This window comes from Luedemannella helvata, assembly GCF_039528415.1.
Lineage (GTDB): Bacteria > Actinomycetota > Actinomycetes > Mycobacteriales > Micromonosporaceae > Luedemannella > Luedemannella helvata.
Window position 1 is genome coordinate 57,672 of sequence record NZ_BAAALS010000015.1, and the last position, 56,833, is coordinate 114,504.

General features: G+C 72.8%; 55 protein-coding genes (2 of these 55 only partly in view). 43 read left to right on the plus strand and 12 right to left on the minus strand.

Annotation, left to right across the window (positions count from 1 at the left end):
• The 6 genes from ABD191_RS16405 to ABD191_RS16430 form a co-directional block, all read left to right on the plus strand.
• Positions 1–2,510, plus strand: partial view of a HEAT repeat domain-containing protein gene (locus ABD191_RS16405; protein ID WP_344082466.1) — the 3' portion only. It extends 1,858 nt beyond the left edge of the window; 2,510 of the gene's 4,368 nt are visible here — the last part of the coding sequence; the start codon falls outside the window, past its left edge; its stop codon occupies positions 2,508–2,510.
• Positions 2,511–2,599: 89 nt separating this feature from the next.
• On the plus strand, positions 2,600–3,598 hold the full coding sequence (locus tag ABD191_RS16410) for an NAD(P)/FAD-dependent oxidoreductase (protein WP_344082468.1): 999 nt from the start codon (positions 2,600–2,602) through the stop codon (positions 3,596–3,598).
• A 43-nt stretch (positions 3,599–3,641) separates the two neighbouring features.
• On the plus strand, positions 3,642–4,298 hold the full coding sequence (locus ABD191_RS16415) for a nucleoside/nucleotide kinase family protein (protein ID WP_344082470.1): 657 nt from the start codon (positions 3,642–3,644) through the stop codon (positions 4,296–4,298).
• 77 nt (positions 4,299–4,375) lie between these two features.
• A complete protein-coding gene (locus ABD191_RS16420; RefSeq protein ID WP_344082472.1) occupies positions 4,376–5,164 on the plus strand; it encodes a class I SAM-dependent methyltransferase in 789 nt (262 codons plus the stop codon).
• A gap of 156 nt (positions 5,165–5,320) precedes the next feature.
• Positions 5,321–5,842 (plus strand): hypothetical protein, encoded by a 522-nt coding sequence (locus tag ABD191_RS16425; RefSeq protein WP_344082474.1) that lies wholly within the window; start codon positions 5,321–5,323, stop codon positions 5,840–5,842.
• A 136-nt stretch (positions 5,843–5,978) separates the two neighbouring features.
• Positions 5,979–6,794 carry an SGNH/GDSL hydrolase family protein gene (locus ABD191_RS16430; RefSeq protein ID WP_344082476.1) on the plus strand — a complete coding sequence of 272 codons (816 nt, stop codon included), beginning with the start codon at positions 5,979–5,981 and terminating at the stop codon, positions 6,792–6,794.
• Between the two features lie 40 nt (positions 6,795–6,834).
• On the opposite strand, the gene ABD191_RS16435 is transcribed toward ABD191_RS16430, so the two are convergent.
• A complete protein-coding gene (locus ABD191_RS16435; RefSeq protein WP_344082478.1) occupies positions 6,835–8,238 on the minus strand; it encodes a pectate lyase family protein in 1,404 nt (467 codons plus the stop codon).
• 298 nt (positions 8,239–8,536) lie between these two features.
• Between ABD191_RS16435 and ABD191_RS16440 the strand changes: the two genes are divergently transcribed.
• The 3 genes from ABD191_RS16440 (at position 8,537) to ABD191_RS16450 (ending at position 11,231) form a co-directional block, all read left to right on the plus strand.
• Positions 8,537–9,307 (plus strand): ATP-binding protein, encoded by a 771-nt coding sequence (locus ABD191_RS16440; protein WP_344082480.1) that lies wholly within the window; start codon positions 8,537–8,539, stop codon positions 9,305–9,307.
• Positions 9,308–9,396: 89 nt separating this feature from the next.
• Positions 9,397–9,762, plus strand: a complete 366-nt coding sequence (locus tag ABD191_RS16445) for an STAS domain-containing protein (RefSeq protein ID WP_344082482.1) — start codon at positions 9,397–9,399, stop codon at positions 9,760–9,762.
• 95 nt (positions 9,763–9,857) lie between these two features.
• Positions 9,858–11,231 carry an SPFH domain-containing protein gene (locus ABD191_RS16450; RefSeq protein ID WP_344082484.1) on the plus strand — a complete coding sequence of 458 codons (1,374 nt, stop codon included), beginning with the start codon at positions 9,858–9,860 and terminating at the stop codon, positions 11,229–11,231.
• Here ABD191_RS16450 and ABD191_RS16455 read toward each other — a convergent pair.
• Both ABD191_RS16455 and ABD191_RS16460 read right to left on the minus strand, forming a co-directional pair.
• Entirely contained in the window at positions 11,220–12,650 is a 1,431-nt protein-coding gene (locus tag ABD191_RS16455) for a sensor histidine kinase (RefSeq protein ID WP_344082486.1), read from the minus strand. The two genes, ABD191_RS16450 and ABD191_RS16455, sit on opposite strands and share 12 nt — an antisense overlap.
• On the minus strand, positions 12,647–14,278 hold the full coding sequence (locus ABD191_RS16460; protein WP_344082488.1) for an NAD(P)/FAD-dependent oxidoreductase: 1,632 nt from the start codon (positions 14,276–14,278) through the stop codon (positions 12,647–12,649). The genes ABD191_RS16455 and ABD191_RS16460 overlap by 4 nt, the downstream gene beginning before the upstream one ends.
• A gap of 227 nt (positions 14,279–14,505) precedes the next feature.
• Here ABD191_RS16460 and ABD191_RS16465 point away from each other — a divergent pair, with 227 nt between their 5' ends.
• Together ABD191_RS16465 and ABD191_RS16470 are read left to right on the plus strand one after the other, a co-directional pair.
• Positions 14,506–15,486, plus strand: coding sequence for a zinc-dependent alcohol dehydrogenase (locus ABD191_RS16465; RefSeq protein ID WP_344082490.1), 981 nt, complete (start codon positions 14,506–14,508; stop codon positions 15,484–15,486).
• 118 nt (positions 15,487–15,604) lie between these two features.
• The gene (locus ABD191_RS16470) at positions 15,605–15,946 is read left to right on the plus strand and encodes a hypothetical protein (protein ID WP_344082492.1); all 342 of its coding nucleotides are present in this window, start codon (positions 15,605–15,607) and stop codon (positions 15,944–15,946) included.
• 52 nt (positions 15,947–15,998) lie between these two features.
• Here ABD191_RS16470 and mmuM read toward each other — a convergent pair whose 3' ends face one another.
• Entirely contained in the window at positions 15,999–16,970 is a 972-nt protein-coding gene (mmuM, locus tag ABD191_RS16475) for a homocysteine S-methyltransferase (RefSeq protein ID WP_344082494.1), read from the minus strand.
• A gap of 91 nt (positions 16,971–17,061) precedes the next feature.
• Here mmuM and ABD191_RS16480 point away from each other — a divergent pair, with 91 nt between their 5' ends.
• Genes ABD191_RS16480 through ABD191_RS16490 form a run of 3 tightly spaced genes read left to right on the plus strand, consistent with a single transcriptional unit; the run spans position 17,062 to position 21,118 of the window.
• The gene (locus ABD191_RS16480) at positions 17,062–19,362 is read left to right on the plus strand and encodes an FdhF/YdeP family oxidoreductase (RefSeq protein WP_344082496.1); all 2,301 of its coding nucleotides are present in this window, start codon (positions 17,062–17,064) and stop codon (positions 19,360–19,362) included.
• On the plus strand, positions 19,355–20,179 hold the full coding sequence (gene fdhD / locus ABD191_RS16485; protein WP_344082498.1) for a formate dehydrogenase accessory sulfurtransferase FdhD: 825 nt from the start codon (positions 19,355–19,357) through the stop codon (positions 20,177–20,179). Before ABD191_RS16480 ends, fdhD begins: the two co-directional genes overlap by 8 nt.
• A gap of 45 nt (positions 20,180–20,224) precedes the next feature.
• Positions 20,225–21,118, plus strand: coding sequence for a carbohydrate kinase family protein (locus tag ABD191_RS16490; protein ID WP_344082500.1), 894 nt, complete (start codon positions 20,225–20,227; stop codon positions 21,116–21,118).
• Here the strand turns inward: ABD191_RS16490 and ABD191_RS16495 are convergent.
• Positions 21,081–22,106 (minus strand): helix-turn-helix domain-containing protein, encoded by a 1,026-nt coding sequence (locus tag ABD191_RS16495; RefSeq protein WP_344082502.1) that lies wholly within the window; start codon positions 22,104–22,106, stop codon positions 21,081–21,083. The two genes, ABD191_RS16490 and ABD191_RS16495, sit on opposite strands and share 38 nt — an antisense overlap.
• 70 nt (positions 22,107–22,176) lie before the next feature.
• On the opposite strand from ABD191_RS16495, the gene ABD191_RS16500 reads away from it, so the two are divergent.
• From ABD191_RS16500 to ABD191_RS16550, 11 genes are all read left to right on the plus strand, one after another.
• Positions 22,177–22,656 carry a rhodanese-like domain-containing protein gene (locus tag ABD191_RS16500; protein ID WP_344082504.1) on the plus strand — a complete coding sequence of 160 codons (480 nt, stop codon included), beginning with the start codon at positions 22,177–22,179 and terminating at the stop codon, positions 22,654–22,656.
• Between the two features lie 285 nt (positions 22,657–22,941).
• Positions 22,942–24,450 carry a cellulose binding domain-containing protein gene (locus ABD191_RS16505; RefSeq protein WP_344082506.1) on the plus strand — a complete coding sequence of 503 codons (1,509 nt, stop codon included), beginning with the start codon at positions 22,942–22,944 and terminating at the stop codon, positions 24,448–24,450.
• A gap of 195 nt (positions 24,451–24,645) precedes the next feature.
• On the plus strand, positions 24,646–26,169 hold the full coding sequence (locus tag ABD191_RS16510; protein ID WP_344082508.1) for an amino acid permease: 1,524 nt from the start codon (positions 24,646–24,648) through the stop codon (positions 26,167–26,169).
• 71 nt (positions 26,170–26,240) lie between these two features.
• Positions 26,241–27,020 (plus strand): FadR/GntR family transcriptional regulator, encoded by a 780-nt coding sequence (locus ABD191_RS16515; RefSeq protein WP_344082510.1) that lies wholly within the window; start codon positions 26,241–26,243, stop codon positions 27,018–27,020.
• 38 nt (positions 27,021–27,058) lie between these two features.
• Complete coding sequence (locus ABD191_RS16520; protein ID WP_344082512.1) at positions 27,059–28,420, plus strand: glutamine synthetase family protein; 1,362 nt, start codon at positions 27,059–27,061, stop codon at positions 28,418–28,420.
• Positions 28,417–29,772 (plus strand): aldehyde dehydrogenase family protein, encoded by a 1,356-nt coding sequence (locus ABD191_RS16525; protein ID WP_344082514.1) that lies wholly within the window; start codon positions 28,417–28,419, stop codon positions 29,770–29,772. The genes ABD191_RS16520 and ABD191_RS16525 overlap by 4 nt, the downstream gene beginning before the upstream one ends.
• 12 nt (positions 29,773–29,784) lie before the next feature.
• Complete coding sequence (locus ABD191_RS16530; protein ID WP_425560732.1) at positions 29,785–30,549, plus strand: 3-oxoacyl-ACP reductase; 765 nt, start codon at positions 29,785–29,787, stop codon at positions 30,547–30,549.
• A gap of 319 nt (positions 30,550–30,868) precedes the next feature.
• On the plus strand, positions 30,869–31,552 hold the full coding sequence (locus ABD191_RS16535; protein WP_344082518.1) for a gamma-glutamyl-gamma-aminobutyrate hydrolase family protein: 684 nt from the start codon (positions 30,869–30,871) through the stop codon (positions 31,550–31,552).
• A gap of 67 nt (positions 31,553–31,619) precedes the next feature.
• The gene (locus tag ABD191_RS16540) at positions 31,620–32,192 is read left to right on the plus strand and encodes a pyridoxamine 5'-phosphate oxidase family protein (protein WP_344082520.1); all 573 of its coding nucleotides are present in this window, start codon (positions 31,620–31,622) and stop codon (positions 32,190–32,192) included.
• A gap of 87 nt (positions 32,193–32,279) precedes the next feature.
• Positions 32,280–33,134, plus strand: coding sequence for a type I methionyl aminopeptidase (gene map, locus ABD191_RS16545; RefSeq protein ID WP_344082522.1), 855 nt, complete (start codon positions 32,280–32,282; stop codon positions 33,132–33,134).
• Positions 33,131–33,835, plus strand: coding sequence for a VIT1/CCC1 transporter family protein (locus ABD191_RS16550; RefSeq protein ID WP_344082524.1), 705 nt, complete (start codon positions 33,131–33,133; stop codon positions 33,833–33,835). The genes map and ABD191_RS16550 overlap by 4 nt, the downstream gene beginning before the upstream one ends.
• A 12-nt stretch (positions 33,836–33,847) precedes the next feature.
• Here ABD191_RS16550 and ABD191_RS16555 read toward each other — a convergent pair whose 3' ends face one another.
• From ABD191_RS16555 to ABD191_RS16570, 4 genes are all read right to left on the minus strand, one after another.
• Complete coding sequence (locus ABD191_RS16555; protein WP_344082526.1) at positions 33,848–34,555, minus strand: nucleotidyltransferase family protein; 708 nt, start codon at positions 34,553–34,555, stop codon at positions 33,848–33,850.
• A 117-nt stretch (positions 34,556–34,672) separates the two neighbouring features.
• A complete protein-coding gene (locus ABD191_RS16560) occupies positions 34,673–35,152 on the minus strand; it encodes a nitroreductase family deazaflavin-dependent oxidoreductase (RefSeq protein WP_344082528.1) in 480 nt (159 codons plus the stop codon).
• A complete protein-coding gene (locus ABD191_RS16565; protein WP_344082530.1) occupies positions 35,149–35,580 on the minus strand; it encodes a ferritin-like domain-containing protein in 432 nt (143 codons plus the stop codon). The genes ABD191_RS16560 and ABD191_RS16565 overlap by 4 nt, the downstream gene beginning before the upstream one ends.
• Positions 35,577–36,095 (minus strand): hypothetical protein, encoded by a 519-nt coding sequence (locus ABD191_RS16570; RefSeq protein WP_344082532.1) that lies wholly within the window; start codon positions 36,093–36,095, stop codon positions 35,577–35,579. The genes ABD191_RS16565 and ABD191_RS16570 overlap by 4 nt, the downstream gene beginning before the upstream one ends.
• 344 nt (positions 36,096–36,439) lie before the next feature.
• Between ABD191_RS16570 and rimP the strand changes: the two genes are divergently transcribed.
• From rimP to ABD191_RS16625, 11 genes are all read left to right on the plus strand, one after another.
• Positions 36,440–37,222 carry a ribosome maturation factor RimP gene (gene rimP / locus ABD191_RS16575; protein WP_344082534.1) on the plus strand — a complete coding sequence of 261 codons (783 nt, stop codon included), beginning with the start codon at positions 36,440–36,442 and terminating at the stop codon, positions 37,220–37,222.
• Positions 37,219–38,223 carry a transcription termination factor NusA gene (gene nusA, locus ABD191_RS16580; RefSeq protein WP_344082536.1) on the plus strand — a complete coding sequence of 335 codons (1,005 nt, stop codon included), beginning with the start codon at positions 37,219–37,221 and terminating at the stop codon, positions 38,221–38,223. Before rimP ends, nusA begins: the two co-directional genes overlap by 4 nt.
• Positions 38,224–38,347: 124 nt before the next feature.
• Complete coding sequence (locus ABD191_RS16585) at positions 38,348–38,734, plus strand: YlxR family protein (protein WP_344082538.1); 387 nt, start codon at positions 38,348–38,350, stop codon at positions 38,732–38,734.
• 105 nt (positions 38,735–38,839) lie between these two features.
• A complete protein-coding gene (infB, locus tag ABD191_RS16590; RefSeq protein ID WP_344082540.1) occupies positions 38,840–41,830 on the plus strand; it encodes a translation initiation factor IF-2 in 2,991 nt (996 codons plus the stop codon).
• A 74-nt stretch (positions 41,831–41,904) separates the two neighbouring features.
• Positions 41,905–42,198: a DUF503 domain-containing protein gene (locus tag ABD191_RS16595; protein ID WP_344082542.1), complete on the plus strand. Its 294-nt coding sequence runs from the start codon at positions 41,905–41,907 to the stop codon at positions 42,196–42,198.
• 102 nt (positions 42,199–42,300) lie between these two features.
• Entirely contained in the window at positions 42,301–42,768 is a 468-nt protein-coding gene (gene rbfA / locus ABD191_RS16600; protein ID WP_344082544.1) for a 30S ribosome-binding factor RbfA, read from the plus strand.
• On the plus strand, positions 42,765–43,790 hold the full coding sequence (locus ABD191_RS16605) for a DHH family phosphoesterase (protein ID WP_344082546.1): 1,026 nt from the start codon (positions 42,765–42,767) through the stop codon (positions 43,788–43,790). Before rbfA ends, ABD191_RS16605 begins: the two co-directional genes overlap by 4 nt.
• Before the next feature lie 79 nt (positions 43,791–43,869).
• Positions 43,870–44,283 (plus strand): hypothetical protein, encoded by a 414-nt coding sequence (locus ABD191_RS16610; protein ID WP_344082548.1) that lies wholly within the window; start codon positions 43,870–43,872, stop codon positions 44,281–44,283.
• A gap of 11 nt (positions 44,284–44,294) precedes the next feature.
• The gene (locus ABD191_RS16615) at positions 44,295–44,498 is read left to right on the plus strand and encodes a DUF6186 family protein (protein ID WP_344082550.1); all 204 of its coding nucleotides are present in this window, start codon (positions 44,295–44,297) and stop codon (positions 44,496–44,498) included.
• Positions 44,499–44,826: 328 nt separating this feature from the next.
• Positions 44,827–45,048, plus strand: a complete 222-nt coding sequence (locus ABD191_RS16620; protein ID WP_344082552.1) for a hypothetical protein — start codon at positions 44,827–44,829, stop codon at positions 45,046–45,048.
• 62 nt (positions 45,049–45,110) lie between these two features.
• Positions 45,111–46,412, plus strand: coding sequence for an MATE family efflux transporter (locus ABD191_RS16625; RefSeq protein ID WP_344082554.1), 1,302 nt, complete (start codon positions 45,111–45,113; stop codon positions 46,410–46,412).
• 7 nt (positions 46,413–46,419) lie between these two features.
• On the opposite strand, the gene ABD191_RS16630 is transcribed toward ABD191_RS16625, so the two are convergent.
• Positions 46,420–46,686 (minus strand): hypothetical protein, encoded by a 267-nt coding sequence (locus ABD191_RS16630; protein ID WP_344082556.1) that lies wholly within the window; start codon positions 46,684–46,686, stop codon positions 46,420–46,422.
• Positions 46,687–46,865: 179 nt separating this feature from the next.
• Between ABD191_RS16630 and truB the strand changes: the two genes are divergently transcribed.
• The 7 genes from truB to dapB all read left to right on the plus strand — a co-directional run bounded on the left by truB (position 46,866) and on the right by dapB (position 55,272).
• Positions 46,866–47,783: a tRNA pseudouridine(55) synthase TruB gene (gene truB, locus ABD191_RS16635; RefSeq protein ID WP_344082558.1), complete on the plus strand. Its 918-nt coding sequence runs from the start codon at positions 46,866–46,868 to the stop codon at positions 47,781–47,783.
• Positions 47,784–47,811: 28 nt separating this feature from the next.
• A complete protein-coding gene (locus ABD191_RS16640) occupies positions 47,812–48,780 on the plus strand; it encodes a bifunctional riboflavin kinase/FAD synthetase (protein ID WP_344082560.1) in 969 nt (322 codons plus the stop codon).
• Positions 48,781–48,914: 134 nt separating this feature from the next.
• Positions 48,915–49,184, plus strand: a complete 270-nt coding sequence (gene rpsO, locus ABD191_RS16645; RefSeq protein ID WP_344082562.1) for a 30S ribosomal protein S15 — start codon at positions 48,915–48,917, stop codon at positions 49,182–49,184.
• A gap of 297 nt (positions 49,185–49,481) precedes the next feature.
• Positions 49,482–51,872 carry a polyribonucleotide nucleotidyltransferase gene (locus tag ABD191_RS16650; RefSeq protein WP_344082564.1) on the plus strand — a complete coding sequence of 797 codons (2,391 nt, stop codon included), beginning with the start codon at positions 49,482–49,484 and terminating at the stop codon, positions 51,870–51,872.
• A gap of 130 nt (positions 51,873–52,002) precedes the next feature.
• A complete protein-coding gene (locus ABD191_RS16655) occupies positions 52,003–53,283 on the plus strand; it encodes a M16 family metallopeptidase (RefSeq protein WP_344082566.1) in 1,281 nt (426 codons plus the stop codon).
• 31 nt (positions 53,284–53,314) lie between these two features.
• Positions 53,315–54,466, plus strand: a complete 1,152-nt coding sequence (locus ABD191_RS16660; RefSeq protein ID WP_344082568.1) for a glycoside hydrolase family 6 protein — start codon at positions 53,315–53,317, stop codon at positions 54,464–54,466.
• 35 nt (positions 54,467–54,501) lie between these two features.
• Positions 54,502–55,272 carry a 4-hydroxy-tetrahydrodipicolinate reductase gene (gene dapB / locus ABD191_RS16665; protein ID WP_344082570.1) on the plus strand — a complete coding sequence of 257 codons (771 nt, stop codon included), beginning with the start codon at positions 54,502–54,504 and terminating at the stop codon, positions 55,270–55,272.
• Between the two features lie 61 nt (positions 55,273–55,333).
• On the opposite strand, the gene ABD191_RS16670 is transcribed toward dapB, so the two are convergent.
• Together ABD191_RS16670 and ABD191_RS16675 are read right to left on the minus strand one after the other, a co-directional pair.
• On the minus strand, positions 55,334–56,386 hold the full coding sequence (locus ABD191_RS16670) for an LppM family (lipo)protein (RefSeq protein WP_344082572.1): 1,053 nt from the start codon (positions 56,384–56,386) through the stop codon (positions 55,334–55,336).
• A gap of 23 nt (positions 56,387–56,409) precedes the next feature.
• Positions 56,410–56,833: the 3' portion of a GNAT family N-acetyltransferase gene (locus tag ABD191_RS16675; RefSeq protein WP_344082574.1), read on the minus strand. The gene runs 137 nt beyond the window's last position; 424 of the gene's 561 nt are visible here — the last part of the coding sequence; its start codon lies beyond the right edge, outside the window; it ends in the stop codon at positions 56,410–56,412.

Sequence of the window (56,833 nt, forward strand, 5' to 3'; positions counted from 1 at the left end):
TGGCCGACCTCTACCGCGCGCACTGCGCCGACGCCGCCTGGCACGAGATCCTGCGGCTGATCGCCGCCCACCCCGGCGTCGATGTCGGCCCGCTGCTGACCGTGCTGACCAGCCGAGCCGACCGCCCCTGGCCGCCGGCGGAGTTCGACGAGCCGCCCACGCACCTGGCGCTCGCGGTGCAGTGCCTGGCCGAGGTGGCCGACCTGAGCACGGTGGCCGAGCCCGCGACGGCGCTGCTGCGGCAGGTGATCCTGCTGCTGGAGCATGGCGTCACCATCGACGACCGGGCGACCGACCTCATGGTGGAGGGCGAGCTGCTGCCCGCCGCCGCGCTCATCGGCGCCGAGTGGCCCGGCCGCAAGGAATACCTGCGCTGGTACCGCCGGCGCGGCTCCGCCATCGTCTCGGCGCCCATGTCCTCGCACGCTGCCCGGCTGGCCGCGATGCTCGCGGACGAGTACGACGGGGTGGTCAGCCTGCTCGACCAGCTCGGCCGACCGCGGGTGCCGCTCGCGGCGGCCCTCGCCTCCGTGGCGGGCATCGAGGAGCTGGCGCGGGTCGGCCTGCGTGATGCCGGGGAAGCGGTGGCCGGGGGCGGCGATCCGGCCGGCGGCCCGGACCAGTCGGCGCAGCAGACGGTCGCCCGGCCGAGCGCGGCCGCCATGCAGCAGGTCAACCAGGCCGAGGACCTGCTGGCCCGCCGGGTCGCCGAGGACCGGCCGGCGCCGGTCCGCCGCGCCGCCACCGAGGCCATGGTGACCACGCTCGCCGGCCGCGACAGCGTGGCCGAGCTGATGCTGATCCGGGCCCGCGAGGACGCGAACCCCGACATCCGGTCCAGCGTGCTGCGCGGCCTGGCCGACTGGTTCCACGCCGACGCGCGCTGGTTGGAACTCATCATCGACCGGGCCCGCACGGATCCGGCGCCCGCCGTGCGCCGGGTGGCCACCGAGCTGCTCGACCACGCGGGCCACGAGCCCGAGTGGGCGCTGGTGGAACGGCTGGTGTCGGCGGACGTGGACGCCGGCGTCGTGCGGGAGGCCGTGCGCATGGCCGACCGCCAGGGCGGCCTCGACCGCATTCGCCTGGCGCTGATCGCGCGGGCCACCACCGACTCCGACGAGCTGGTGCGGCGCGCCGCGGTGCGGCTGCTGGGCGAGCGCTACCCGGCCGGGGCGGTCTGTGACACGCTCGCCGAGCGCGCCCGCGTCGACCGGGACGCGGGGGTGCGCCGCGCCGCCGTGCAGGCGCTCGCGGACGTTGGCGGGCCGACGGCCCTGCTGCGTGACGTGCTGCGCCATCAGCTCGGCGAGGACGCGGACACGGGCACCCGGGTGGCCGCGCTGCGCGCGTACGTCACGGCGTTCCCCGCCGAGCCGGACACGACCGCACTGCTCATCGAGCGGGTGCGGGCGGCCCACGATCCCCGGGTGCGCACGGAGGCCGTGCGACTGCTGGTGGAGCGTGGCACGGACATGGCGGACGTGGCCGCGCTGCTGACCGTACGGGTCGAGCGCGAGGCGGTCGCCGAGACCCGGCAGGTCGTGCTCACCGAGCTGCTGCCGCTCATCTCGGGCGACGCCCGGCGTGACCTGCTGTTGCGGGTGGTGGACAACGACGGTGACGCGAAGGTGCGCGCGATCGCGCTGACGGCACTGGTGCCGGCGGTCGAGGCGGACGCGGCCGTGCGCCAGCGGATGCTCGACCGGGCCCGCAACGACCAGGACGCGCAGATCCGGCTCATCGCGGTGCGCAGCCTGTGCACCGTGGCCGCCGACGTGCCCGCCGTGCGTACGCTCCTGCGGGAACGTATCCGCGTCGAGCGCGACGTGACCGTGTTCGAGGAGCTGACCGAGGCCCTCCTCGCGCTGCCCGGCCGGCCGCACGTGGCGCTGAAGTCCCGGCTGACGCGCGATGATCCCCCGGGCGTGCGGCGGTGCGCGGTGCGGGCGCTGGCCCGGCTGCCGGTCGGTGAGGACATCCGTACGCAGCTCGCCGCCCAGGCCCGCACCGACCTCGACGTGGACGTGGTGGCCGAGGCGGTCGAGGGCCTGGTGACCCGGTTCGGCCCGGGCCCACTCGTGCGCGACGTGCTGGTTGAGCGCGCCGCCGACGGCGAACGGCCGATGCGCGCGCTGGCCATGCGGTGCCTGGGCACCCACTTCGGGGGCGAGGCCGACGTGGCGCGGCTGCTGCGCGAGCGCGCGGAGTCCGACAGGGATATCCAGGTCCGGCTCGCGGCCATGCGGGCGCTGTGCGACCGGCCCGCGCCCGGCCCGGCGGTGCGCGACGTGCTCGTGACCCTGACGGAGCACACCGACCGGCGCGTGAGCGTCGCGGCGGTCCGGTTGCTGGGCAGCCTCTTCGGCCGCGACGACGTGGCCCGGCGGGTCATCGCCAACCGCGCCGCCCGCGCCGGGTCGGCTGACCTGCGCGCGGCTGCCGGGCAGGTGCTCACGTGGTTGCCCGACGCGTCGCCCGCGGACCTGCCTGACATTTCCCAGCGTTGACGGCACAACCGTCCTAACCGGACCGCCATGAAATTGATGGACTCAAGGATTCACGTGAATGGGATCCTAGGAACCGTTAACCTCGAACAGTGACTGCCCAAACACGCGACGTTCTCATCTACGGCGCCGGGGTCAGCGGGCTCACCACGGGCATCCGGCTGGCCGAGCGCGGGCACCGCGTGACGCTCTACGCCCCGGAGACGATGCTGACCTCGTCGTACGCGGCCGGTGCGCTGTGGGGCCCGGTGCTCACCAAGGACGAGCGGGTGTTGCGCTGGAGCGGCGTGACCCTGGCGGAGCTGGACCGCATCCGCGCGGAGGCGGGGGAGTTCCTCTCCGGCATCCGTCAGGTCACCGGCGTGGAGGCGGCCAAGACGCCCACGGAGCCGCCGGAGTATCTCAACCAGCTCAGCGACTTCGCCATGGTGCCGGCCGCGGACCTGCCCGAGGAGTACGTCTGCGGGTGGCGCTACACCGCGCCGATGCTCGACATGCCGGTGTACCTGCGCTACCTCGACGACCGGCTGCGCAAGCTCGGTGGGCGGGTGGAGCAGCGCGCGGTCGCGTCGCTGCGTGACTTCCCGCCACCGTGGACGGTCGCGGTCAACTGCACCGGGTCGGCTGCCAAGGACCTGGTGCCGGACGCCGGTATCGAGCCGGTGCGCGGCATGCTCGTCGTCGTGGAGAATCCGGGCATCGAGGAGTTCTTCGCGGCCGCCGTCGAGCACGACGTGGTCGACATGACCTACCTGCTGCCGCACGGCGACCGGGTGGTGCTCGGCGGGCTGGCGGAGCGGGAAGCCGAGCGCGACCCCGGGCAGCCCCGACCGTCCGATGAGGACATCGCGCAGGCGATCATCGACCGGTGCGCGGCCGTCGAGCCGAAGCTGGTGGGCGCGAAGGTGGTCGACCGGCGTGTCGGCTGGCGTCCCACCCGCAGCTCCATCCGGCTCGAGTGCGAGGACCTCGGCGAGCGATGGCTGATCCACAACTACGGGCACGGCGGCGGGGGCGTCAGCGTGTCCTGGGGCTGCGCCGACGAGGTGGTGACGATCGTCGACCGGATCGCGCGACGCCCGGCCGGGTGAGGACAGGGCCGGGCGACGGCAGGGACGGGGTGACAATGGAGCCGTGCGTGCGCGGCCGATCTCTCCCGAGGCTCTGGAGGCCCGGCTCGGCGACCGGGTCGCCGGGCAGGCGCCAGGCGCGTGGCTGCGCGTGGGCGTCGACGGCGCGCCGCCGGCCCGCCCGGACGCCCTCGCCGGCGCCGTGGCGGAGCGGGTGCGTCTGCTCGGGCGGCCCGTGCTGCGCCTGCGGGCGTCGGACTACCTGCGCCCGGCGTCGCTGAGGTTCGAGCGGGGCCGGACGAACCCGGACGCGTACTACGACGACTGGATCGACTACGCGGCGATCAACCGGGAGGCCCTGGCGCCGTTGTCGGCGGGCGGCTCGGGCCTCGTCCGTGTCGTGCATCGTGAACCCGACACCGACCGGGCGAGCCGCTCGCCCCGCGTCGCGCTACCGCCGGGCGGCGTGCTGATCCTCAGCGGCGCGATGTTGCTCGGCGCGGGACTCGCGCTCGATCTCGTCGTGCATCTGGCTGTGTCGGGCGCCGCACTGGTCAGGCGCATGCCCGCCGACCTGGCGTGGGCGATTCCCGCTTTCGAGCGATACGCCGTCGAGGTTAGTCCGACGCTCCAGGCGGACTGGGTCGTATTGCTAGACGATCCGCGTCATCCTGCCATACTGGACCAGACAGTAATACGCGATGTGCCGGATGATCAATAGCCGAATGCCTCATTGACGGACGACGTTCGTTGTCCGAAAATGATCAACCGTCCACATCAGACTTTTCGAGAACAGAGATGCGCATGGTCACCAATGATGACACCTCCGCAGATGTAGATCAAGCAACGCGGGTCCTGGTCGCCGAGAACGAGGTCAACCGGGATCTGATCTTAGAAGGCATGAGCGAGGCGGAAACGCGCCGGGTGCGCGACGAGCTCATTCCCGTCTATGACGAGATCGGCTTTCACGCGAGGCAGGCGTGGAAGTCCGCACCCGCCGTCTATGACGGCCACTCGCTGAAGATCCTCGGCCACCCCGTGATGGAGGACTGGGAGGACCCCTACATGGCGGCGCTGGCGGCCGTGGCCGCGAGCAACGGCGGACAGGTGCTCGAGGTCGGCTTCGGCCTGGGCATCTCGGCCGGCTACATCGCGCAGAGCCCGGGTATCACCCGGCACATCATCATCGAGGCCAACGCGGACGTCGCGGAGCGGGCCCGGCAGTTCCGGGACGGGATCGCCACCCACCCGACCGAGGTCCTCGAAGGGCTGTGGGAAGAGGTCATCGACGAGGTCCCGGACGGGTCGCTCGACGGCATCCTGTTCGACGCGTACCCGTTGGACCAGTCCGAGGTCATGAACCAGGCCCATTTCGCCGCGACGGCCTACCGGAAGCTGCGCCCGGGTGGTCGCTTCACCTATTTCTCGGATGAGATCAGCGGATTCCGCGCCGAGCATTTCGACGCCCTCGTCGCGGCGGGATTCGCCCCCGGGAACATCGACTTCGAGATCGTCAACGTGACCCCGCCAGAGGATTGCCAGTACTGGAAGAGCGACACGATCATCGCGCCGATTCTCACCAAGTAGCGCCGCACAGTCACGCATTTTAGGGGCTTTCCCGCCGCCGTCCGTCCCGGATTCACGGGATGTGAATTGTTGTCCGTGATTCGTATGCTTGAATTCCGGCGGACGGCGGCAGGACGGTGACCCGAGGTGGATATCATCAACGCCTCATTCGCAGGCGTGACGCTCATTCTCGTGGTCATCAGCGTGCTATTCACCGCGCGCCAGACGCGCGAGCTGGCCAAGCAGACACGGATCAGCAACTCGGTCGGCATCGCGACCGTCGTCCTGGGGTTCAACCAGTTGACCCAGGGCTCCTACGATCTCATTCTGCGGCGGCCGGAACTGCGGCCCTACTTTTTCGACAACCGGCCGTGCCGCGAGAACGACCCCAACCGTGCCGAGGTCCTACTGCTCGCCGAGGTCTTCGGCGACGTTCTCGAGTACGAGCTGAGCGCGGTCGACATCATGCCCGAGGTGCCCATGTTCACCCAGTGGCACAACTGGCCGCGCAACATGGTGCGGTACAGCCCCGTGCTGCGCGAGCTGATCGACAGGTTCCCGGACTACTGGCCCACACTGCGCATCCTGCTCATGCAGATCCGCGAGGAGGAGCTGGCCGGCACGGTCACCATGCCCGTCAAGCCGGCGCCCGGCCGGTACGCGCACCCGCTGCGCGCCGCCCTCACCCGTCCGCGCTGAGCGCTCCACCGCACGGGTGACAGCGCTGACCGCCCTTCCGGGTGGCCCGGTTGACGGCCCAGCCGGCGCCGGACTGTGATGAAGGCCTGCGACCGGCGCCCTCCCGCGCCGGTGGTGTCGGGGGAGGCGGTCGGCGGTGACGCGGCGGATGGTGGCGGTGTTCGCGATCCTGGGCTGCGTCACGGCCACGGGGTGCGCCAGCGGCTCGGCCGCCCGGTGGGCGGGGAGCGTGCCGGCAGCGGGCGCACCGCCGGCCGTGCGGGTCATGCCGCTGGGGGACTCCATCACCGGGTCGCCGGGCTGCTGGCGGGCGTACCTGTGGGACAAGCTGCGCCGCGCCGGCTTCGCCGACGGCGACACCCCGCTCGTGGGTGGCGTGACGACGGCCGCCGGCGGGCCGGCGAAGGTCGCCATCGACTTCGTGGGTACGCGCGGCGGGCAGGTGTGCCCGACCGGCTATCCGCAGGGGTACCCGGCGCACGACGGCGACAACGAGGGCCACGGCGGGTTCACGGCGGCCGAGGCGGCGACCGGCCGCGAGCTGCCGGCCTGGCTCGCCCGCACCCGTCCGCACGTCGTGCTCATGCACCTGGGCACGAACGACGTCCGGCAGGGCCGGACGACCGCGCAGGTACTGCGGTCGTACACCGCGCTGGTGGCCCTCCTGCGGGCCAGCGATCCCGGCATGGTGGTGCTGGTGGCCCAGCTCATCCCGATGGCGCCGGCCGACTGCCCGGCGTGCGGGCGGCGGGTGGTCGAGCTCAACCGCGCCATCCCCGGCTGGGCCGCGGCCGCCTCGACGGCCGCCTCACCGGTGCTCGTCGTGGACCAGTGGACGGGGTTCGACCCGGCCAGGGACACCGTCGACGGGGTGCACCCGGCGTGGCCGGGCAACGAGAAGATCGCGGCCCGCTGGTTCACGGCGCTGTCGCGCGTACTCGATAAGGGGTGAGGGCCGGCGTCGACGCGGACACCGGCCCTCACCGCGCTGCCTAGAGGGGCAGCTTGCCGGCGCCGGCCTGCGCCGAGACCACCCCCGGCACGCTGGCCGTCGGGTCGAGGCCGGTCCGCAGGGTCGGCGTCCAGCCGGCGTCCGTGGCGAGCTGGACGGTGTGCGTGGCGTTGTACGCGTCGAGCAGGTTCACCGCGCTGATCTTGCCGGTGCCCACGCGGGTGAGCGTGCCCTTCTCGGTCATCCTCGTGCCGCCCCAGTCGTAGACGAGGGCGTCGAGTGGGATGTCGGCGCTGCGCAGGACGAAGTTGTTCTCGGCGTGGATGGCGGACTGCGCGCCGACGCCGAACGCGTAGACGAAGCTGTCCTCGTCGGTCTGGTAGTAGTAGTTGTTGTAGACGTCCACCTGGCCGAAGCGCACCCGGGGGACCCGTTGGCCGAGGTTGGCGAAGCGGTTGTGGTGCAGGGTGACGCGCAGCCGGCCCAGGTCGGCGCCGGGGTTGGTCGCCGGGTCGCCCGGGGTGTTCGTCGAACCGATCAGCATGGTCTTGTCGTGCTCGAAGTAGTTGTTGTACGACACCGTGACGAAGTCCGAGCCGCGGATGATGTCCGAGGCCCCGTCGTGCACCTGGTACGGGCGGCCGAAGTAGATCGGCTGTGTCGCGTCCTGGTTGGCGCCGTCCGTGAACGTGTTGTGGTCGAGCCAGACATTCGTCGCCCGCGACAGGGTCACGCTGTCGTACAGCGAGTTCCAGTTGCCGGTGGCGCCGTCGGTGGGCGTCCACGCCGGGAAGCAGTCGTGGGCGTCCTCGAAGTACACGTTGCGGACGATGATGTTCGACACGGAGACGCTGGAGCTGCCCAGCAGCAGGTTGCCGCCGAGGATCTTCGCGCCCTTGAGGCCGATGATGGTCGTGTTGGACCCCACGTTGATCATTACGCGGGCGCGCTGGTTGGCGGCCGAGCGGACCCGGGCCTCCTCCAGCGGGCCGGTCGGGGTGACCATGCCCCAGGTCGCCGGGTCGTACGCCGTCAGGTAGTCCTGCAGCGTGTACGCCGGGTCGTAGTAGTCCTCGCACGTCAACGGGTTGCCGTTGTCGTCCGTGTTGACGTCGATCCGGCCCTTGATGAAAATGATCTTCGGCGTGGCGTTGCGCAGGTTGGCCGCGTTGTCGCCGCCGAGGGCGGCGATCAGCCCGGCCCGGGTGCTCACGGTGAACACATGGGCGTCGTCGGCGGCCGAACCGCCGGTCGTGCCCGAGCCGCTGGCGGCCCAGCCGTCGTTCGCGGCCAGCACCTGCCGGCCCAGCGCGAGGGCGGCCGGGTCGGGGGCCGCGGCGGTGCGGGCGGAGTCTGTCGCGGCCATGGCCGGCACGGTGACGGCGGCCACCGCGGCCACGGCCGCCGCGCAGGTGGAGAGGACAGCCACTGTCCGTACGCGCATGCGTAGCTCCTGTTCGATATGGACGAGACGGGCCGGCGCGCGGAAAGCGCATTCCCGTTAGCCGACCGTCGCACCCGTGCCGGTGCCAGTCAATGCGCGGCAGTTGCAGGTTTGTTGCAGAGATCAACTCGCGCCGCCGGGCCCGGACGGCCCGTTCCCGATCGCCAGGTGACCAGGTGACGTGCTGGTTTAGGTCCGGGACGACCGGGCACACATATCCTGTGCGGGGCCCGAGGTTGGTCGGCCGGGGGCCGATCACACATGTCACACTAAGCTCGGGGCGGCGAAGGGGTGTGTGTTGAGCAGTCTGCGGTACGGCGGTAACGACGGCGATGGCGACTCGATCGTGACCGCCGCAACCGGCGAACCGGGCGACCTTCGCGCCGAGGTGCTGCAGACGGAGCCCGTCACGGTGCTGCGGATGTCCGGGCGGCTGCGCCGCGGCGACGGTCCCCGGGCCAGTCGCTGGATCGTCGACGCCCTCGCCGACAGCCCCGACGGCCTCGTCGTCGACCTCGGCGACCTGGTCGCCGACCCGGGCGCCGGTGAGTCCCTGCACCCGGTGGCCACCCAGGCCAAGGCGTGGCCCGGCCGGATCGTGGCCATGTGCCGGCGGCCCGACAGCCTGCGCCCCCCCCAGGTCCCGATCTTCCCGACGGTCGAGGCGGCCATCGAGCACGTGCGCGCCGCGACCCCGGCGCCCCGACGCTGGCAGGAGCTGGAGCGCTCGCCCGCCGCGTCGGCCGACGCCCGCCGCATGGTCACCCAGGCCTGCGCCGAGTGGCGCCTCGACGGCGTGCTGCCGGCCGCCCAACTCGTCGTCACCGAGCTCGTCAACAACGCCGTGCTGCATGCCAGCGGACGCTTCCTCGTGGTCGCGACGCTGACCGACCATGGCCTGCACGTGTCCGTGCGCGACTCGAGCCGGCAACTGCCGCGCATGCGTCGCGTCGAGGACGTGGGGCCGGACGGCGGCCAGGGCCTGACCCTGGTGAACGCGTTCGCGACCGAGTGGGGCGCCACCCCGCTCGCCGAGGGCAAGGTCGTCTGGGCCGACCTGCGGGAGTGAGCCCGACGCGGCACTATGGTGATGCGGATCAGCGAGTTTTGTGACGTGGCCACGCGCGGTGGCGCACGGTGAGCGGACGGGCGGTAGGCATGTCTCTGACGATCGGTGTCGACGAGCGCGACAACGTCGCGGTGGTGTCGGTGGACGGCGAGCTGGACCTAGCCACGGCCCCCGAGCTGGCCGCCGCGATCGACGGGCAGGTCGCCGAGGGACGGGTGTACGTCGTGCTCGACCTCACCGCGCTCTCCTTCTGCGACTCCGCCGGGCTGCGCGTGTTCGTCCGCTACCGGCGCCAGCTGGAGGAGGCCGGCGGCCGGTTCGTCGTCGCCGCGCCCAGCCCGATGGTGCGCCGCGTGCTGGAGATCAGCGGCCTGGCCGAGATGTTCGGCAGCTACGCGACGGTCGACGAGGCCGTCGAGGCGGTGTCGTCCGGCCCGCTGCCCGCGGAGAGCTGACCCCCGGCACGCCCTTGACATCGCCCGGCAGACTCGGCGCCGGCCGTCCATAGCGGACGGTGACAACCCGAGTCGGTGCCCGGGAGGACCCGTCGATGTCCGAGCAGAGCAACGCCTATCTCGATCAGGTCGTGGCGCGCCAGGAGGCGCTGGAGCAGGATCTGCGCGTCAAGCGGTCGGCGCCCGCGCCCGCCGCCGCCATGGCTCCCCAGCGCGCCCGCGTGCTCGGCTTCGCCCAGCAGGCGGCGCCGCCACCCACGCCCTCCTCCGGCGCGGTCGGCGTGCGCGTCACCGGGGTCGGCCCGTGGAAGACCGTGCTGGTGCCGCCGAACGCGTTCGTCGTGCACACCCGCCGGGGCCACGCCGAGCCGCTGCACATGGGCCTGGGCGTGTCGTTCCGCTACCGGCCGCGCACGGACTCGTTCATGGTCGTGCCCGGCGCCATGCAGACCATCGTCATCAGCGCCCGCTGCATCTGCGAGGAGCTGCAGGGCGTGCTCGTCCAGGCGTACGTGCAGTGGATCATCGAGGACATCGGGACGGCGTACCGGAAGCTGGACTTCAGCGACACCGAGGACCCGATGCGCCTGATCAACCTGCAGCTGAAGGAGCAGGCCGAGGCGGCGATCAAGGACAAGGTCGCCACCATGGGTGTGCGCGAGGTGCTCAGCGACAAGCAGCCCATCATCGAGGAGCTGACCGCCCGGCTGCGCGACGTCGCGGAGGGGTCCGGGGACGCCAACCGGGGCCTCGGCCTGCGCATCGTCACCGTGCAGATCAAGGAGGCCGTGGTCAGCTCGTCGCGGCTGTGGGAGAACCTCCAGGGCCCCTACCGGGCCGACCAGCGTCGCGTCGCCCGCCTCGCCGAGCTGGCCGCCGACGCCTCCGTCACGGAGCGGGAGCTGGCCGCCGAGCGCACCCGCACCAGCCAGCGGCTGGAGAACGACCGCCAGGTCGCCGAGTTGCAGGCGCGGCACGAGGCGGCCCGCTTCGACCGGGAGGCCGAGGAGAAGGTACGCCGCGCCGAGCGCGACCGCGTCGACGAGCAGCTGCTCGCCGACCTCGCGCACGAGGGCGCCCAGCACGCCCTGCGGTTGTCGCGCGAGCGCCACGACGCCGAGCAGGAGTTCGCCCGCGAGCGGGCCGGGGCGGCCGCCCGGTTGGCGGGCCTGGAGCTCGACGCCGAGCTGGCCCGCACCCGCGCCCGGGCCGAGGCCGGACACCAGGGCGCGCTGCTGGAGCTGGAGCGTGCCCGCGTCCAGGCCGAGATCGACAACGGGCAGTCGCCGGCCAGCGTGCAGGCCAAGCTCATCGACGCGCTGCCCGACATCGTGGCGCGCCTGCCCAAGCCCGACGAGCTGCGCTCGGTCACCATCGGCGGCGCCGACCAGACGACCGTCGCGGGCCTGGTCACCGAACTGGCCGCCGTGGTGGGCGCGCTCCGTTCGGTGGCCTCCTCAGGTTCCTGATTCGGTCGTCCCGGTCATCGGCAGCCGCACCACGAAGTGGGTGTCGCCGGGGTGCGAGGTCACGGTGATGTCGCCGCCGTGCCGGTTCACCACGATCCGGTACGAGATGTCGAGTCCCAGGCCCGTGCCCTGGCCCACCGGCTTCGTGGTGAAGAACGGCTCGAAGATGCGCCGGCGCACCTCCTCGGACATGCCCGGCCCGCTGTCGCCGATGTCGACCAGCACGCTCGTGTCCGTGTGCGAGGTGCGCACCGTCAGCGTTCCGCGCCCCTCCATCGCCTGCGCGGCGTTGTCGATGATGTTCGTCCACACCTGGTTGAGCTCCGCCGGGTACGCCGGCACGCGCGGCAGGTCCGGATCCAGCTCCTTGACGATCGTGATGCCGTCGCCCAGCTTGTGGCGCATGACAGCCAGGGTGCTCTTGAGGCCCTCGTGCACGTCCGTCCACTGGTGGGCGGCGCGGTCCATCTGCGAGTACTGCTTGGCGGCGCCGACGAGCGCGGAGATGCGCGCGCTCGCGTCCTCCACCTCGCTCATCAGCATCTCGGTCTCCAGCGTGTACCCCAGCCAGCGGATCGACTGCTCCAGCAGGGACGGGTCGACCTTGTCGGCGATCTCGTCGAGGCAGTCGACGTCCATGCCGGCGGCCGTGAGGACCGGGGCAAGGTCCCACCCGTCGCGCACGGCATGCTCGGCGAGCCAGTCGGCCAGCTCGTCCTCGCGGTCGGCGGCCTGCATCGGGGTCAGCTCGACGGCGTTCTTCAGCCGTGCGATCACGACCTCCTGCAGCTCCACGAGATTGCGCAGCTGGGTGCGGTCGATGCTGCCGTCGGCCAGCATGGCGAGCTTGTGACGCATGTGCGCCAGCCGCTCGCGCAGCGCCGACGTGGCCCGCGCGGTCGCCGCGGCCGGGTTGTTCAGCTCGTGCATCAGCCCGGCCGACAGCGAACCGAGCGCCACCAGCCGTTCCCGCTGCGAGATCAGCGCGTCCGTGGTGCGCATGCCGTGGTAGAGGCCCTCCAGCAGGTGCACCGCCATGGGGAACCACTCGCGCAGCGCCGGCCCGAACTCGGCGGCCGGCAGGACGAGGAAGCGGCAGTCCGTGACGGCCCGGATCGACGACGGGTACACGGACACGGCCCCCGCGTCGGAGATCCACGCCTGGGTGGCGCCCGCGTAGACGCCGCGCTGGCTCGTGCGGCTGATCTCGACCTCGTCGCCGCGCACCTGGCGCGACATGGCCAGCTCCCCGTCGAGCAGCACGATGAAGGACTCGGCCGGCTGGCCCTCCGCGACCGCGTGCGTACCAGCCGGGAAGGACTCCACCCGGCCGTGCCGGGCCAGCCACTCCAGCTGGTCGTCGTCGAGCGACTCGAACAGGAACAGGCCGCGCAGCTCCTCGGGCGTGATGGCCGTCATGTCGTCTCCAGATAGCGGTGGACCAGGCTGACCGCCATGGCGCCCTCGCCGACCGCGGACGCCACGCGCTTGACCGAGCCGGCGCGCACGTCGCCCGCGGCGAACACGCCGGGCACGCTGGTCTCCAGGTGGTACGGGTCGCGGGGCAGCGTCCAGCCCGGTGGCCGGTGGCCCTCGACCAGCAGGTCGGCGCCCGTGCACACGAAACCCTGCTCGTCGCGGCGCACCTGCGGGCACAGCCAGCCGGTGGGCGGCTGCGCGCCGATGAAGACGAACAGGTGCCCCGCCTTCAGCGTCTCGCACGTGCCGTCCGCGTCACGGACCGAGATCGCCTCCAGCCGCTGGTCGCCGTGCGCCCCCGTGACCACCGTGCCCGTGCGGGCGTACACGTTGGGCAGGGCCGCCAGCTGCTCGATGAGGTAGTGCGACATGGAGCGGGCCAGCGAGTCGCCGCGCACCAGCAGCGTCACCCGCGCCGCGTGCCGGGAGAAGAACACCGCCGCCTGCCCGGCCGAGTTCGCCCCGCCGACGATGTAGACGTCCTCGCCCGCGCAGGCGGGCGCCTCCGTGGCGGCCGAGCCGTAGTACACGCCGCGGCCGGTCAGCTCCGCCACGCCGGGCGCGTCCAGCGGACGGTACGACACGCCCGTGGCCAGCAGGACGGTGTGCGCGGCCACCTCGCTGCCGTCGGCGAACCGGATCGCCCGCGCCGAGCCGCGCACCTGCAAATCGGTCACGTCCCGGGCGGACAGGATCTCCGCGCCGAACTTCGCCGCCTGCCGCCGGGCCCGGTCGGTGAGCTGGTCGCCGGACACCCCGTCGGGGAAGCCCAGGTAGTTCTCGATGCGCGAGCTCTGGCCGGCCTGCCCGCCCACGGCTAGCCGCTCGACGAGGACGGTCCGCAGGCCCTCCGAGGCGCCGTAGACGGCCGCGCCCAGCCCGGCCGGGCCGCCACCGATGATCAACAGGTCGTAGAAGTCGGCGGCCGGCGCCGTGGCCAGGCCCACGGCCCCGGCGACCTGCGCGGTGGTCGGCGCCGCGAGCGGCGTGCCGTCCGGCGTGACCACCAGGGGCACCGCGTCCTCGCCCATGCCGGCCGCGTCGAGCAGCCGCCGGCCTTCCGGGTCGTCCGCCCCGTACCAGCGGTAGGGCACCTGGTTGCGGGCCAGGAAGTCGCGCATCGCGTACGACGGCGCGCTCCACCGGTGGCCCACCACCTTGACCTCGGTCACCTCCGGCTCGCCCGCCGCCTGCCACGCCTCCACGAGCGCATCGACGACCGGGTACAGCTTCTCCTCGGGCGGTTCCCACGGCTTGAGCAGGTAATAGTCGACGTCGACCACGTTGATCGCGGCGATCGCCGCGTCCGTGTCCGAGTACGCGGTGAGCAGCGCCCGGCGCGCCCGCGGGAACAGGTCCATGGCCTGTTCGAGGAAGTCGACGCCGCTCATCCGGGGCATCCGGTAGTCGGCCAGGATGGCGGCGACCCGCCCGCCGCGCAGCTTCAGCTCCCGCAGCGCGTCCAGCGCGTCCGGCCCGGACGCGGCGCGCACCACCTGGTACTCCTCGCCGTAGCGGCGGCGCAGGTCGCGCGCGATCGCCCGGGACACCGCCGGATCGTCATCCACCGTCAACAGGACAGGCCTGCCCAAGGTTCGCCTCCCGTGCGCTCGTCGCCCGAACCAGTGTCCTCCCACCCTGCCGATCCGGCCATCGCGGGCCCGGCACGTGCGAAAACTCGCGGCCGAGCGGCCGTCGGCCGGATCGTTTCTCAGTTATCGTGTCGGCCAGTCAGCGGCGTGGCGCTGGCAGCCGGCGGGAGCCGGCGTTCGGCGTGGAGAGGTGGACGGCGACGGTGAGAGTGGCGCGACTGCACGGTCCGGGCGACATCCGGATCGGTGATGAGGCGGTGCCGTCGGCCGGTGCGGGCGAGAGCCTCGTGCGGGTCGAGGCTGTCGGCCTCTGCGGTTCCGACCTGCACTGGTACGACGAGGGCGGGATCGGCGACGCGCAGCTCAGCCGCCCCCTGGTGATCGGCCACGAGTTCGCCGGCGTCGTCGTGGGCGGCCCGTTCGACGGGCAGCTCGTCGCCGTGGACCCGGCCGTGCCCTGCGGGTCGTGCCCGAGCTGCCGGCGCGGGTACTACAACCTCTGCCCGGCCGTCGACTTCGCCGGGCACGGCACGAGCGACGGCGGGCTGCGCGAGTTCCTGGCCTGGCCGAACGCGCACCTGCACCCGCTGCCCGCCGGGATGTCGGCCGCGGACGGTGCCATGCTGGAGCCCCTGGGCGTGGCCCTGCACGCCGTCGACCTCGGCCACGTGCACCTCGGCTCGACGGTCGCCGTGGTGGGCTGCGGCCCGATCGGTCTCCTGCTGGTGCAGCTGGCCCGCCGTGCCGGCGCGACCCGCGTGTACGCCGTCGACCCGCTGCCGCACCGGCAGGCCGCCGCCGAGGCCTTCGGCGCCCACCCGCTGCCGCCCGACGGCGTCCTCGGGCCGATCGGCCTCGCCGACGTCGTGTTCGAGGTCGGCGGCACGGACGAGGCCCTGCACACCAGCCTGTTGGCGGCCCGGCCCGGGGCCCGGGTGGTGCTGGTCGGCATCCCCAGCACCGACCGGACGAGCTTCACGGCGGCCCTGGCCCGGCGTAAGGGCCTGTCCCTGATCATGGCCCGCCGGATGAACGAGGTGTACTCCCGCGCGATCGCCCTGGTGGCCGCGGGCGACGTGGACGTGCGTTCCGTCGTGACCGACCGGTTCCCGCTCAGCCGCGCCGATGAGGCGCTCGCCACGGCGGCTCGGCGCGGCGGCCTCAAGGTGATCGTGGAACCCTGATCTCTGTCGGTTCCCCGAATGCCACCGTGGCGCGCGGCGCCTACGATGGCGGCCACGCCGATCGCCACACCGCGCGAACGGCGCTTGGACGGGGGAGCGGATGTCGGAGAATCTAGCGATGGAGAACGTCGTAACAGGGGCGGTACCCGAACCGGTGACCCAGTGGCGCCGGGGCCGGGTCGTGCTCGGCGCCGCGCTCGGCGTGGCCGGACACGCCATCGCGCTGGTCGGTGCACTCATCGCCGGCCGGTCGACGGACGCCGGGGACGGCTTCGACGACCTGGCCGCCGTCGCGGTGACCTTCTTCGGCGTGCAGGCCCTCTTCCTGATCACGGTCGTGGTCGCGGGCATCGTGCTGGTGGTCCGCCACCGCCGCGACGTGGCCGCCGGCCTGCTCGGCGGCTGGGCGCTCGGCGCGGCCTTCTGCGCGCTGGTCATCTCGGGCGTCATCCCGGTGTGACGCCGGGTTCCCCGGTGACGCGGGCGTCGCCGGGCGGATCACCGGCGGCGGGCTAGGCTCCGCCCAGCGCGGCGTGGATGGCGCGCAGGTGGCCCGCGGTCACGCGGCAGCAGCCGCCGATGAGCCGGGCGCCCGCGTCGACCCACTCCTGGACGCGCGTCGGGTCGAGCGACACCTCACCGGTCCAGTCCCGGCGCACCGCGTCCCAGCGTTCCCCGCTGTTCGGGTATGCCACCCCGGGCAGCCCTGTGACGGCTGTGGCCACCGCGACGGCGGTGGCCACATCGGCGGGCGCGCAACAGTTGACGCCGACCGCGACGATCTCCTTCACCCCCACGGCCACGCCGAACGCCTCGTCGAGCGGCTGCCCCGCGCGGGTGCGCGGGCCGCCGACCGTGTAGGACAGCCAGGCCGGCGTGCCGAGACCGGCGAGCGCCCGCATCAGCGCCTCGCCCTCGATCGTGTCCGGCACGGTCTCGCAGGCGAGCACGTCGGCGCCGGCGTTCGCGAGCACGGCCAGCCGGGGTGCGTGGAAGTCGACCAGTTGGTCGACGCTCAGCCCGTAGGCGCCCCGGTATTCCGAACCGTCCGCCAGCATCGCCCCGTAGGGCCCCACGGACGCGGCGATCCACACCGGACCGGGGATGCCCTCGTCGTAGGCGCGCTCGCGGGCCTCGTCGGCCAGGGCGACGCTGCGGCGCAGCAGCGCCTCCGTGCCGGCGGCGTCGATGCCGCGCCGGGCGAAGCCGGCCCGGGTCGCCTGGTAGCTCGCGGTCGTGATGACGCGCGCGCCGGCCCGCAGGAACTCCAGGTGCGCCTCGACGATGGCGCCCGGGTCGTCGACGAGCACGCGCGCGGACCAGAGGTAGTCGGTCAGGTCGCTGCCCGTGGCCGTCAGCTGGGACGCCAGGCCGCCGTCGAGGAGCACCGCGCCGTGCTGCAGGGTCCGGGCCAGGTCGCCGCCGGCCGCGGCCCACGGCCCGCCCGCGGCCACCAGTTCAACGGTCTCCGCGGTCTCGGTCACGTATGAACCATATCGTCCTGAAGGCGTCAGTGAACAGGTCTCACACCCGGTCGCGGAAACCGCCGATTGACCGGCGTGTTCTCCTTATCGCATGGCTACCAGGGCACCACGGGAGGACAACGGCGGGCGCGACCACGAGGTCCGCCCACCCTCGGTGGGCGAGCCCAAGGCCGTGGCGGCCGGCGTGGCCGGGGTGGCGGCGGGCCTGTCGGCCGGTCTTTCCCAGATGGGGGTACGCCGCGGCGCCCGCGCGCTGCTGCGCGTCAACCAGGTGGGCGGCTTCGACTGCCCGGGCTGCGCCTGGCCGGAACCCGCCGGGGCCGGGCGCGCGCACGCGGAGTTCTGCGAGAACGGCGCCAAGGCGGTCGCCGAGGAGGCCACCCTGCGCCGGGTCACCCGCGGGTTCTTCGCGGCGCACCCGATCAGCGAGCTGGCGCGGCGCACGGACCACTGGCTGGGCCAGCAGGGCCGGCTCACCGAACCGATGATCCGCCGCGCGGGCGCCGACCACTACGAGCCGATCGACTGGGACGCGGCGGTCGCGCTGGTCGCGGACGCGCTGCGCGGGCTGGCCTCGCCCGACGAGGCGGTGTTCTACACCTCCGGGCGCACCTCCAACGAGGCGGCGTTCTGCTGGCAACTGCTCGCCCGGGCGTACGGGACGAACAATCTCCCGGATTGCAGCAATATGTGCCATGAGTCCTCCGGGGTCGCGCTCACGGAGACGATCGGCATCGGCAAGGGCAGCGTCACCCTGGACGACATCCACGCCGCGAAGCTCATCGTGGTCGTGGGCCAGAATCCGGGCACGAACCACCCGCGCATGCTCACCGCGCTGGAGCGGGCCAAGCGCGCCGGCGCCACGATCGTCGCCATCAACCCGCTGCCGGAGGCCGGGCTCATCCGGTTCAAGAACCCTCAGAAGGCCAGCGGCCTCCTCGGGGCGGGCACCCCGCTGGCCGACCACTTCCTCCAGATCAAGGTCGGCGGCGACCTGGCGCTGTTCGCCGCCGTCGGGGCGCTGCTGGTCGGGTGGGACGCGGTCGATCACGCCTTTGTCGACGCGTACACCGTGGGTTTTGACAGCTACCGCGACGCGGCCCGCAGCCCCGACTGGGCGGCGACCAGCGCGGCGACCGGGCTGACCCGCGAACAGATCGAGACGCTCGCCCGGCTGCTCGCCGACTCGCCCGCGACGATCGTCTGCTGGGCCATGGGGCTCACCCAGCAGCGCGACGCGGTCGCGACCATCCGGGAGATCGTCAACGTGCAACTGCTGCGCGGCATGATCGGCCGGCCCGGCGCGGGCCTGTGCCCGGTGCGCGGGCACTCCAACGTGCAGGGCGACCGCACCATGGGCATCGTCGAGCGGCCACCCGCCTGGGCGGGCGCGATGGGGGAGTTCTTCGGCTTCACGGTGCCGGGCGCGCACGGCTACGACACCGTCAACGCGATCCGGGCCATGCGCGACGGCCGGGTGCGGGCGTTCCTGGCGCTGGGCGGCAACTTCGCGGCGGCCACGCCGGACACCGCCGTCACCGAGGCGGCCCTGCGCTCGGTCGACCTGACCGTGCACGTGTCCACGAAGCTCAACCGCTCGCACGTCGTGCCGGGGCGGGTGTCGCTGATCCTGCCGTGCCTGGGCCGCACCGAGGCTGACGGGGACCAGTTCGTCACCGTGGAGGACTCCATGTCGGCCGTGCACGCGTCGCGCGGCCACCTGCCACCCGCGTCGCCGCACCTGCGCTCGGAGATGGCGATCGTCGCGGGGCTCGGGCGCGCGCTGCTCGGGGACGCATCCGCCCCGACACCGGAGCGGCCCGCGCTGCCCTGGGCGGACTTCGCGGCGGACTACGCGGTCGTGCGGCGGGCCATCGCGGAGGTCGTGCCGGGCTTCGAGGACTTCGAGGCGCGGGTGGCCGGGGACGGGTTCACGCTGCCGCACCCGCCGCGCGACGCCCGGCGTTTCCCGACCCCGTCCGGCCGGGCGGTGTTCACCGTGAACCGGCCGACCGCGCTCGCCGTGCCGCCGGGGCGGCTGCTGCTGCAGACCGTGCGCAGCCACGACCAGTACAACACCACGATCTACGGGCTGGACGACCGGTACCGGGGCATCCGTGGCGGGCGGCGGGTCGTGTTCGTCTCGCCGGCCGACCTCGACGCGCTCGCCATCCCGGACGGATCCCTTGTGGACGTCGTGTCCGAGTGGGCCGACGGCGTCGAGCGGCGGGCACCCCGGTTCCGGGTCGTGGCCTACCCGACGGCGCCCGGCTGCGCGGCCGCCTACTTCCCGGAGGCCAACGTGCTCGTGCCGCTGGACTCCACGGCCGACGGCTCGAACACGCCCACCTCCAAGCAGATCGTCGTACGGCTGGAGCCCGTCGATGGCTAGGGCGAGCGCCCGCCGGCCCATCGTGCGGTTCGACGTCGGCGGCGCCGCGTCCCGGCGGCCGGACACCGTCGCGGCCGAGGAGCCGCTGGAGATCAGGGTCGGGCGCCGCCCGATCGCGGTCACCATGCGTACCCCGGGCGACGACCTCGACCTGGCCATCGGCTTCCTGCTCACCGAGGGCGTCATCGGGGCCGCGTCCGACGTGCGCACGGCCCAGCTGTGCGCGGGCGACAACGCGCCGAACACGTACAACGTGGTGGACGTGCGGCTGGCCGACGGCGTCGCGCCGCCGTCCGTGGACCCCACCCGCAACTTCTACACGACCAGTTCGTGCGGCGTCTGCGGCAAGGCCAGCATCGACGCGGTCCGCACCCGGTCGCGGTACCCGGTCGCCGCCGACCCGGTGCGGCTGCCGGCGGCCGTCGTGGCGTCCCTGCCCGCGCGGCTGCGGTCCGCCCAGCCCGGCTTCGACCGCACGGGCGGCCTGCACGCCGCCGGCCTGTTCACGGCGGCCGGCGAGCTGGTCTGCGTACGGGAGGACATCGGCCGGCACAACGCGGTCGACAAGGTGATCGGCTGGGCCGTGCGGGCCTCGCGGCTCCCGCTGACCGGGCACGTCCTCGTGGTCAGCGGCCGGGCCAGCTTCGAACTGACCCAGAAGGCGTCCATGGCCGGCATCCCGGCGCTGGTCGCGGTGTCGGCGCCGAGCACTCTCGCCGTGGACCTGGCGACGGAGGTGGGGCTCACCCTGGTCGCCTTCGCCCGCGGCGCGACCATGAACGTGTACGCGGGAAGCGAGCGCATCGCCGAGCGCTGAACCGTGTTGGCCAGCGAACGTCGTCGATCAGGCATGATGCCGCGCGTGACGCGAGATGTGGTGGTTATCGGGGGTACGGGCGTCGACACGATCGTGCGGGTGCCGTCGCTGCCCGTACCGTTCGCGGACTCGGTGATGACACCGGGGATCCGCGACTGGGCGGGGCACACCGGGTACGGGGTGGCGCTGGGGTGCCAGTCGCTCGGCCTGGCCACCACGCTGGTGGACTTCATCGGCGAGGATCCGCAGGGCGACCTGGTGCGGGCCGAGTGCCGGCGCCGAAATGTGGACCTGCGGTTCCAGGTCTCGCCGCTGGGGACGCGGCGGGCCGTGAACCTCGTCGACGAGCAGGGCCGGCGGATGTCGCTCTACGACGCCCGGGACTCGCCCGACCTGCGCCTGCCGCGCGAGTTCTACCTGCCGTACGTGCGCGCCGCCCGGCACGTGCACCTGTCCATCATGGACTTCGCCCGGCACCTGTTCGACGACCTGCTCGACCTCGGCGTCCCGACGTCGACGGACCTGCACGACTGGGACGGGCACGACCCGTACCACTGGGAGTTCGCCCGGCAGGCGGACGTGGTGACCTTGAGCCTCGCGAGGATCTCCGATCGCTTCCGCGAGGTGATGGGGCGCATCGTCGCGGAGGGCCGGGCCCAGGTCGTGATCGCCACGGCGGGCGCGGAGGGGTGCTACGTGCTGGCCCGCGGTCAGGACGGCGTGCGGCACGTGCCCGCCGCGACCCCGCCCCGGCCGGTCGTCGACAGCAACGGCGCCGGCGACGCGTTCGTGTCCGGGTTCCTCTACGGCCGGCTCGCGGGGTGGCCGCTGGAGCAGTGCGTCCGCGCCGGCACGGTGGCGGGCGCCCACGCCTGCGGCGCGGAGGGTACGCACGCCGACGTCATCGACGCGGCGGGGCTGCTGGCGGCGGTGGCGTGAGGTCCGCGTCGCGGAACGCGCGCCGGTAGGCCGACGGCGACGTGCGCATCGCGCGCGTGAAGTGGTGGCGAAACGTCACCGCCGTCTCGAAGCCGACCCGCCTCGCGACGTCCTCGACGGGCGTCGCGCCCGCTTCCAGCAGCGGCAGGCTGGCCTGCACGCGTTGGGCGATCAGCCAGCGGATCGGGCTCGTGCCGGTGCGCCGCGCGAAGTGGCGCAGGTAGGACCGGGTCGACATGTGGGCCCGGGCCGCCATCGCGGCGACGCTGAGCGGCTCGTCGAGGCGCTCCAGCGCCCACGTCATGCTGGCGCCGACCGGGTCGGCGCCGTCCGTGTCCGGTACGGGCGCCTGGATGAACTGTGCCTGCCCCCCGTCGCGGTGCGGCGGGACGACCAGCCGCCGGGCCACCGCGTTGGCCACGCTGGGGCCGAAGTCGCGCCGCACCAGGTGCAGGCACAGGTCCAGGCCGGCCGCGCTGCCGGCGCTGGTGAGCACGTCGCCCTCGTCGAGGTAGAGCACGTCCGGGTGCACGGTCACGGCGGGGAACCGCTCGCGCAGCAGGCCCGCGTACCGCCAGTGGGTCGCCGCCCCGCGCCCGTCGAGCAGGCCCGCCGCCGCGAGCGCGAACGCCCCCGAGCAGATGGACACGATCCGCGACCCGTTGCGGTGCGCCGTCCGCAGGGCCGTCACCAGCTCGGCGTCAACCTCCCCGTGTACGTCCGGAACGCCCGGCACGATCAGGGTGTCCGCGTTGGCGAAGGTCGCCAGCCCGTGGGCGGGCGCCATCGTCGCCCCGCCGACCATGCGCACCGCGCCGGGCTTCGCGGCGCAGATCACGTACTCGTACCAGGGGACGTCGAGTTCCGGGCGGGCCAGGCCGAACACCTCGGAGACGATGCCGACCTCGAACCCGGTCATGCCCTCGTACGCCAGGACCGCGATCGTCGGGCCGCGCCGCCGGGGCGGAGGGAGGCTGCGGGTCGGCATGGCGGAATCTTAGCGGACAGGGTCTATCGCGCCACTGTGCCGTTGCCGGCCGGGCCGCGAGGCTGACGGCATGACAACGGAAACGGCGGTTGCGTCGCGCGTACTCAGCACTGGTTTCGCCACCGCGGAGGCGGCGGTGGCCCACTTCGCCCGGCGGCTCACGCTGGAGGCGGACGTCAGTGACGTCCAGGCGGACCTGGCCGCGGGAGTCGAGGGCCTGGTGGTGGTCGACAGCCGGGCGGCCGTGGCGTGGGAGCAGGGGCACCTGCCGGGGGCGCTGCACCTGCCCACGGCGGAGATCGCGGCGCGGGCGGGGGAGCTGATCCCGCGCACGTCGGCGGTCGTGGCCTACTGCTGGGGCCCGGGGTGCAACGGCGCCACCCGCGCGGCGCTGGCCTTCGCCACGTTGGGTTACCGGGTGAAGGAGATGATCGGCGGCTACGAGTACTGGGTCCGGGAGGGCTTCCCGGTGGTCACCGCCCTGGGCGAGGTGACCGCCCCGGTCGACCCGCTGACCGCGCCGGTCGCCGGAGCAACCTGCGCCTGCTGATCAGAACTTCATCCTAGGATGTTGTAGCGGCTGTGACGACCCTCCGGTCGGTGGCGCCGCACGCGGTGGCCGCCGACCGGAACTTGCGGGCACGCCGACACCTTTCCTGCCCGTCCCCGGTGACGGGTTTCGATGACGTGATTTGCGTACCTCGCCGTATTCGAAGCGGGCGTCTGGCCGGGTGGCGGAGGGTGGTCGCGCTGGTTCGCGGCCACCGGGCCGCTCCATTGACAGGCGGTGATCCCAGGGAAAACATGGGTCGACCTCAATCCCGAAGGAATCGCCATGGATATGACCCTGCGCGCGGACGCGGCGGACGGAGGCGGGGCGCCCCTGCCGCGATCGTGGAAGCGGCTGGTCGCCGTCGCGGCCGTGCTCGTCCTCGCCGCCGTGGCCATCATCGTCGCCGTCGTCGGGCCGAAGAACACCGCGAGCGCCCTCACGTCGACGGAGACCCCGACGCCGGTCACCGGCAACGCGACCTATTTCGACGCGCTCGGGTCGCCGTACGGCGGGTGCGGGCTGCCGCAGTCCGAGCTGGACACGCAGGACTTCGTGGCGCTCAACGTGTACGACACCCCGGGCGACTACTCGTTCTACCCCCGCCCGCTGACCGGGCCGGACCTCAACAAGCTCGGCATGTGGAACAACGGGCACAACTGCGGGCGCTGGGTGAAGGTCACCATCGGCGACTTCTGCACCGGCGTGAACGACGGCGCGCCCGGGCAGGCGTTCTGCCGCAACGGGTCCTGGGTCGCCGACGAGTTCAACGGCGCCACCCTCAACATGATCGTCGCGGACAGCTGCGGCGACTCGAACGCGTGGTGCCGCGACGACCCGTACCACCTGGACTTCTCGAAGCCGTCCCTGACCCGGTTCACCAAGGACGGCGCCGCGATGACCGGCCTGCCGAACAAGTTCAACAACCGTCGCATCTCCTGGCAGTTCGTCGACCCGCCGAGCTACAGCGGCGACATCACCATCGGCTTCATGCAGGGCGCGCAGGTGTGGTGGCCCGCCATCACGGTCTCCCACCTGGCCAACGGCATCCACGGGGTGGAGTACCTCGCCAACGGCGCCTGGCAGGCCGCGCAGATGAACGGCGACATGGGCCAGTCGTTCATCATCGGCGCCACGGCGTCGGGCGGGTCCCAGTTCCAGATCCGCGTCCGCGACCGCACCGACCAGCTCATCAACGGCGGGCGGGTGTACTCGTTCGGCCTGCCGTCGTCGTGCGGGTCGCGGTGCAGCGCGGCCTACACGCGGGTCACGTACACCACGTCGGGCGGCTCCACCACCTCGGCCCCGGCCACCACCACGCCGGCCACCTCGGCACCCGTCACGTCGGCGCCCGTGACGTCAGCGCCCGTCACCTCGGCGCCCGTCACGACGCGTGCGGTCACGTCCGCGCCGGTGACGAGCGGCCCGGTCAGCTCCGCTCCGGTGACCACGCGCGCGGTGACGTCCGCTCCGGCGACGACCGCCGGTCCGCCGGCGGCGTGCACGGCCGCCTACGCGGTCACCGGCCAGTGGACGGGCGGGTTCCAGGGTGAGGTGACCGTGACGGCCGGCGCGGCGGCCATCAGCGGGTGGACGGTGACGTGGACGTTCGCCAACGGCCAGACCGTCAGCCAGGTGTGGGGCGGCACGCTCACGTCGAGCGGCTCCGCGGTGACCGTGCGGAACGTGGGCTGGAACGGCGCCCTGGCCGCCGGGGCGAGGACGACCTTCGGATTCCTGGGTGCCTGGAACGGCGCGAACGCCGTACCCACGGTGGCCTGCACAAGCCCGTAACAGCGACGTTCGGGTGACGGGCCCGGCACGGCGACCGCCGCGCCGGGCCCTTTCATGTCTCCAGCTCAATGGTCTGTTTCTGAGCCGAATCAGCCCGTCCGTTCATTGACATGGTCCGCTGCGCGGGCGAATCATTTTTCCAACGCTCGACAGCACTGTCTCCCTTATCCGGCTCAGCAAGCCCAGGAGATACCCATGAGTGCACCCGACGCTGATGTCCAACTCCTCGCCCGGCTCGGCTACAAGCAGGAACTGCGACGCACGTTCTCCGGCTTCTCCAACTTCGCGGTCTCGTTCTCCATCATCTCCGTCCTGGCCGGCTGCCTGACGTCGTACCTCATCGCCATGGCCAACGGCGGGCCCGCCGCCATCACGCTCGGCTGGCTGCTCGTGGGCGGCTTCGTCACGCTGGTGGCGCTGTCCATGGCCGAGATCTGCTCGGTCTACCCGACGGCCGGCGGCCTGTACTGGTGGGCGTACGCCCTCGCCAAGCGCAACAAGGCCGCGTGGGCGTGGTTCGTGGGCTGGTTCAACTTCCTCGGCCAGGTCGCCGTGACGGCCGCCATCGACTTCGGCGCGGCGCTGACCACGTCGGCGTTCCTGAGCCTGGTGTTCGGGCTCGAGGTGACCAAGCTCAGCACGTTCGTCGTGTTCCTCGTGATCATCGCGCTGCACGGGCTGCTCAACACGTTCGGCGTGAACCTGGTGAAGGTGCTCTCCGACGTCAGCGCCTGGTGGCACATCGCCGGCGTCGCCGTCATCGTCGCGGTGTTGGCCATCGTGCCCGACCAGCACTACAGCCTGCGCGACGTGTTCCTGCAGACGACGAACGCCACCGGTATCTCCGGCACCGGCGGGGCCATCTACGCGTTCCTCATCGGCCTGCTCATGGCGCAGTACACCTTCACCGGGTACGACGCGAGCGCCCACGTGTCCGAGGAGACCCACGACGCCCAGGTCGCCGCGCCGAAGGGCATCGTGAACTCCGTCCTGGTGTCGCTGGTCGCCGGCTTCTTCCTGCTGTTCGCGGTGACCTGGGCGATCCGGGACTACGAGGGCCAGATGGGCTCGGCGACCGGCTTCCCGCCCGCGCAGATCTTCGTCGACGCGGCCGGCTCCGGGCTGGGCAGGTTCCTGCTGTTCATCTGCGTGGTCGCCCAGTTCTTCTGCGGCATGGCGTCGGTCACCGGCAATTCGAGAATGGCGTACGCGTTCAGCCGCGACGGCGCGCTGCCCGGCTCGCGCCTGTGGAAGCAGGTCAACCCGCGCACCGGCACGCCCACGAACTCGATCTGGCTGTGCGTGGCCTGCTCGATCGTGCTCGTGCTGCCGTCGCTGTGGAACACCACCGCGTACCTCGCGGCCACCGCGATCTCCGTCATCGGCCTCTACATCGCGTACGTGCTGCCGGTGTTCCTGCGGCTGCGCAACCCGGACTTCCAGCAGGGCCCGTGGAACCTGGGCCGGTGGAGCGCGGCGGTCGGCTGGACGGCGATCGGCTGGGTGGCCTTCATCTGCGTCCTGTTCGTGCTGCCCGCCGCCTACCCGATCACGGCGACGAACTTCAACTACACGGTCGTCGCGGTGGCCGTGGTCGTCGGCGGCGCGGCGCTGTGGTGGTTCCTCGGCGCCCGCAGGTGGTTCACCGGCCCGCGCCAGAACATCGACGAGCCGTCGACGGAGGCCGAGCTGGCCGCCGAGGCGGACGCCGCCCCCTGACGGCCGCGTGTAGGTTCCTGTCGCGGCGGGTCACCCGCCGCGACAGGAACAACAAAAAGGGGGGTACGGGCGTGCGCCTGGCGATCTGGCGGCCGGTGCGGGCGGGCAACGCCCTGGAGATCACGGTTGCCCGGCTCGTGCAGGCCATCAGGCTCGGCGCGGTCGCCGTGGGCGAACAGTTGCCGGCCGAGCGGGTCCTGGCCGACCAGTTGCAGGTGAGCCGGGTGACGCTGCGGGAGGCCATCGCGGAACTCCGCGACGCCGGCTACCTGGAGTCGCGGCGGGGGCGGGCCGGCGGGACGTTCGTCGTGTGGTCGGGCGACGGGGCGCCCGGCGTGCGGGAGGACGCCGTCGCCGTGGCCCGCGAGATGGGCGACGCGCTGCTCGACGCGCTGGACTTCCGGCGGGTGCTGGAGGGCGGCGCGGCCGGCCTGGCCGCGGGCCGGGCCCTGCCCGCGACCGACCGCGCCCAGCTCACCGCGGCCCTGGCGGCCTCGCGCCTGCGCGACCCGCTGCCGGGCGGGCAAGCCGCCCCGCCCGCGGCCGACCCACCCGATGGGGACCCCTCCGCCGGGCAGGGCCCCCGGCGGGTCAACGACTCGCGGCTGCACCTGGCCATCGCGTCCGTGGCCGGGTCGCCGTCGCTGCTGGCCGCCGTCGCCGACGTGCAGCTGACCCTGGACCGGCTGCTCGCCGCGATCCCCGTCCTGCCGCGCAACCTGGACCACTCCGACGCCCAGCACACCCGCATCGTGGGCGCCATCCTGGCCGGCGACCCGGACGGCGCCCGGGCGGCCATGGAGGAGCACTGCGACGCGACCGCCGAACTCCTCCGGGCGCTCATCGCCTGACCCTTTAAGGATCGGGTTCAGACCATTAGGGTTGCTCCATGCGGGAGCCCTCTCTCAGCGTCGAGGAGCTACGGGTCGCCGTGCTGTCCGGCGACATCGACACGGTCGTGCTGGCCATCGTGGATATGCAGGGGCGCCTGCAGGGCAAGCGGCTGCACGCGCCGTACTTCCTGGAGGAGGTCCTCGCCCACGGCAGCGAGGGCTGCAACTACCTGCTCGCGGTCGACGTCGACATGAACACGGTCGACGGGTACGCGATGTCGAGCTGGGCGCACGGTTACGGCGACTTCGTCATGCGGCCGGACCTGTCCACGCTGCGCCGCCTGCCCTGGCAGCCGGGCAGCGCGCTGCTGATCGCCGATCTGGCGTGGCACGACGGCTCGCCCGTGCCCGCCTCGCCCCGGCAGATCCTGCGCCGCCAGATCGAGCGCCTCGCCGAGCACGGACTGGTGGGCTACGCGGGCACGGAGCTGGAGTTCGTCGTCTACCGGGACACGTACGAGGACGCGTGGCGCAAGGGCTACCGCGACCTGACCCCGGCCAACCTCTACAACGTCGACTACTCGCTGCTGGGCACGTCGCGGGTCGAGCCGCTGCTGCGCCGCCTGCGGGTCGACATGGCCGGCGCGGGGCTGCGGCCGGAGAGCGCCAAGGGCGAGTGCAACCTGGGCCAGCACGAGGTGGCGTTCCGCTACGACGAGGTGCTCACGACCGCCGACAACCACTCGATCTACAAGAACGGGGCGAAGGAGATCGCGGCCCAGGAGGGCATGGCGCTCACCTTCATGGCCAAGCCCAACGAGCGCGAGGGCAACTCCTGCCACATCCATTTCTCGCTGCGTACCCCGCAGGGAGAGCCCGCGATGGCGGGCGACGGCCCCGCGGGCCTGTCGCCGCTCGGCGAGCGCGTTATCGCGGGCCTGCTCGCCACGGCGCGCGAGCTGACCCTGTTCCTGGCGCCGAACGTGAACTCGTACAAGCGTTACCAGCCGGGCTCGTTCGCGCCGACCGCGCTGCGCTGGGGCGTGGACAACCGCACCTGCGCGCTGCGGCTCGTCGGGCACGGGCCGTCGCTGCGGGTCGAGTCGCGGGTGCCGGGCGGCGACGTGAACCCCTACCTGGCCATCTCCGCGCTGATCGCGGGGGCGCTGCACGGCATCGACCGGGAGCTGGAGCTGGAGCCGGTCTACACGGGCAACGCCTACGACGACGCGCGGGCGCCGCGGGTGCCGGCGCGCCTCGGCGAGGCGATGCGGCTGTGGGAGACCAGCGGGGTGGCGCGCGACGCGTTCGGTGACGAGGTCGTCGCGCATTACGGCAACAACGCCCGGGTGGAGCTGGCCGCGTTCGACGCGGCGGTGACCGACTGGGAGCTTCGGCGGGGGTTCGAACGGTTGTGAGCAACGCGGTCATCAACCCGGCGACCGAGGAGGTCATCGCCGAGGTCGGGCAGGCGTCGGGGGAGGAGACCGACGCCGCGGTCGAGCGTGCGAGGGGGGCGTTCGAAACGTGGCGTCGCGTCTCGCCCGGCGACCGGGCCCGGCTGCTGCGCCGGTTCGCGGCCGTCGTGGACGCGCACGTCGAGGAGCTGGCCTGGCTTGAGGTGCGCAACAGCGGTCACACGATCGGCAACGCCCGCTGGGAGGCGGGCAACGTGCGCGACGTGCTCGACTATTACGCGGGCGCGCCGGAGCGGCTGACCGGCCGGCAGATCCCCGTCCCCGGCGGGGTGGACATCACCTTCCACGAGCCGCTCGGCGTGGTCGGCGTGATCGTGCCGTGGAACTTCCCCATGCCGATCGCCGCCTGGGGCTTCGCCCCGGCGCTGGCGGCCGGCAACACCGTGGTGCTCAAACCGGCCGAGCTGACCCCGCTCACCGCCCTGCGGCTGGGGGAGCTGGCGCTTGAGGCCGGGCTGCCCGAGGGCGTGTTCACGGTCGTACCCGGCAAGGGTTCCGTCGTCGGCGAGCGGTTCGTGACCCACCCGGCCGTCCGCAAGATCTGTTTCACCGGGTCCACCGGGGTCGGCAAGCGGATCATGGCCGGCTGCGCCGACCAGGTGAAGCGGGTCACGCTCGAACTCGGCGGCAAGAGCGCCAACATCGTCTTCGCCGACGCCGACCTGGCGGCGGCCGCCGCCGGCGCACCCACGTCCGTGTTCGACAACGCCGGCCAGGACTGCTGCGCCCGCTCGCGGCTGCTCGTGCAGCGCGACGTCTACGACGAGTTCCTCGCCCTGCTGGAGCCGGCCGTGCGGGCGTTGCGGTGCGCCGACCCGGCCGCCGAGACCACCCAGATGGGGCCGCTGATCTCGGCCGGCCAGCGCACCACGGTGGCGTCCTACGTGGACGGCGCCGACGTGGCGTTCGCGGGCACCGCGCCGGACGGGCCGGGCTTCTGGCACCCGCCGACCGTGCTGCTCGCGAGGTCGGCCGCCGACCGGCACTGGCGCGAGGAGATCTTCGGCCCGGTGCTGTCCGTGCTGCCGTTCGCCGACGAGGCGGAGGCGATCGCCCTGGCCAACGACACCGAGTACGGCCTGTCCGGCTCCATCTGGACCCGGGACGTGGGCCGCGCGCTGCGGGTGGCCCGGGGCGTCGAGACGGGCACGCTCTCGGTCAACTCGCACTCCTCGGTGCGCTACTGGACCCCGTTCGGTGGCGCCAAGCAGTCCGGTCTCGGCCGTGAGCTGGGACCCGACGCGTTGACGGCCTTCACGGACGTCAAGAACGTCTTTCTGAGTACGGACTAGGAGCGCACGTTGATGGGTCGGTTGGACGGCCGGGTGGCCGTCATCACGGGGGCGGCGAGCGGGATCGGGCTCGCGACCGCCCGCCGGTTCGCGTCCGAGGGGGCGAAGGTCGTCGTCGTGGACCTCAACGCCGAGGCGGGCGAGGCGGCCGCCGCCGAGGTGGGCGGCGAGTTCGTGGCGGTCGACGTCGTCGACGAGGCGGCCGTGCGAGCGCTGTTCGACGGGGTCGTGGACCGGCACGGGCGGGTCGACATCGCGTTCAACAACGCGGGCATCTCGCCGCCGGACGACGACTCGATCCTCGACACCGGCATCGAGGCCTGGGAGCGCGTCCAGCGGGTCAACCTGACCAGCGTGTACCTGTGCTGCAAGTACGTGCTGCCGCACATGCTCGCCGCGGGCAAGGGTTCGATCATCAACACGGCGTCGTTCGTCGCGCTGCTCGGCGCGGCGACCTCCCAGATCTCGTACACCGCCAGCAAGGGCGGGGTGCTGGCGATGACCCGCGAGCTGGGCGTCCAGTTCGCCCGCCGGGGGGTACGCGTCAACGCGCTGTGTCCGGGGCCGGTCGCCACGCCGCTGCTCATGGAGCTGTTCGCCAAGGACCCGGAGCGGGCCGCCCGGCGGCTGGTGCACGTGCCGATGGGCCGCTTCGCCGAGCCCTCGGAGATCGCCGCCGCGGTGGCGTTCCTGGCCAGCGATGACGCGTCCTTCATCACGGCCTCGTCGTTCATCGTCGACGGCGGCATCACGGGCGCCTACGTGACTCCGCTGTAGAAGGCTGTTGTTCAGCGCGGTGCGCCTCATGTCGCTTTCGAGCGTGAGCCGCGCCACGCCTCACGCGTGATTGTGCGGGTCGTCACGGCGTCTGGACTCGCCCTGACCGGGGGTCGGGTGGCTAGCCTGTCGGCATCCCTTGTTGGAGAGGCACGGCGCGGTGCCATGTGCGGGCCGCCGGTCCTCTCCCGGCGGTTGGCCTGGTCGACCCCGCACGTGCGACATGAGGACAAGGCGGCGCGGCCGGCCGGGTTGGGGTGCCCGGTCCGCCCGCGCCGCTGCCATACCCGGGGTCGGCACGGCTGCCACAATTGATCGCATGGCGCGTCCACTGATCGGCCTGACGACCTACCTCAAGCGCGGCGTGTACGGGCCGGCGGAGACCGATGTCGCGGCCCTGCCGCTGGCGTACTCCCGGTCGGTGCGGGAGGCGGGCGGGCTGCCCGTACTCGTGGCTTCTGATGATCCTGACCCCGGCATCGTGGGCCGCCTGGACGGGCTCGTGCTCACCGGCGGGTCCGATGTGGACCCGGCGCGCTACGGGGCGGCGGCCCACCCGCGGACCGCCGTGGTGACCCGGCGCGACGACGCCGAACTGCTTCTGCTGCGCGCGGCCGTGGCCGCCGACCTGCCGGTGCTCGGCGTGTGCCGGGGAATGCAGCTCATGGTGGTGGCGGCCGGCGGGCGGCTGCACCAGCATCTGCCGGACGTGCCGGGGCTGGCCGAGCACCGCCGTACGGACGGGCGCTACGCCAGCCACGTGGTGCGCATCCTGGACGGCACCCGCTGCCGGGACATCCTGGGCGCCGAGTTGGAGGTCAACTCCCACCACCACCAGGGGGTCGCGGACGCGGGCGGCCTCAAGATCGCGGCCCTGGCGCCGGACGGGCTGGTCGAGGCGGTCGAGGACCCCGGGCGGGCGTTTCACCTGGCCGTGCAGTGGCATCCCGAGGACACCCCCGACAAGCGGCTGTTCGCCGCGCTGGTGGCCGCCGCCGGGTGAGCGGCGTCACCCGCGCGGGCGTGGGAACGCGCTGGTGACGGTCAGATCCGGGGGTGAGGATCGGGACATGGGGAAGGTGCACGAGAAGATCGACGAGAAGCTGGCCGCGTTCATCGCGGAGCAGCCCATGTTCTTCGTGGCCACCGCGCCGAGCGGGCCGGACGGGCACGTCAACGTCTCGCCCAAGGGCATGCGGGGCACGTTCCGGGTCCTCGGCGAGCATCGGGTGGCCTACCTGGACTGGATCGGCAGCGGGGCGGAGACCGTGGCCCACCTGCGCGACAACGGCCGCATCACGATCATGTTCTGCGCCTTCCAGGGCCCGCCCACCATCGTGCGGCTGCACGGGCACGGCACCTATGTGCGCGCGGAGGAACCGGCGTTCGCCGAGCTGGTCGCGCTGTTCGACCCGCCGGAGACCGTGGGCCTGCGCGGCGTGGTGACCGTGGAGGTCACGCGGGTCAGCGACTCGTGCGGGTTCTCGGTGCCGTACCTGGCCTACGAGGGCGACCGGGACCTGCTCGTGAAGTACTGGGAGCACCGCGACGGCGATTACGCCGACGACTACCGGGTGCGGAAGAACACGACCAGCATCGACGGGATGCCCGCGCTGGATAACCCCGCCACGGCACGGCGATAGGCTGGGCGGCATGAGCGAGCGTCAGCGAGCGAATAGTCGGCTCAGGTTGAACTCATGGCGGCACCGGAGCGCAGCGGAGGGGTCGGCATGAGCACGCGCGCACCTGTCGCGCCCGGTCAGCTCTCGCCCTGGCGGGAGGTGCCGGCGTCCATCGTCCGCCCGGAGTACGTGGGCAAGAAGCTGCCGAAGCGCTCCGACCGGGTGGTGCAGACCCCGGAGACGATCGAGAAGATGCGGGTGGCGGGGCGGCTGGCGGCCCAGGCCACGGTGCTCGCGGGGGAGTACGCGAAGCCCGGCGTCACCACCGACGAGATCGACCGGGTCGTCCACGAGTTTCTCTGTGACCACGGGGCCTACCCGTCGACGCTGGGCTACAAGGGCTTCCCCAAGTCGTGCTGCACTTCGCTCAACGAGGTCATCTGCCACGGCATCCCCGACTCGACCGTGATCGAGGACGGCGACATCCTCAACGTCGACGTCACGGCGTACCTGAACGGGGTGCACGGCGACACCAACCAGACCTTCTGCGTGGGCGACGTGTCCGAGGAGGCGCGCCTGCTCGTGGAGCGCACCCGGGAGGCCACCATGCGCGGCATCAAGGCCGTGGCGCCCGGGCGGGCGCTCAACGTGGTCGGCCGGGTCATCGAGGCGTACGCGAAGCGGTTCGGGTACGGGGTGGTGCGCGACTTCGGCGGGCACGGCATCGGCGAGTCGTTCCACTCCGGCCTGTTCGTGCCGCACTACGACCAGCCGAACCTGGACGTCGTCATGGAGCCCGGCATGACGTTCACCATCGAGCCGATGATCACCCTGGGCACGCACCAGCACGACATGTGGCGCGACGGCTGGACGGTGGTGACGAAGGACCGCAAGTGGACGGCCCAGTTCGAACACACCGTGGCGGTCACCGACACCGGGTACGAGATCCTGACCCTTCCGTGACCCCCCACCCGCACCTGCCGCCGATCGCCCATGAGCACGGGGACGTGTCCGGCGGGTGGCTGCGCGCCTCCGTGTTCGGCGCCATGGACGGCCTCGTCACCAACATCGCCCTCATCGCCGGCGTGGGCGGCGGCGGTGTGTCCCCGAACGCGATCGTCCTGACGGGCGTCTCCGGCCTCGTGGCCGGCGCCATCTCGATGGGTCTCGGCGAGTACACGTCCGTGCGCACCCAGAACGAGCAGCTCGACTACGAGCTCGCCAAGGAGCGCGTCGAGCTGCGCCGCAACCCGGAGGCCGAGGCGGCCGAACTGGCCGAGGCGTGGATCGAGCGGGGGCTGCCGGCCGACCTGGCGTACGAGGTGGCCCGGCGCATCAACGACAACGAGGACGAGGCGCTGCGCGTCCACGCCCAGGAGGAGCTGGGCCTCGACCCGAACGAGAAGCCCAGCCCCATGGTGGCCGCGGTGTCGTCGTTCATCTGCTTCTCCGTCGGCGCGGTCATCCCGTTGCTGCCCTACATCCTCGGCGCCACCGTGCTGTGGCCGGCGCTGACCGCCGGTGCGGTGGGCCTGTTCGTGGCCGGTGCGTTCGTGTCGCGGTTCACCGTACGGCCGTGGTGGTACAACGGGTTGCGGCAGCTCGCGTTCGGCGCGGTGGCGGCCGGCGCCACGTACCTCATCGGTTGGTTGATCGGCGCCTGAGCCCGCGGCGGCTCAGGCCAGCAGGTCAGCGACCTCGCCGTCGACCGGGCGGCCGCGGCGGGCCAGTTCCCGTGCCTGCGCCGCGAGCCGCTCGCCCAGGGTCATCACGTCCTCGGCGGCGACGCGGGTGCGGCGTACGGCGTCGGCGCTGTTGCGAAAGTACGTCCGGCTGAGCAGGCCCTCGACGAGCGCGGCACCCAGGCGGGCCTCGCCGAGCACCAGCATGGCCGCGTCGGTGTCGTACCACTCGGCGAGCCGGCGCGCCTTGTCGTTGGCGGCGGCCGCCCGGCACCAGGCCTCCCGCGCCAGGGTCGCGAACTCCGCCGGGTCGGCGACCGCGAGCCGGCCCAGGTGGGTATCGCGCAGCAGCCCGTACCAGTTGTCGGGGTCGACGATCGCCGCCGTGGTGAGGTACTGGTCGGCGGCGAGCGGCCACGACGTGGTCAGCGTGCGGGCGTGACGCAGGTACTCCTCGCCGCTGATCGCCACGAGATCGACGATGACGCCGCTGATCCGGCGGGTCGCGGGCCGGGGCCCGCTGCCGGGCTGCCGGGTGACGACAACCAGGTCGATGTCGCTGCCGTCGTGGTCGTCGCCGTGTGCGAGCGAGCCGTGCACGCCGATCGCCCGCACCTGTGAGCCGTACCGGCGCCGGACGACCTCGGCCACCTGCTCGGCAACCTCCCAGCGGGGGTTGTAACGGGAGGGCGAGTGCGGCACGCGCCCATTGTGGCCAACCGGACGCCCGCATGGTGTCGGTTCGCCGCACCGCGCTGTCAGTTAGCTGTCGCCGCGGCCGTGCGTCGGACAAGGTGTGCGGCGCGCGGGCAGCCGGCCTCAGCCGCCGGCGGCCGGGCGCAGCCGGAAGATGCGCAGCTCACGGCCGCCCGCGCGGTCGGCGTAGGTGGCGTACGCGGGCCAGGCACGCAGCAGCAGCGCCCACAGCTCGTCGCGGTCCTCGCCGGTGACCAGCTCGCCCCGTACCGGCACGGTCCGGCCGCGCACGTCGACCACCGCGGCCGGCTGGGCGAGCAGGTTCGCCGTCCAGGCCGGGTGGCGGGTCTGGCCCCAGTTGGAGCCGATGACGATGAAGTCGTCGCCGTCGGCGACGTACAGCAGCGGCTGGGTGCGCGGCTCGCCGGAGCGGCGACCCGTGGTGGTCAGCAGCAGCGACGGCAGGCCCAGAGCGGTCGCCCGCCCCCGGGTCAGCCGGGCCACGAGCCGGTCCAGCGGCACGTACGCGCGCCCGACGACGCCGAACCAGCGGTACCTGCCGAGGCGCCGGGCCACCGCGCCCACCCCGAGGGACGGGCTCACGAGCGTACGCCCGGGAACGGCACGGTGGTCGGGGTGAGCTTGGCCGCGCGCCGCCAGCCCGTGGCGCGCACCGCGCAGTCGATGAGCGCGTCGAGGGCGACCTTGCGCACGTCGCCGGTGGTGGCCGCGATCGCCAGCCGCCACGCCTCCGCGGTGCCCTCCTCGATGGCGATGGCGAGTTTGTAGGCCGACGACCGGTTGGTGACCGCGAACGGCAGCGTGTACGCCGGGGCGGCTGGCGGCGCCGTCGCGGACGTGCTGGCCAGCCGAGCGATCAGCGCGTCGCGGCGCGTCCGGTGAACCGTGTCGGCGCGGCGGGCGGTCTCCTTGCCGGCGTTGTCGAGGTGCCCACCGACCACGCCGTACCCGAAGATCGCCGCGTGTTCGGCGGTCAGCGCGGCGGCGAGGGCGGCGTTGGCGTCACTCACTTGAGCACCTCCTGGTGGCTGGCGCGGGCGGCCGCGATGGAGCCGAGCAGCGGCGCCAGCCGCGCCGGGGCGGCCAGGCAGGCCCCGACCGCGTCGGCGCGCCCGGACTTCTCGGCGGCGGCCAGGTTGCTCAGCGCGGCGCTCTGGCCTCCCGGGGGCGCCTGCTGCGCGCTCGGGGCCGGCTGCTCCAGCGCGAGCGTCGAGGCCAGCGCCTCGAGGTGGGCGCGGTGGTTGTCCCGCAACGGGGTGAGCCGCGCGGCCAGCGCCGGGTACGCGGCGATGACGGCGTCGTAGCGGCCCACGAGGTCGGCCGTGCCGGCGACCAGGTCGGCGAGCGCCGCCGCCCCCGGGATCTCGATCTCGTCGCCGCCGGTGGAGCACCCCGCGAGCGTGGGCACGACGACGGCCGGCGCGACCACCGCGCCGAGCGCGAGGGCGCCGGCCCCGCGCAGCAGGCCACGCCGCGTCGGCCGGGGCGGGGAGCCGGGCGCGGGAGGGATCTCCGGTGAAGGCACCTGGCCATCGTGCCAGGCAACTCGCGGTCGCGCCGATCGGGTGTCAGGATGATCAATAGCTGCGCGGGGGTGCCCCTGAGGCGCGGTATCCGGCGCCGTGGCGTGGCCGGGTGATGTCGCAGCGTGTCATGCGGCAGCGGCTGGCACGCGTGGGCCCGTCCGAGCGTTAGGCTCATAGCCGCCGGTCGCTGGTGCGCGATCGGGGACAGCGGCCGGCCGGCAGTACGCGGCGGGCCGCCGCTGGTGGGGGCACCGACGCGGGGGCGGGCCGAGGCACCGGGCAGGTGCGGGCGGCAACGGTAGTGGGCTTGACGACAACGCAAGACGTGCGACGGAGGTTGGCGATGGCGGCGCAGCAGGGACGACGCGCGGCGTCGCCGTCCGGGTCGGGTTCCGGCCCGCAGCGCGGCTCGCAGCGCGCTTCCGGGTCCGGCCGCGCGGGTGCCGGCTCGCGGCGCGACGGCGCCGGCGGCGCCCGGGGCGGGGCACCGAAGTCGGGCGGCAACGGGTTCGACGCCCGGCCGCCGCGCGGCGAGGACCTGGCCGCCCAGCGGGCCCGGCTGCATGACGTCATCGAGCCGGTGGTCCGCGACGCCGGGTTCGACCTGGAGGAGCTGAAGGTCTCCCGGATGGGCCGCACCCATGTCGTGCGGGTCGTCGTCGACGGCGAGGACGGGATCAGCCTCGACGATGTGGCGCAGATCTCGCGGGCCGCCTCGGCGGCGCTGGACGAGGCCGAGCTGAGCGGGGGCGCGTTCACCGCCGAGGCGTACCAGCTGGAGGTCAGCTCGCCCGGCGTCGACCGTCCGCTGACCCTCCCGAGGCACTGGCGGCGCAATGTGAACCGGCTGGTCAAGGTCAAGGCCGGCGAGAAGATGCTGACCGGCCGGGTGGTCGCGGTGGCCGCCGACGGCGTGACGTTGGACGTCAACGGCACCCGGCACGAGCTGGCCTTCGGTGACCTGGGCCAGGGTCATGTGCAGATCGAGTTCTCCCGCCTGGCCGAGCTGGCCGACGAGGACATCGGTGAGGAGTTCACCGGCGACGAGGACGACGAGACCGACGACGAGCTGATCATCGATGAGATGATTGATGACGAGGACGGAAAGGGAAGGGACGAGGCGTGAACATCGACCTCGCCGCGCTGCGCGCCCTGGCGCAGGAGCGCGAGATACCGGTCGAGACGATTCTCGCCGCGATCGAAACCGCGCTGCTCACGGCGTACCGGCACACGGACCACGCGCACCCGCACGCGCGGGTGGAGATCGACAAGGCGGGCGGCGCGACCGTCTACGCACAGGAGTACGGCCCGGACGGCGAGCTGGTGCGCGAGTGGGACGACACCCCGCACGACTTCGGCCGCATCGCCGCCATGACCGCCAAGCAGGTGATCCTTCAGCGGCTGCGCGAGGCCACGGACGAGGTGCACTACGGCGAGTACGTCGGCCGCGACGGTGACCTGGTGACCGGGATCATCCAGGCGCACGAGGGCCGCTCGGAGAAGGGCATCGTGAGCGTCGACCTCGGCAAGCTGGAGGCCATGCTGCCCCACGCCGAGCAGGTGCCGGGCGAGGTCTACGAGCACGGCCAGCGGATCAAATGCGTGGTCGTCCACGTGGCCAAGGGTTTCCGCGGGCCGCAGGTGACCCTGTCGCGTTCGCACCCGAGTCTGGTCAAGAAGCTGTTCGCGCTGGAGGTACCGGAGATCGCGGACGGCACGGTCGAGATCGCGGCGATCGCCCGTGAGGCAGGTCACCGCACGAAGATCGCGGTGCGGTCCACGGCCCCGGGCGTGAACGCCAAGGGAGCCTGCATCGGGCCGATGGGCGCGCGGGTGCGCGCCGTGATGAGCGAGCTCAACGGCGAAAAGATCGACATCATCGACTGGTCCGACGACCCCGCGGCCTTCGTGGGCAACGCCTTGTCGCCGGCCAAGGCGCTGCGTGTGGAGGTCGTCGACGAGGCGAGCCGCACGGCCCGGGTCACCGTGCCCGATTTCCAGCTGTCCCTGGCGATCGGTCGGGAAGGGCAGAATGCCCGCCTGGCTGCCCGGTTGACCGGTTGGCGCATCGACATCCGGCCCGACACCGAGACGGCCGCCGCCCCGGCAGCGGCCGTCGGGGACTGAGCCGACACCGCGAAGGGTTGAGCCGGCCGGCGGATGTGTCCGGCGCACGGGGTAGACTTTCTCAGTGGTACGTCGTGCGCGGTCGGCCGCACATTCGACGGCGGTGCCAGCTGGGGACTCAGACATGGCGTCGGGACTGGTCAATCGACCGGGGACCGGCATCGTGTCCGCGCCCGTGGTGCGCACCTGCGTCGGCTGTCGAAAGCGCGCGGCAGCCTCCGAACTGCTTCGAGTTGTCGCTACGGCGGTCGCCGACCAGGCGTCGCCCGGCGGCGCGGTCGCGGTGGGGTCGCCCGAGTGGCGGCTCGTGCCGGACCATGCTCGTCGGTTGCCGGGTCGCGGTGCTCACCTGCATCCCGATCCGGCCTGCTTCGCGCAAGCGGAGCGGCGGCGCGCCTTCGGCCGCGCGCTGCGCCTGACCGGGGTCGTGGACGCCGGGCCGGTCGCGGCGTACGTCGAGGCGTTCGGACATGCCGTTGGTGGGGCCCGCCCACCCGGAGACGCAAGGTAGGACGACACACATGAGCACCCGATGAAGTCGCTGAAATGATCAGGCTTCACGTGCCCTAGTGAGGTCGAGCGGGGGCTGCCCGCCGACCTCTGGATGAGGAGTGCAGTGGCAGGCAAGCCCCGCGTACACGAGCTCGCGAAGGAGCTCGGGGTTGACAGCAAGACAGTGCTCGCGAAGTTGACCGAGATGGGCGAGTACGTCAAGTCGGCGTCGAGCACCATCGAGGCTCCGGTCGCGCGCCGGCTGCGGGAGGTCTTTGTGCCCTCCGCGGCCACCCCCTCGGCGCCGGCAGCGCCGAGCGGCGCGCCGAAGTCGGCGGCCAAACCGGCGCCGCCCAAGAAGGCGGCGCCCGCGACCGGCCCCGGCCCGGCCCGCAAGACGGCCGTGCCCGGCCCGCCGCCGGCGGCCGTCAAGCCGACGAGCGCACATGACATCGAGGTCGCCGCCGCCGAAGCGCGCGCCGCGGCCCTCAAGGCTGAGCAGGAGGCCGCCGTGAAGGCGGCCCAGCAGCGCGGCCCGGCCCCGGCGAAGCCGCCGGTGCCCGGCCCCAAGCCGGCGGCCCCGCCGTCGGCCGGCCGGCCGGCACAGGGCACGGGCGCTCCGCGTCCCGGCGCGCCCGGCGCCCCGGGTGGGCGTCCCGCGCCGCGTGGCCCGGGCAACAACCCGTTCGGCATCAGCCCGCAGGCTCCGCGCCCCGGTGGCCCGGCGGCCGGCGGCTCGCGGCCGACCCCGGCCGGCATGCCGCGGCCGAACCCGGCGTCGATGCCGCCCCGGCCCAACCCGCTGTCGATGGGCGGCCCCCGGCCGAACCCGTCGCAGATGCCCTCGCAGCGGCCCAGCCGTCCGGGTGACCGTGACGGTCGTCCGGGTCGTCCGGGCGGCGGTCCGGGTGGCGGCGGCTTCCGGGGCGGTCCCGGTGGTGGCGGCGCCCGTCCGGGTGCTCCCGGCGGTGGCGGCGGTTTCCGCGGCGGTCCCGGTGGTGGCGGCGCCCGTCCGGGTGCCCCGGCCGGTGGCGGCGGGGGTTTCCGCGGCGGTCCCGGTGGTGGCGGTGGCGGCGGTGGTTACCGCGGCGGTCCCGGTGGTGGCGGCGCGCCCGGCGGCGGTGGCGTCGGCGTCGGCCGCCCCGGTGGTGGCGGTGGCGGCGGCCGTGGTCGCGGCGGCGGCGCGGGTGGTGCCTTCGGGCGCCCCGGCGGTCGTCCGAGCAAGGGCCGCAAGTCCAAGAAGCAGCGGCGTCAAGAGTTTGACAACCTGTCCGCCCCGACGATGAGCTCGGGCGCCCCGCGGGGCAACGGCCAGGTCGTCCGGCTGCCGCGCGGCGCCTCGCTGTCGGACTTCGCCGACCGCATCAACGCCAACCCCGGTCCGCTCGTGCAGGAGATGTTCAGCCTGGGCGAGATGGTCACGGCGACCCAGTCGTGCTCCGACGAGACGCTGCTGCTGCTCGGCGAGCACCTCGGGTTCACGGTGGAGATCGTCAGCCCCGAGGACGAGGACCGCGAGCTGCTCGCGCAGTTCAACATCGACCTCGACGCCGAGATCGACGAGACCCGGCTGGTCTCCCGGCCGCCCGTGGTCACCGTCATGGGTCACGTCGACCACGGCAAGACCAAGCTGCTGGACGCGATCCGGCAGGCCAACGTGGTCGAGGGCGAGGCCGGCGGCATCACCCAGCACATCGGCGCGTACCAGGTCCACGTGCAGCACGAGGGCGAGGACCGGGCGATCACCTTCATCGACACCCCGGGTCACGAGGCGTTCACCGCCATGCGTGCCCGTGGTGCGCAGGCCACGGACATCGTGGTCCTGGTGGTCGCGGCCGACGACGGCGTCATGCCCCAGACGATCGAGGCGCTCAACCACGCGAAGGCGGCCGACGTGCCGATCGTGGTGGCCGTCAACAAGATCGACAAGGAGGACGCCAACCCGGCCAAGGTGCGCCAGCAGCTGACCGAGTACGGCCTCGTGGCCGAGGACTACGGCGGCGACACCATGTTCGTCGACATCTCGGCCAAGAGCCGGATCAACATCGACGGGCTGCTGGAGGGCGTCCTGCTCACCGCGGACGCGGCGCTGGACCTGCGGGCCCCCGTGGACGGCAAGGTCCAGGGCATCGCGATCGAGGCCCACCTCGACCGCGGCCGCGGCCCGGTCGCCACGGTGCTGGTCCAGCAGGGCACGCTCAAGGTCGGCGACGCGATCGTCACGGGCGAGGCGTACGGCCGCGTCCGGGCGATGCTCGACGAGAACGGCCGCGTGGTCGCCGAGGCGGGTCCGGCCCGGCCGGTCCTGGTGCTGGGTCTGACCGCCGTGCCGGGCGCGGGCGACAACTTCCTCGTCACCGAGGAGGAGCGCACCGCCCGCCAGATCGCCGAGCAGCGCCAGGCGCGCAAGCGCGCGGCGCAGTTCGCCAACAGCGGCCGCCGGGCGACGCTGGAGACCCTGCTCGAGCAGATCAAGGAGGGCGAGAAGACCTCGCTGGCCCTGATCATCAAGGGTGACGTCTCCGGTTCGGTGGAGGCTCTCGAGGACGCGCTGGTCAAGCTCGACATCCCGGACGAGATCCAACTCAAGATCATTCACCGGGGTGTCGGCGCGATCACCGAGAACGACATCAACCTCGCCAGCGCGTCCGGTTCGGACTCGACGGCGATCATCATCGGCTTCAACGTGCGCCCGACCATCCAGGCGCGCGACCTCGCCGACCGCGAGGGCGTGGAGATCCGGTACTACACCGTCATCTACCAGGCCATCGAGGAGATCGAGGCGGCCCTCAAGGGCATGCTCAAGCCGGTGTACGAGGAGGTCGAGCTCGGTACGGCCGAGATCCGCGAGGTGTTCCGCTCGTCCAAGTTCGGCAACATCGCCGGTTGCATCGTGCGCAGCGGTCTCATCCGCCGCAACGCGAAGGCCCGGCTCATCCGGGACGGCGCGGTGGTGGCCGACAACCTGTCGATCGTCGGTCTGCGCCGGTTCAAGGATGACTCGACGGAGGTCCGCGAGGGCTACGAGTGTGGCATCACGCTCGGCAACTACAACGACATCCGCGTCGAGGACATCATCGAAACCTTCGAGCTGCGCGAGAAGCCGCGCAGCTGACGTGACCACCCGGGCGCCGGCCCTCGTGCCGGCGCCCGGCGTGGCACCCGTTTCCCGCACGGAGGAAGCGCCGCTTGTACACGGGCACGATCGTCTTTGACATGTTGCTGCCGGGGGACTGCCGCTCGCTGAAGGACAAGCGCTCGTACGTGCGACCCATCGTCGCGGCGCTGCGCAAGTTCGAGGTGGCGGTGGCGGAGGTCGGCTACCTTGACCGTCACGGCCGCACGGAGATCGGCGCGGCCATCGTGGCCAGCGACACCGGGCACGTCACCGACGTGCTCGACTCGTGCGAACGGATGATCGCCGGACGGCCGGAGGTCGAGCTTCTGTCGGCCCGTCGGCGGCTCTACGGGGAGGATGACTGACGCCCCTATCGGGGTAAGGTCAACGCTGCCGGCGTTTGTCGGACGCGGTCAGCCAGCAAGCCAGCAACACCCAGCCGATCACACAGCCGGGAGGTGGGGAGAATGTCCGATCCGGCCAAGATCCGTCGGCACGCCGAGCGCGTGCGCGAGCTTGTCGCCGAGGCGGTGCGCACCCAGGTGAAGGACCCCCGACTCGGGATGATCACCATCACCGACGCCCGGATCACCGGTGACCTGCGCGACGCGACCGTCTACTACACCGTGCTCGGCGACTCGGCCGCCCAGGCGGGCACCGCGGCCGCACTCGACAGTGCCAAAGGGCTGCTGCGCAGCACCGTGGGGCGCGCCCTCGGGCTCCGGCATTCGCCGACGCTCACCTTCATCCTCGACGACGTGCAGGACCACGCCAAGCAGATCGACGAACTCCTCGCGGAGGCCGCCGAGCGCGACGCGCGGGTCCAGCAGTTGGCGGCCGGCGCCCGCTACGCGGGCGAGCCCCAGCCCTACCGGGTCGCCGAGGACGACGAGGACCCCGACGAGGCGGCGTCCACCGCTGACGACCGCGGATGATCGGCGTGACAGCCGGCACGACGGCCGTCGCCGTGACGGAGGCCGACTGGGCGGCCGCCGTGGCCACCGTGTCCGGGCTGCCCCGCACGGCGTCCGTGGTGCTCGCGTGCCACATCAACCCCGACGGCGACGCGCTGGGCAGCATGCTCGGGTTCGGGCTGGGGCTGCGCCAGCTGGGCTTCGTCAACGTGCGCGCGAGCTTCGGCGAGCCGTACAACCTGGTTGAGGTCTTCGGGTTCCTGCCGGGGCAGGATCTGCTGGTGCCGCCCGCGCAGACCGACCCGGCGCCCGACCTCATGGTGACGTTCGACGCGGCCAGCCTTTCCCGGCTGGCCGAACTGGCCTCCACACTGGACGCGGCGGGTACGTCCATCGTGCTCGACCACCACGCCAGCAACCCGGGCTTCGGCGCCATCCGGCTCATCGACCCGACGGCCGCGGCCACGGCCCAGGTCGCCGCGACGCTGCTTGAGCGCCTCGGCGTCACCTACGACGAGCCGATCGCCACGTGCCTCTACACGGGACTCAGCACGGACACGGGGTCGTTCAAGTTCGACGCGACCACCCCCGCCGTGCACGAGCTGGCCGCCCGCCTCATCGCCACCGGGCTGCGCCCGGCCGAGCTGTCCCGGCAGCTGTTCGACAGCCGGCCCTTCGGGGCGGTGCGGCTGCTCGGTGAGGTGCTCGACAGCGCCCGCCTCGACCCGGCCGGGGCGCGGGGGCGCGGCATCGTCTACGCCCACGCCGACCTGGCGGGGCTGGCCCGGCACAACCAGCCGGCCCACGTGCTGGAGAGCTTCATCGACGTCGTCCGTACGGTCGCGGAGGCGGACGTGGCCTGCCTGGCCAAGCCCATCCGCGAGGACGAGTGGTCGGTGTCCCTGCGGAGCAAGGGCGCCAACGACGTGGCGGCGGTCGCCATGGCGCTCGGCGGCGGCGGGCACCGGCTGGCGGCCGGTTTCACCTGGCGGGGCACCCTGGCCGACCTGTTCGCCGCCGTGGACCGCGAGCTGTCCGCCTGAGGCGGGCCGGCACGAAGATCAGGGTTCTTTCGGGGTAACTGCGCTACCTGGCGTGCGCTCGTGCCGGCACAATCGATCCATGGAGCAGCCGCGCCCGGTCACGGTGGAGACCGGTGCCGGCGCGCCCGGGTGGGACCGGGCCCAGGTGATGCTGCCGGTGTTCGCGGTCATCGCGTTGCTGGGCGGGTTGTTCCCGTCCTTCTCGTTGAGTGCCAACCTGCTCGTCGTGCTGGTCGGCGGGGTGATGTGCTGGCTCGGGCTGGCCGGGCGGCTGGGCCGCAGGCCCGCTCCGACCCGGCTGCGGCGGGGCGCGCTGGCGTGGCTCGTTCCCGTGCTCACCCTCGCCCTCGTGGAGCTGTACACGTTCAGCCGCAAGGATCCCGCGCACCCGACGCTGTCGCTGCTCGCCGATCCGGTGCTGGACGGGTATCTGGCCCGGGCGGCCTGCTACTTCGTGTGGTTGGCCGGATTCTGGGGGCTGGTCCGCCGATGAGCGTCGCCACCATGATCATAATTGGCCTCTTCGCCGTGGCCGGCGTGGCGTTCCTCGTCGTCGAGGTGCTGGCGCGGCGGCCGGGGTCGACCATCCCGACGTTCGGTGACCTGACCGCGGCCATCCTGCGCTTCGAGGTCAGTCGCATTCCGGTGGGTCGCATCGGCGTGTACGGATTCTGGTGGTGGGTCGGCTGGCACTTCTTCGCCCGCTGACGCCCCGCTGAGCTGCACAGATTCGAGAGTTTCTCTCAGTATCTGGAAAGGCTGCGCAGATTCTGGACCTGAACGATAACTTAGACGACGTGCGCAGCAGGCTGATTCTTCGCCGCCGCGGCGGGACCTCCCTCGGGTAGGCCAGCTCCCCGCCGCGGGTGATGAGCGCTGGCCGGGACGCATGCAGACGGACCGACGTCGACCGCAGCGGGCAGGCCGCCCATCCACAGTGGCCGAGCCGCCGAACACCACCCGTGGACCGCAGGCCGGAGACCCCGGCGCCGGTGTCCCCGGAGCGCAGCCTCACGCGAACTGGAAGGACCCCACCATGGCAACCGCTGTGGTCACCGCACCCCGCGCCATGGGCGCGCCTCCCGCCTGGCCCGCGTCCACGCCGGCGGTGACACCTGCCAACGCCGACACGGACGTGCTGGCCGCACTGGCCGCGCCGACGGCCGGTCCCCGGCGCCGCCGCGCGGCGTACCCGACCAACGGCGAGGCCGACGCGGCCCACCAGGCGGTGCAGCAGTCGCTGGACCGGCACTGGTAACTGACGATCCGGTCGGCGTCAGCCCGCCGCCCGACGTCCCGGCGCGTCCGGCCACGGGCGGTGTGCCGTCGGCGCGCCGCATCGCCGAACTGGCCCTGCCGGCCCTGGTGGTGCTCGCCGCCGAGCCGCTGTACGTCCTCGTCGACACCGCCGTCGTCGGCCACCTCGGCAGTGCCGAACTGGCCGCCCTCGCGATCGGCGGTGGGCTGCTCGGACTCGTCGCGTGGCTCGGTGTCGTCCTGGCGTACGGCACCACGGGCAGTGCCGCGCGCCTGTACGGCGCCGGCGACCGCCGGGCCGCCGTCGTCGACGGCGTGCAGGCCTCGTGGCTCGCCCTCGCCGCCGGGGTCACGGTCGCACTGCTCGCCCAGGTCGTGGCGGAGCCGGTCGTGCGTACCCTCGCGGGAGACGCCGAGGACGGCGTAGCGGTGGCCGCGGTCGGCTGGCTGCGCATCGCGGCCCTGGGCGCGCCCGGGATCCTGCTGGCCATGGCCGGCAACGGCTGGATGCGCGGGGTGCAGGACCTGCGCCGTCCCATGTGGTACGTGCTGGGCGCCAACGTGCTGTCCGCCGCGCTGTGCCCGGTGCTCGTCTATCCGCTCGGGCTGGGCCTCAACGGTTCCGCGATCGCGAACGTGGTCGCGCAGACGCTCAGCGGGGCGCTGTTCGTGCGCGCGCTCGTCGTGACCGGGGTGCCGCTCGCGCCCCACCCGGGCACGCTGCGCCGTCAGCTCGTCGTCGGCCGCGACCTGCTCGTGCGGGGCGCGGCCTTCCAGGCCTGCTTCCTGTCGGCGGCGGCGGTCGGCGCCCGTTACGGCGCGGCGACGCTCGCGGCGCATCAGATCGCGCTGCAACTGTGGTCGGCGTGCGCGCTCGCCCTCGACGCGGTCGCGATCGCCGGTCAGGCGCTGGTCGGCGCGGCGCTCGGCGGCGGCGACGTCACCGCCGCCCGGCGCACCGCCCGCCGGCTCACCGCGGTGGGCGGCTGGTGCGGGCTGGGGCTCGCGGTCCTCATCGGCGCGGGCGCGTTCGTGCTGCCCGGGCTGTTCAGCGCCGACCCGGAGGTGCGCGAGCGGGCCCTCGTGGCGTGGCCCTGGTTCGTCGGCATGCTGCCGCTGGCCGGGCTGGTGTTCGCGCTCGACGGCGTGTTCATCGGCGCGGGCGACGTCGGTTTCCTGCGCAATCTCACGCTGGTCGCCGCCCTGGTCTTCTTCCTGCCGGCGATCTGGCTCGGGTACCGCCTCGACCTGGGCATCGGCGGGCTGTGGGCGGCCCTGACCGTGTTCATCGTCGTGCGGCTGGCCGGCCTGCTCGCGCGGATGGCGGGCGGGTGCTGGGCGGTGGCGGGCGCCCCCGGCGGCTAGCGGCCGGTCAGATCGTCGGGGTGAAGCGGGCCAGCAGCACCGAGGTCGTCACGGCGGTCACCATGGCGACGCCGAGCAGCAGCCAGTCGGTCTCGCGCAGCTCGCCGGTGTGCCGGCGCACCGTGGCGGCGGCCCGGTCGGCGAACTGGGCGCGGCGGTGCTCGCGGCGGATCTGGCGCTCGACGCGCGCGCCCCAGACCTGCAGTTCGACCAGTGGGTCGGAGGGATCGGAAGAGGCGCCCCGGGGATCGGCGGGGTGCGGACGTGGGCTCATGGCGGGGGCTCCGGAAGTGGGGCGCCCGGGGGGTGGGCGCTCGAACCTGGTGCGCCGTCGGCAGCGACGGGTTGAGGTGAGCGTACGTCACCGCAGGTCACGGCGGTTCCCCCAAATGGCCCCCTCGATGCGTGGCCGGGGTGGGGGCCGCCCGCGCGGCGGATGAGAGGCTACGGGGCGTGAGTGGGGACAGTGCGGGGCCGGAGCCGGGCGGGCTGATCATCGTCGACAAGCCGGCGGGGATGACCTCGCACGACGTCGTGGCGCGGGTACGCCGGGCGGCGCGTACCCGGCGGGTCGGGCACGGCGGCACGCTCGACCCGATGGCGACCGGCGTGCTCGTGGTCGGCGTGCAACGGGCGACCCGCCTGCTCACGTACGTGATCGGCACCGACAAGACCTATCTGGGCACGATCCGCCTCGGGCAGACGACCGTCACGGACGACGCCGAGGGCGAGGTGGTGTCCGAGGCGTCCGCCGCGCACGTCGGCGACGACGCCATCCGCCGGACGCTCGCCGGGTTCGTCGGAGAGATCGATCAGGTGCCCAGCTCAGTCAGCGCCATCAAGATCAAAGGCGTGCGGTCGTACACCCGCGTGCGCGGCGGCGAGGAGGTCGAGTTGGCCGCCCGCCGGATCACGATCTCCCGGCTGGAGGTCGGGGAGATCCGGCCCGTGGACGGCGGGGCGCGGCGCGACGTGGACATCGAGGTCACCTGCTCGTCCGGGACCTACATCCGGGCCATCGCCCGCGACCTGGGCGCCGCGCTGGGGGTGGGCGGGCACCTGGTCGCCCTGCGGCGCACGGCCGTGGGCGGGTTCACCCTCACGGAGGCGGTCGGGCTCGACGAGCTGTTCGCCCGGGCGGAACGGGGCGAGCCCGTGGTGACGCTCGGCCTGGCGGCCGCCGCGCGCCGGTGCCTGCCCGGCCGCGACGTCGACACCGACGACGCGACCGTCCTGAGTCACGGCGGGCTCCTGCCGGCCGCCGGGATCGCCGGACCGTACGCGGTGTTCGGGCCCGGCGGTGAGGTGGTCGCTATCGTGTCGGAGCGGGGCGGTCGGGCCCGGCCCGAGGTGGTGCTGGCGCCGGCCTGACAGCCGGCGGAACGGCGAGGGGGAGCGGATGCAGCGGTGGCGGGGTCTGGGTGCGGTGCCCGGCGGGTGGGGCCGGTCGGTGGTCACGATCGGCGTGTTCGACGGGGTCCACCGGGGTCACCAGGAGATCATCCGGCACACGGTCGCGCGCGCCCGTGAGCTGGGCGTCGCCTCCGTGGTGGTGACGTTCGACCCGCACCCCGCCGAGGTCGTGCGGCCCGGCTCGCACCCCGCCGTGCTGACCGAGCCGGCCCGCAAGGCGGAGCTGATCGAGGCGCTCGGTGTCGACGTGCTCTGCGTGATCCCGTTCACCGCGGATTTCTCCCGGCTGCCGGCCGAGACCTTCGTGCACGACGTGCTCGTCGAGTCGCTGCACGCGGCGGCCGTCGTGGTGGGGGAGAACTTCCGCTTCGGCCACCGGGCGGCCGGCGACGTGGCGCTGCTGGCCCGGCTGGGGCGCAGCTTCGGCTTCACGGTCGAGGGCGCCCCGCTGGTGAGTGCCGACAAGCCCGACCTGGCGGGCGGCGGGGGCGAGCCGACGCTGTTCTCCTCGACGTACATCAGGGCCTGTGTCGACGCCGGGGACATCGCGGCCGCGACGGCCGCGCTGGGCCGGCCGCACCGCCTGGAGGGCGTGGTGGTCCGCGGCGACCAGCGCGGCCGCGAGCTGGGCTTCCCGACGGCCAACCTGCTGCCCGGCCGGTACGCGGCCGTGCCCGCGGACGGGGTGTACGCGGCGTGGCTGGGCACCCGGCACGGCGCCGGCCCGCTGCGCGCCGCCGTGTCGATCGGGACGAACCCGACGTTCTCGGGGCGCGAGCGGCGTGTCGAGGCGTACGCCCTGGATTTCGACGGCGACCTGTACGGCGAGCGCGTGTGCCTGGACTTCGTGGCCCGGCTGCGCGACACCCTGCGGTTCGACGGGATCGACCCGCTGATCGCCCAGATCGACGACGACGTGGCCCGCACGCGGGCCCTCCTGGCGGACCCGGCGTAGCGGTACCGGCATGGCGGGGGCCGCCGTACGCGTCTGTTAGCCTTGGGGCTACGCCGGGTAACCGGTGGGCTCCGCGTGCCTGCTCGACGCCGCGGGTGCGGGGCTCGTTCCACGCCCAACAGATAAGGGAGAGTATGGCGCTCGACACGGCCGAGAAGGCCAAGATCATTGAGGAGTTCGGCGCGAACGCGCAGGACACGGGCTCGCCCGAGGTTCAGATCGCGATGCTGACGTCGCGCATCAACACGCTCACCGAGCACCTCAAGTTCCACAAGCACGACCACCACAGCCGCCGCGGCCTGCTGATCCTCGTGGGCCAGCGTCGCCGGCTGCTGGCCTACCTGGCCAAGAAGGACATCGCGCGCCGCCGGGCCATCGCCGAAAAGCTCGGCCTGCGGCGCTAGCAGCGGTTGGGCGGGGGAGATGGTTGGCGGATCGCCGGTCACTCCCCCGCCGTCCAATGAGACACTTGTCGACAGCGGGCGCGTCGGGCGCGACAGGCGCAGACCGACGCACCGCGGACACCACAGGGGCATCTGACGACAAACGGGGAGCCGAGCGGACGACTCCGGCTCACGTGATCGGTCCTCGGTAGTGGCCTCCGGAAGGCGCCAGCGCGCCTGCGAAGGCTTCGATCGAAGACCGACCGCGATCCGCTCCCCACGGCGTGCCCCGCACACATTGAGGGAGTTCATCCACACATGACCGAGCAGACCAATCTCGGCACCCAGCACAGCAAGGCGATCATCGACAACGGGTCGTTCGGCACCCGCGAGATCGTGTTCTCCACCGGCCGCCTCGCCCGGCAGGCCGCCGGCTCCGTCCTCGCGCAGCTCGACGACACCGTCGTGCTCTCGGCGACCACGGTCGGCAAGCACCCGAAGGACCAGTTCGACTTCTTCCCGCTGACGGTCGACGTCGAGGAGCGGATGTACGCCGCGGGCCGCATCCCGGGCTCGTTCTTCCGCCGCGAGGGCCGGCCCAGCGAGGACGCGATCCTCACCTGCCGGCTCATCGACCGGCCGCTGCGTCCCAGCTTCGTCAAGGGCCTGCGCAACGAGGTCCAGGTCGTCTGCACCGTCCTCGCGCTGGATCCCGCCCACCCCTACGACGTCGTGGCGATCAACGCCGCCTCGATGTCGACGAAGCTGTCGGGCCTGCCGTTCTCCGGCCCGATCGGCGCCACCCGCGTCGCGCACGTCGACGGCACCTGGGTCGCCTTCCCGACCAACGAGGAGCTGGAGCGGGCCACGTTCGACATGGTCGTGGCCGGCCGCACGCTGCCCGACGGTGAGGTCGCGATCATGATGGTCGAGGCCGAGGCCACCGACCACACGGTCAACCTCGTGGCCGGCGGCGCGACCGCCCCGACCGAGGAGGTCGTGGCGAGCGGCCTGGAGGCCGCCAAGCCCGCCATCCGTGAGCTGTGCCGCGCCCAGGACGAGCTGGCCGCCGTGGCCGCGAAGCCGACCGCCGAGTTCCCGGTGTTCCTGGACTACCAGGACGACGTGTTCGCGGCCGTGGACGCCGCGGCCCGCGCCGAGACCGCCGAGGCCCTCAAGATCGCCGGCAAGGCGGAGCGCGAGGAGGCGCTCGACCGGATCAAGGAGCGGGTGCTCGAGCAGCTCGCGCCCCAGTTCGAGGGTCGCGAGAAGGAGATCACCGCGGCGTTCCGGTCGGTCACCAAGAAGGAGGTCCGGGCCCGCGTCCTGCGCGAGCAGATCCGCATGGACGGCCGCGGCCTGCGCGACATCCGTCCGCTGACCGCCGAGGTCGGCGTGCTGCCGCGGGTGCACGGCTCAGCCATCTTCGAGCGCGGCGAGACCCAGATCCTGGGCGTCACCACGCTCAACATGCTGCGCCTGGAGCAGACCCTTGACACCCTTGGCCTGGCCAAGACCAAGCGCTACATGCACAACTACAACTTCCCGCCGTACTCCACGGGTGAGACCGGCCGCGTCGGCTCGCCGAAGCGCCGCGAGATCGGCCACGGCGCGCTGGCCGAGCGGGCGCTGCTGCCCGTGCTGCCCACGCGCGAGGAGTTCCCGTACGCGATCCGCCAGGTGTCCGAGGCCCTCGGCTCCAACGGCTCGACGTCCATGGGCTCGGTCTGCGCCAGCACGATGGCGCTGCTGAGCGCCGGCGTGCCGCTCAAGGCGCCGGTCGCCGGCATCGCCATGGGCCTCATCTCCGACGAGGTCGACGGCAAGACCACCTACGTGACGCTGACGGACATCCTCGGCGCCGAGGACGCGTTCGGCGACATGGACTTCAAGGTGGCCGGCACCCGCGACTTCGTGACCGCCCTGCAGCTGGACACCAAGCTCGACGGCATCCCGTCGGACGTGCTGGCCGGCGCCCTGCAGCAGGCGTACGAGGCCCGTCAGGCGATCCTCGACGTGATGAGCGAGGCCATCGGCGCGCCGGCGAACATGTCGGACTACGCGCCTCGCGTCACCACCGTCAAGATCCCGGTCGACAAGATCGGTGCGGTCATCGGGCCCAAGGGTCAGATGATCAACGCGATCCAGGACGAGACCGGCGCCGACATCACCATCGAGGACGACGGCACGATCTACGTCGGCGCGACCGACGGCCCGAGCGCCCAGGCGGCGGTCGACCGGATCAACGCCATCGCCAACCCGACCCTGCCGAAGGTGGGCGACCGCTTCCTCGGCACCGTGGTGAAGACGGCCGCGTTCGGCGCCTTCATCTCGCTGATGCCGGGCCGCGACGGCCTGCTGCACATCTCCAAGGTGGGCGACGGCAAGCGGGTGGAGAAGGTCGAGGACTTCCTCAACGTCGGCGACAAGGTCGAGGTCGAGATCGCCGAGATCGACTCGCGCGGCAAGATCTATCTGGACAAGGTGCGGCCGGAGGGCGCGCCCGCGCCCGAGGGCGCGGAGCGGCCCGCCCGCGAGCGTGGCGACCGCGGCGACCGTGGCCCGCGCGACCGCGACCGCGGCGACCGGGGTCCCCGTGGCGACCGCGGCCCGCGCGAGGACCGTGGTCCGCGCGAGGAGCGTGCCCCCCGGGAGGGTGGCGAGGGCGACGAGGGCGGCGAGCGCCGCCGTCGCACCCGGCACAGCTAGTCACACGTACCAGGTCAGGGAGTAGGACACAGTGCGGGTTTCCCGCGGCGACATCAGCAGCACGGGGCGGGCGCGGTCTTTCGACCGCGCCCGCCGCGGTCCTGCCGGCAATGCGCGCGCCCACGACAGCATGGGTGGCGACGACCGGCTCGGCGGGACCGTCGGGCGCACCGTGCTGCCCAACGGCGTGCGCGTGCTCACCGAGGCCATCCCGGCGATGCGCAGCGTGTCGGTCGGCATGTGGGTGCCGATCGGGTCGCGCGACGAGTCGCCCGAGCTGGGCGGCGTCTCGCACTTCCTGGAGCACCTGCTGTTCAAGGGGACCCGCCGGCGCACCGCCCTGGACATCTCGTCGACCATCGAGGCCGTCGGCGGCGAGACCAACGCCTTCACCACGAAGGAGTACACCTGCTACTACGCCCGGGTCCTGGACGCGGACCTGCCGCTGGCCATCGACGTCATGGGCGACCTGCTCACCGACTCGGTGCTCGCGGCGGCCGACGTCGAGACCGAGCGCGGGGTGATCCTCGAAGAGATCGCCATGCATGACGACGAGCCCGACGACGAGGTGCACGACCTGTTCGCCGAGGCCGTCTACGGCGAGCACCCGCTGGGCAGGCTCGTCTCCGGCACGCCCACGACCATCGGCGCGATGAGCCGGCGGTCCATTCTGGACTTCTACGAGGAGCGTTACCGGGGTCCGGCTCTCGTGGTCGCGGCCGCGGGCAACCTCGACCACGACACCGTCGTACGCCTGGTCGAGGACGTGATCGGCCGCGCGGACCGGTTCGCCGCCCCGGCCGCCCCGCTGCCGCGTCGCGCCGACCCGGCGCCCGAACAGTCCCCGGCCCCGCGGGTGCTCGTCCGCGAGAAGGACACCGAGCAGGCCCACGTGCTCCTCGGGTGCCCGGCGCTGAGCCGCGACGACGAGCGGCGCTTCGCGCTGGGCGTCCTCAACAACGTGGTCGGTGGCGGCATGTCGGCGCGGCTGTTCCAGGAGATCCGCGAGAAGCGCGGGCTGGCGTACTCGATCTACTCCTACACCGCGCAGTACTCCGGCAGCGGCCTGTTCGGCGTGTACGCCGGATGCGCGGCGGGCAAGGTCGACGAGGTGCTCGCCCTGGCCCGCGAGCAGCTGGCCGCCGTGGCGGCCGACGGGCTCACCGACGAGGAGGTGCGCCGGGGCAAGGGGATGCTCAAGGGCGCGCTGGTGCTCGGCCTGGAGGACACCGGTTCGCGGATGACCCGGCTGGCCAAGAGCGAGATGCTCTACGACGAGCTGCTGTCGGTCAACGACCTGCTGGCGCGGGTCGACGCGGTCACGCCCGACGACGTGCGCGCGGTCGCCGCCGAGGTGCTGACCCGCCCCATGTCCCTTGCCGCGATCGGGTCCTCGCTGCCCGACCTGTAACCTGTGGGTGCCCCCACCCCTCGGGAGATCCGTGACCCTGACCCGGCAGTCGCCCCCGCCGACCGAGCGGAGGGTCGCCTCGCACCGGCGCAAGCCGAGTCACCCGCCCGGCATGTGGCTGGGCGTGGCAGCCACGCTCGCCCTCCTGGCCGCGGCGGTCGTCGTGGTGCTCACCACGGGCTCGGACCCCGTGCCGCCCGGCACGGCCGCGTCGGAGACGGGTGGCCCGGTGACGTCCGGGGCGGCGCCGTCCGGCACGGCCAGACCCTCCGCCAGCGCCAAGCCGTCAGCGAGTCCCAAGGCCTCGGCGTCCGCGTCCGGCAACCCGCTCGCGGGCGTCAGGTTCTACGGGCCCAACGACAACGCCGCCGGCCAGGCCCGCGCGTGGGAGGCCGGCCGCCCGGCCGACGCCGCCATCATGCGGCAGATGGCGTCGACACCGGTGGCCATCTGGTTCGGCGAGTGGAACGCCGACCCGACCGGCGACGTGCGCACGGTGATCTCCGCGGCCAAAGCGCAGGGTGCCGTGCCCGTCCTGGTCGCCTACAACATGCCGCACCGCGACTGCGGTGGGCACTCGGGCGGCGGCGCCGCCAGCGACGCGGCGTACAAGACGTGGATCACGAAGTTCGCCGCCGGGGTCGGCTCCGACAAGGCCGTGGTGATCCTCGAACCGGACGCGCTCGCGCAGCTGTGCGGCGACGTGGAGGCCCGCTACGCCAACCTCAGGCACGCGGTCGACAGGCTGTCGCGCACGGGCGCCGTCACCTACCTCGACGCCGGGCACGCCAACTGGCTCAGCGCCGGCGAGATGGCGTCGCGGCTGAAGAAGGCCGGTGTGGCCGAGGCGCGCGGCTTCGCGCTCAACGTCTCCAACTTCGTCACCACCGCCAAGTCGGGTGAGTACGGCGAATCGCTCGCGGCCATGCTGCCCGGCGACCACGGGTACGTCATCGACACCAGCCGCAACGGCAATGGCGCGAGCGGGGAGTGGTGCAACCCGCCCGGGCGCGCCCTCGGGGCGAAGCCGACCGGCAAGACGAAGTACAAGAACGCCGACGCGTACCTGTGGGTGAAGGTCGTGGGCGAGTCCGACGGTGAGTGCAACGGCGGCCCGGCGGCCGGGCAGTGGATGCCGGAGTACGCGCTCGAGCTCGCGAAGTCGGCGGGCTGGAAGGCTTGAGTCGCTCCGCGCGGCCTTTCCGATAGGTTGGGCCGGTGACTGAGGAACTGCAACCGGCCGAGCCCATCCGCGTCGGCGTCCTGGGCGCGCGCGGCCGCATGGGCGCCGAGGCGTGCCGCGCGGTGGACGCCGCGCCCGACCTGGAGCTCGTGGCCATGGTCGACGCCGGCGACTGGCTGTTCAACATCGCCGACGCCGGCGCCGACGTGGTCATCGACTTCACCACGCCCGACATCGTCATGGATCACCTGCACTGGTGCATCGACCAGAACATCAACGTGGTCGTGGGCACGAGCGGCTTCACGGAGACGCGCTACGAGCGGGTCCGCCAGTGGCTGTCCCACAAACCCGACCTCGGCGTGATCATCGCGCCGAACTTCGCGGTGGGCGCCGTGCTCATGATGGAGTTCGCCGCCAGGGCGGCGCGCTGGTTCGAGTCCGTGGAGATCGTCGAGATGCACCACCCGCAGAAGGTGGACGCGCCGAGCGGCACCGCCCTGCGTACGGCGGAGCTGATCGCGGCGGCGCGCGAGGAGGCCGGCCTGGGCCCGGTGCCCGACGCCACCAAAGAGGAGATGCTCGGCGCCCGCGGCAGCGACGTCGGCGGCGTGCGGGTGCACTCGCTGCGCGCCACCGGGCTCGTCGCCCACCAGGAGGTGCTCTTCGGCACGGGCGGGGAGACGCTGACCATCCGGCACGACTCGTACGACCGCAAGTCGTTCATGCCCGGGGTGCTGCTGGCCGTCCGCGCGGCGACCAGGCGGCCGGGGCTCACCGTGGGGCTGGGGCCGCTGCTCGGCCTCTAGCCCGAATGACGAGGGGCCGGTGGCGCGATCGCGCCACCGGCCCCTCGTCGTCAGCGTTGCGTCACGCGCCGGGCTGGTTCGGCGGCCAGCCGCCCTGCTGCGGCGGCTGGTACGGCTGGGTCTGCTGGTAGCCCTGACCCTGCTGCGGCGGGTACTGCGGCTGCTGCGGCGGGTAGTTCGGCTGCTGCGGCTGCGGGTAGCCCTGGCCCTGCTGGCCGCCGTAGACGCCGCCGCCGGACTGCGGGGCCACCGGGGAACCCGGAGCGGGGTAGCCGCCGGGCTGCGGGGCCGTCGGGTAGCCGGCGGGCGAGCCGGTCGGGGCGGGGTAGCCGCCGGGGGAACCGGGGTAGCCGCCCTGGGCGGGCGCCGGGTACCCGGCCTGCGCGCCGTAGGCGTCCGTCGGGTACGCGGGCTGCTTCTTGCGGCGGCTCAGCAGCACGATCACCACGATGATGATGATCAGCAGCAGGACGCCGCCGCCGACCGCGGCCGCGATGAGCGTCGTGTTCGAGGAGGAGCCGCCGGTGAGCGCGGCGAGCCCGGAGGCCTCCTCCGCCACGGCCTTGAGTTCGGTCTTCTCGCCGGCCTTCGGCTTCCACGTGACCGTGGTGCCGTTCAGCTCACCGTTGTGCTCGCGAACCTTGCCGGGGAACGTGATCGCGATCTTGATGTCGAGCGAGCCCATCATCGCCGCTGTGGTGGGATCGTCGTTCTTGATCTCGGTCAGGTCCATCGTGCCGGTGACGGTGTACGTCTTGGCGGCCTTGTCGTGGACGATCTTCAACTCGTCGGCGTCCGAGTTGTCGGACATCTTGTCCAGCGGCGTCTTGTCGAAGATGTACTTCTTCCCGACGAACGTGCCGTCGTCGTACTTCTCGCTGGTGACGCCCGGCTCGTCCGGGGCGTCCTTCGTCATCTCGTCGACGAGTTGATCTTCGGTCTGACCGCTCATGGCGGCGAGCTTCTTGTCGACAGCCATGATCATGGTGCCGTTGACGTAGTCGCCTTCGATCTTGAAGTCGACGTTCATCTTCATGCATCCGGTCATGACAAACAGAACGGCGGCGGCGACTAGCGCGCCCGCGCCGGTGCGGATGGCTCTGCGGGTCTTCACGGCTGATCAGCTTGCCAGATGCTTCACGTTAAGCCCGCATGCAGTCGTGATTGCGGCACTAGCAGGTCGTCGACGTCAAGAGCGCGGGTGGTCCCGTCCGGCGCCCAGCCGGCCGACTCCAGGAAGCGCAGCATCGCGACGTCCGCGTCGAACGCCCACGCCAACGCCGTGGTGAAGCCGTCCTCGCGCCACAGGTCCGCGCTCGCGGCGAGCAGCCGGCTGCCGTGCCCACGCCGCTGCCAGCGGGGCTCGACCAGCAGGTCGGTGATGGACACCACACCTGGGCCGAGGTCCTCGAGCGCCTCGTCGGGGGCCAGCGCCGCCTCGTCGGCGTCGCCCGAGGCCGCGAAGCCGACCAGGTAAGATCCTTGAGCCTGCTCCACCGCGACCAGCACGCGGTGGCGCGGCGACGGCGGCTCGGTGATGGCGGCCAGCCACTGCTGCGCC

What these genes read in the sequence shown, in the direction of transcription:
- ABD191_RS16630 (WP_344082556.1), bottom strand. Translation starts at nt 46,686, where the DNA reads ATGAGCCCACGTCCGCACCCCGCCGATCCCCGGGGCGCCTCTTCCGAT.
- rbfA (WP_344082544.1), top strand. Translation starts at nt 42,301, where the DNA reads ATGTCCGATCCGGCCAAGATCCGTCGGCACGCCGAGCGCGTGCGCGAG.
- ABD191_RS16455 (WP_344082486.1), bottom strand. Translation starts at nt 12,650, where the DNA reads ATGACGGCCATCACGCCCGAGGAGCTGCGCGGCCTGTTCCTGTTCGAG.
- fdhD (WP_344082498.1), top strand. Translation starts at nt 19,355, where the DNA reads ATGGCTAGGGCGAGCGCCCGCCGGCCCATCGTGCGGTTCGACGTCGGC.
- ABD191_RS16620 (WP_344082552.1), top strand. Translation starts at nt 44,827, where the DNA reads ATGGCAACCGCTGTGGTCACCGCACCCCGCGCCATGGGCGCGCCTCCC.
- ABD191_RS16520 (WP_344082512.1), top strand. Translation starts at nt 27,059, where the DNA reads ATGCGGGAGCCCTCTCTCAGCGTCGAGGAGCTACGGGTCGCCGTGCTG.
- ABD191_RS16500 (WP_344082504.1), top strand. Translation starts at nt 22,177, where the DNA reads ATGACAACGGAAACGGCGGTTGCGTCGCGCGTACTCAGCACTGGTTTC.
- ABD191_RS16535 (WP_344082518.1), top strand. Translation starts at nt 30,869, where the DNA reads ATGGCGCGTCCACTGATCGGCCTGACGACCTACCTCAAGCGCGGCGTG.
- ABD191_RS16435 (WP_344082478.1), bottom strand. Translation starts at nt 8,238, where the DNA reads ATGCGCGTACGGACAGTGGCTGTCCTCTCCACCTGCGCGGCGGCCGTG.
- ABD191_RS16480 (WP_344082496.1), top strand. Translation starts at nt 17,062, where the DNA reads ATGGCTACCAGGGCACCACGGGAGGACAACGGCGGGCGCGACCACGAG.
- rpsO (WP_344082562.1), top strand. Translation starts at nt 48,915, where the DNA reads ATGGCGCTCGACACGGCCGAGAAGGCCAAGATCATTGAGGAGTTCGGC.
- ABD191_RS16495 (WP_344082502.1), bottom strand. Translation starts at nt 22,106, where the DNA reads ATGCCGACCCGCAGCCTCCCTCCGCCCCGGCGGCGCGGCCCGACGATC.
- ABD191_RS16655 (WP_344082566.1), top strand. Translation starts at nt 52,003, where the DNA reads ATGGGTGGCGACGACCGGCTCGGCGGGACCGTCGGGCGCACCGTGCTG.
- rimP (WP_344082534.1), top strand. Translation starts at nt 36,440, where the DNA reads ATGGCGGCGCAGCAGGGACGACGCGCGGCGTCGCCGTCCGGGTCGGGT.
- ABD191_RS16420 (WP_344082472.1), top strand. Translation starts at nt 4,376, where the DNA reads ATGCGCATGGTCACCAATGATGACACCTCCGCAGATGTAGATCAAGCA.
- ABD191_RS16585 (WP_344082538.1), top strand. Translation starts at nt 38,348, where the DNA reads ATGGCGTCGGGACTGGTCAATCGACCGGGGACCGGCATCGTGTCCGCG.
- ABD191_RS16650 (WP_344082564.1), top strand. Translation starts at nt 49,482, where the DNA reads ATGACCGAGCAGACCAATCTCGGCACCCAGCACAGCAAGGCGATCATC.
- ABD191_RS16470 (WP_344082492.1), top strand. Translation starts at nt 15,605, where the DNA reads ATGGAGAACGTCGTAACAGGGGCGGTACCCGAACCGGTGACCCAGTGG.
- ABD191_RS16505 (WP_344082506.1), top strand. Translation starts at nt 22,942, where the DNA reads ATGGATATGACCCTGCGCGCGGACGCGGCGGACGGAGGCGGGGCGCCC.
- ABD191_RS16640 (WP_344082560.1), top strand. Translation starts at nt 47,812, where the DNA reads ATGCAGCGGTGGCGGGGTCTGGGTGCGGTGCCCGGCGGGTGGGGCCGG.
- ABD191_RS16605 (WP_344082546.1), top strand. Translation starts at nt 42,765, where the DNA reads ATGATCGGCGTGACAGCCGGCACGACGGCCGTCGCCGTGACGGAGGCC.
- map (WP_344082522.1), top strand. Translation starts at nt 32,280, where the DNA reads ATGAGCACGCGCGCACCTGTCGCGCCCGGTCAGCTCTCGCCCTGGCGG.
- ABD191_RS16450 (WP_344082484.1), top strand. Translation starts at nt 9,858, where the DNA reads ATGTCCGAGCAGAGCAACGCCTATCTCGATCAGGTCGTGGCGCGCCAG.
- ABD191_RS16610 (WP_344082548.1), top strand. Translation starts at nt 43,870, where the DNA reads ATGGAGCAGCCGCGCCCGGTCACGGTGGAGACCGGTGCCGGCGCGCCC.
- ABD191_RS16615 (WP_344082550.1), top strand. Translation starts at nt 44,295, where the DNA reads ATGATCATAATTGGCCTCTTCGCCGTGGCCGGCGTGGCGTTCCTCGTC.
- ABD191_RS16510 (WP_344082508.1), top strand. Translation starts at nt 24,646, where the DNA reads ATGAGTGCACCCGACGCTGATGTCCAACTCCTCGCCCGGCTCGGCTAC.
- ABD191_RS16445 (WP_344082482.1), top strand. Translation starts at nt 9,397, where the DNA reads ATGTCTCTGACGATCGGTGTCGACGAGCGCGACAACGTCGCGGTGGTG.
- ABD191_RS16530 (WP_425560732.1), top strand. Translation starts at nt 29,785, where the DNA reads ATGGGTCGGTTGGACGGCCGGGTGGCCGTCATCACGGGGGCGGCGAGC.
- ABD191_RS16540 (WP_344082520.1), top strand. Translation starts at nt 31,620, where the DNA reads ATGGGGAAGGTGCACGAGAAGATCGACGAGAAGCTGGCCGCGTTCATC.